Raw genomic sequence first — 57,671 nt, forward strand, 5'->3', positions numbered from 1 at the left:
TTTCATGATGCCCATGCAATCCCATTGGTTTTTACTTAAAAATCGTTCCCAGCTTGCAAGATGCTTCTTGTAAAAGAAACAATATCTATATATATTTCTGGTAGTCTTTTTACCTTCAGTCACTAGAGGACACCAGATAAAATTAATAAAATATTTATAGTTTGGTGAGCCTGCCACTTATAGAAATTGGAAATTCACGTTTAACAAGATATAAATCCATCAAAGAACTTGCTAAAGTTAGCCATGTAATGGTAACGTCGGGGAAGGAACAGCCCTTTGAGCGTGGGTAAACTTGCTCCGTTGGGAGAATTGACCACGAAGCTCCCACTTCTATAAGTGGAGGTAGTTCACGAGATTAAAATCAACCGATCCCAAAAATAATTTCAAAAAATTTTTTTATATGGAAGAAAATCCATGCTAAAATTTTCTAGTATAAGGATGACAGCTTTGGGGAGATAATAGAAACATCTTTTTGAGTATGGCATCGAGGAGGAGAGAATATGTTTTTTCAACAGCAAGAGGAAGAAAAAAAGCCGATTTATGCAAAAAAAGAAGTGGATATATGGCAGTGTCCCCAATGCGTCGGATGGATGCAAAAAGAGTTTACGGTATCGCTACATCCTATTTGTCCCTTTTGTTCCAGTCATATGATTGAAGGAGTTCGTGAAGTAAAAGTACTGATGTGAACTACTACCACTAAGAAGGAATTGGAGAGAATAGGTAGAAGTAGCATACAAAAAAGAATAGGGGGAAGCCATATGGATTGGAATATACTTTTCCGGGAAGGGGAGCAGTATATTCGATGGTGGTGTGCGTCAATCTGAAGGGTTCTATTCCATCCAATGCTGAACATGCCTTATGCAATGAAACAATATAATGAAACAATATTTTGCAGAATTCTATAAAGAAAAGTATAAATTATCGGACTCCTGCGAATCCTAGAAATAGGTCGGAAGGAGGAGGTAATGGATATGAAACAGATTGAAGCTGCCATCGCCAATGGGGCAGTTCATATCAGCAGTAAGGAAATCGAGGAGATCATCGAAAACAGCAATTATTTTGAAGAGGTACAGGATATCAGCGATCAAATACAGAACGACAAAGTGTTTGCATATCACATAAAGTTGGATCAATCGATTATAGAAAAAGAAATTGAACAGGATCTGGAAGCGGAAGGCTACCCTATGGATGATGAGGAGGAATATGCTTCCGTACTGCTGGAGCAGGCAGAATATTTTATTGATGCTGCCGTAGATGAGGTAAAAGAACGTATTGAAGAGAAATACCATCTTGAAAAGATAGGCAGTGCCTATGATATTTATCAAGGCAGCAAGGCCATGGAAGATATCCGTTTTGTACTTACTCTGTCCTTCGGAGAAACTCCCCATGGACAGCTCTATCAACTGACTAATTCTATTGTCGATGGAAGCTATACAAAGCATATGGGAGGATTGCAATAGGGAGACTAAAGGGTCGTCTCCCTTATTTCATCAATTCCTTTGTTGGCCAGGGCATCGGCCCTGATATTCATTTTGGCGGTATATAAGAAGTCCTCCATGGTAAAATGACTGCCGTTCCATTCTTTAAATTTTTCATACCACTTTTTTACTTCTGTTTCCCGTTGGATGTTCAGGTGACCCTTTATGCGGTAAAAATGAATTTCTTTTTGCCGGTTTATCTGGCAAAGCAGGGCTTCCCATAAACCTTTATTTTCAACGGGTGTCTTGTTGGCAGTAATCCAACCGTTCGTTTGCCATTTGATATACCATTTTTTTGTAAAACATTCTATCAGATAGGCGCTGTCGGAGAAAACGCGGATGGAAAGCTGATCTCTTTTCAGCGTTTTTAGGGCCTCCAATAGTGCTGTCATCTCCATACGGTTATTGGTGGTATTGATTTCTGCCCCATAAAGCTCCTTGACATGCTCACCATATTCCAAGATAGCACCCCAGCCTCCGATATTGGTATCATTCTGATTGCCGGAACAAGCACCGTCAGTATATATATTCACAAATCTCACACGATCAACTCCTTTTTCCATTCTTTTATATTATAACAAAAATGAAAAATTTCATTGCAACAAATTTCTCGCTGTTGAATATAGATAAAAATAAAAGATCATCCTTGGAAATCCGATGAGGGGGAGCGAAGATGGGCGTCAGAATCATTTCTTTATCCATTCGTCCCAAAGAGGTATTGGAACAACTTATGGGGGAGGTCGATGGGGATTTGCTTCATAGTGAATATCATCCCATAGATCAGGAGAAGGGCTTTGGCTATGTAGTGTATGAATATATTCATAGAAAAGAAAACTGCCCCAATGTGCTTATGGTGCATACGGAAAATATTGATGGAACTACCCATGCTACGATTTTGTCAAGCCCCAATAGGACAGATTGGGCGTACCCTTTTGTATGGGAAGACGATGATGAAAGAATGGATAAAATCATGGAAATTCTGGATGAATATATTCTAGACATACGAGATGAATAGGAGACAGACATAAAAAATGCCTGTCTTCTATTTTTTTCCTCATGCTTTTTTATGCTGCTTGTGATATTTCTCACAGCATATATTTTCTATAATTGATATATTTAAAACAAAATCTTCGGCAAACCTTTGCAGGAAGATTTTGTTGCAGTATACGAGGAAAATGCTAAACGAATTTATGCTGTTTTATCTCAAAGGAGTTTGTCGTTTTCCATGTATATGAGAAAAATCAATGGAAGGAAGGGATGGAGTAATGTTTCTTGAAACGGTGAACAAAATGGCAGACAGTGCGGAAAACAAGACAAAGTATGTCAACAAAAGCATCATGAAGTATGTCATCCTATCGATGATGGCAGGGATTTATGTAGGATTTGGCATCATGTTGATTTTTTCTATCGGGGCACCCTTTGCGGCAGCCAATTCTCCCGCCACAAAGGCAATGATGGGCGCAGCCTTCGGGATTGCATTGACTTTGGTGGTCTTTGCCGGCGCAGAACTTTTTACAGGAAACAACATGGTCATGACTATTGGGAATTTGACAAAGCGCGTAACCCCTGGGGATACCGCAAAGGTATGGGTGTTCAGCTATATTGGCAACTTGCTAGGTTCCCTTCTCTTTGCCTATCTGGTAGCAAAGTCAGGGCTGATCAGCAATGCACCCCAATCAGATTTTATTCTTAAGGTAGCTGCGGGAAAAATGAATGCACCATTTTTGCAGCTTTTCATCCGAGGAATTCTGTGTAATATGCTGGTGTGTTTGGCGATTTGGACCTCTGTTCGAGCCAAAGAGGATGTGGCAAAGTTGATTTTAATCTGGTGGTGCCTGTTTGGGTTCATTGGTGCTGGCTTTGAACATAGCATTGCCAACATGTCGTTGATGGGTATGGCCCTGTTTATACCCCATGATCCTGCCATGGTATCGGTAGCGGGTTATATCAAAAATCTGGTGGCAACCACTGCCGGGAATATGGTGGGAGGAGCCCTGTTGATTGGCGCCATGTATTGGTTTGTATCCAAAGAGTGAAGGATAAAAAATAGTACATGGAGCAAGGGATGTAGTTTACACAATAATTCTGTGTACCGTGCAACAGGAAAGAAGGAAGAGAAGGAGGAAAGACAATGGCATTGAGATTAAGCAGAGAAGCCTTTAATCATGCATTGAAAGATTTGAGCAAAGAGTATAAAATCTATGCACCTATCCGGTTAAAGGAAATTGGGAGATTTTCTGAGACAGATGTGGTACGTTATGGAGAAATTTCTATGGTGGAGGAAATTGTAACCGACGAAAAGTCCCATTTTTCTCCGAAGGAAATTCTATTTCCGATCACTCAAACCCTTTTCTATTTTACAGAAGAGGAATATAAGGAGCCCAAGGAAGATGGGAAAAAGATTATCATTTTTTTAAGACCCTGTGACATCAACGGTGTAAAAAGGCTGGATCAGATATTTCTACAGAATGGAAAGGATAAAGATATATATTATGAATGCCTGAGGGAGAAGGTAAAATTTTTCATGATGGAATGTGTCGAAGGATTTGAAAGTTGCTTCTGTGTTTCTATGGATGCCAACAAAACGGAAAACTATGCAGCAGCCATTCGATTTGGGGAAGAATTGCTCCTTGAAGTGAAAGACGATGGCTTGATGAATATCTTCCAAGGATTGGGAAAAGAAACCAATTTTACCCCTGAATTTATTGAAGAAAATAGGGTGAAAGTTTGCCTGCCCGATGTAAATAAAATTACACTGGAGCTATTCGAACATGAGATGTGGAAGGAATATTCCCAAAGATGTATTGCTTGCGGCCGATGCAACTTTGTATGCAGTACCTGCAGTTGTTGGACGATGCAAGATATCTTTTACGATGAAAATAAAAACAATGGCGAACGAAGAAGGGTTTGGGCCGGGTGTCATGTGGATGGTTTTACAGATATGGCAGGAGGACACGGTTTTCGAAAAAACTATGGGGATCGCATGCGTTTCAAAACCATGCATAAGATCAACGATTTTAAAAAGAGAAATGGCTATCATATGTGTGTAGGATGCGGCAGATGTGATGATATCTGTCCAGAGTATATATCTTTTTCAAATTGTATCAACAAGGTTACAAAGATTGTAGGGGAGGAGAGAAAATCATGAAAAACCCATATATGCCGAAGAAGTACACGATTATCGATATACAGCATCAAACAGATATTGATTATACTTTCCGTGTAGCCTGCGACATAAAACCCAAAAATGGACAATTTGTGGAAGTCTCTATCCCTAAAATTGGCGAAGCACCTATTTCTATCAGTGATTTTGGAGACGGATATATTGATATGACCATCCGTAGAGTAGGAAAGGTAACCAATTATCTTCATGGGTTAAAGCCGGGGGATGCCATGTACTTGAGAGGTCCTTACGGGAACGGTTTTTCCCTGGAGCAGTATAAAAACAAACACTTGGTTATTGCTGCCGGGGGTACAGGGCTGGCACCGGTAAAGAGCATCATTAACTATTTTCACAGAAATCCTGAAGAAATTCAAAAACTAGACTTGTTGATCGGTTTTAAATCCCCAAAGGACATATTGTTTAGGGAAGAAATTGAGGAGTGGATGAAAAACAAGAAATTTCATGTAACGGTGACAGTAGACAAAGGAGATGAAAGCTGGACAGGGAACGTAGGATTGATTACCCAATTTGTACCGAAAATAGATATCCCTGATGAGGACAATCTGGAGGTAATTATTGTAGGGCCGCCGTTAATGATGAAATTTACAGGACTAGAATTCTTACAAAGGAAGATCAAAGAAGAACAGATTTGGGTATCCTTCGAGAGAAAAATGAGCTGCGGCATTGGCAAGTGCGGCCATTGCAAGATTGACGAAACTTACGTATGTCTGGAAGGTCCGGTATTTCATTACACCAAGGCAAAACAGCTGATAGATTAGAGGGGGTAGAACCATGGATATCAATACAAAAAAAATCAAGAAAAATGCCTATCGGGTAACGAAGGTAAGAGGAAAAACAGCCTTGCGAATCAGGGTACCCGGGGGACACTTGGAAGTAAAATATTTTGATATTATCAAAGAGATTGCAGAGAAATATGGAGATGGGAGTGTTCATATTACCATCCGTCAGGGATTTGAAGTGCCAGGGATCGACTTTGATAAAATTCCGGAAATCAATAGAATGATTGCACCGATTCTCCAAGGGCTTGAGCTAGATTATGGCGTTTCTATAGGAGATATCGAGGGAGGATACCCGGCAGCAGGGACCAGAAATGTATCGGCATGTATTGGGAACAAAGTCTGTCCCTTTGCCAATTATAACACTACCGATCTTGCCATCAAGATTGAAAAAGCCATTTTCCCCAATGACCGCCATGTAAAAATTGCTTGTACGGGATGTCCTAATGATTGTATCAAAGCTCACATGCAGGATTTTGGCATCATCGGCCAAGTGGAGCCGATCTATGATGCTTCTCGATGCGTGGGATGTGAAGCCTGCGTGAAAAATTGCAAAAAGAGGGTTACGGGAGCACTAAGGATGGAAAATTATAAGGTAAAAAGAGATGAGGACCGATGCATTGGCTGCGGGGAATGCATTCTGAAATGTCCCACAGGTGCATGGAGCAGGAATCCGGAGAAGTTTTATCGGATGGTGATTATGGGCAGGACAGGAAAGAAAAACCCCAGATTGGCCCAGACGTTTCTGGAATGGGTAGATGAGGAAACGATTATTCAAGTGATTGTCAATACCTATGCCTTTATAGAAGATTATATTGACAAGGAAGCACCCTTGGGGAAAGAACATGTGGGTTACATTGTAGATAGAGCGGGGTATCATATATTTAAAGCCTATGCCTTCAAGGGGGTAAAACTTGGCCCTAAGGCGAAGGTGGCAAACTATATTGATTTTGGAGGGTATACCTATGAGAGAAATATTCACTTTGACAGATGTAATGAATAGCTTGATTGAACTGGAGAGCATCGGCTATGAATTTTATAGCGCCTTGGGAGAAAAGGTTGAAGATAGACCACAGAAAGAACTGTTGAGGCAATTGGCAGAAGATGAGAAGGGTCATGAAGCCCTTTATCGGGACATGAAGCGGCATTTGGAAACTTCCGATGAAGATTTGCCCTTAGAGGGAGAGTATGAGGCATATATAAGGGCTTTGATTGATCAGAACTTTTTTATCCGGAAGAACAAAATTGAAGTGAAAAATCTTGATGAAGCCTTCGATATTGCAGAGAGACTGGAAAAGGATACGATCTTTCTTTTGAATGAATTGAAAAGCGTTGTAATGGAGCACCAGAGAAAAAATATTGAAAAAATTATAGAAGAGGAACGCAGCCATCTGAAAAAAATCCTATGGATGAGATAAAAAGAGGAGTTTTCATAGCAAGTTCTTAAGCGTCTGAACGAATATGAAAGGGAGGCAAGGAATATACAATAAAATTCCCATAGGCCAATGCCATGGGAATTTCAGTCTGTAGAAAAAGTAACGGGATAAGTAAGAACCCTTGAGATTTAGGCTTCGTCGCGAATCAGCAAGCCGCTTTTTTCCTCATTTTTTTATTTAGAAAAGCGGCGCAGGTCTGAGCAGGAAGGCAAATCTCAAGGGTTTGTCTACAAGCTAAAATTCCTATAGGCCAATGCTATGGGAATTTTATTTGTTTTGCTTTAAATAGTGCTGAACAGACAAATTCGGTGCTTCATACTGAATGCCTTCAATGACCAAGTTGGTCTCTTTTAATAAATCTACTTGCACCATTTCAATGTTTACGGCATTCTGCCGTATAATTCTAATCTTTGGTCGCAGCGGAAAGTTGGGAGGCACTTCTTCTACCACGCCATAATCTCCATTGCTTAATCTTACCAGTGTTCCAACGGGATAAGGAATGATCTTTCTTACAAAGGTCTGGGCCATCTCAAAGTCGAAAAGGGTTCCTGCACTGCCCATGATATATTCAATAGCTTCAAGGGGTGTTACAGCTTTCTTATAGGGTTTGTCAGAAGTCATAGCGTCATAAGTATCGGTAATGGCTATGATTTTTGCCAGTTTGGTAATTTGATTGCCTGAAATTCCGTTAGGATAGCCGCTGCCATTCATCCGTTCATGATGTTGCAGTGCAATAATCCTGGCTTGCCCTGGAATACTGTAGTGTTCTTTTAAATAGTGATAGCCTCTGGAGGTATGTTCTTTGGCGATAGCATATTCTTCATCTGTAAGCTTTTCTTTTTTCATCAGGATTTCCTTTGGCAAAAATACTTTGCCGATATCATGGAGCATGGCACCGATGGCCAGATCGTACAGTTCATTTTTGCTCAGTTGGAGCTCCACACCCAATACCAGGGAAAGGACGGTCACATTCACAGAATGTTCATAGGTATAACTATCCAGGCTTTTGATATCTACCAGGTTTACCAGTATATTTTTGGCAGAGGATATTTCATCTACGATATTTTTAGAGATAGTACTTAAGTTTTGCAAATAATCTTCCCGTTGCTTAAATAGCTGCCGTTCCTTGAGGGAACCGGTTTTTTCCTTTAGCTGTTTGTTGTATTTTTCAAAGGAAGAAAAAGTTTCCCTAAGGGCATTTATAGCAGCAATTCGAATTTTTGGCTCGATAATATCTTCAATTTCATTACTGCTGTATTCATCATGAATATAAAGCATATAAGTGCCGTTATCCTTTACTTTTTTCAGCAAGCCTTCATTAAGTTCAACACCTTTTTGCAGCAATATTCTCCCGTCTTTGTCATAGAGGGTTTGGGCCAAAATGCTGCCTTCTTTTACGCAAGAAATAGGTATAAGACGCATTTTACATTACTCCTTATATGAGAATTGAAAAAAACTCTGCGATCGGGATGGATATAGGATAGAATTCCTTTTTGTTATATATTATAGCATATAAATTATAGGAAGTGCCGCAGGGAAATTATTCCCGAATATGGAATAAATTTATTTGTCATAGAATGCAAAAGGGATACCCATGGGTGTTCATTTTTGCGATATTTGTAATTATGCTATAATACAGATATGCAGGACATAGGCAGGATGCAGTAAAAATAAAGGAGGAAACAGGAGATGACGGGGAGGAAGCTTTTGGTCGTGGATGATGATATCCACATCTGTGAGCTGATCAAGTTATATCTCACCAAGGAAGGATATGATGTTTTTGCGGTACATGACGGATTCAAGGCTTTAGAAGCTATAAGGGAAGAGGCACCCCATCTGGTGATCTTGGATATTATGCTGCCCAAATTGGATGGATGGGATGTATGCAGGGAGTTGAAAAAAGTTAGTGATATTCCCATCATTATGCTGACGGCGAAAGATGATACCTTCGATAAAGTACTTGGATTAAAAATAGGGGCCGACGATTATATCGTAAAGCCATTTGAACCTCGAGAGCTGGCGGCTAGGGTAGATGCGGTCCTCAGAAGGTACCAAAAGCAGGGAATGACTTATCAACAGATTGTACTGCCTAATTTGCTGATTGATAAGGACGGATATAAAATCAAGATAAAAAATCAAGTACTGGAATTGCCGCCAAAAGAAATGGAGCTTTTGTATTTTCTTGTAAAAAATAAAAATCAAGTTTTTACCCGGGAACAATTGATTGAACAGATTTGGGGCTTTGATTTTGAAGGGGACAACAGAACCATTGATGTCCATATCAAACGGCTGCGAGAAAAGCTAGAGCCTGTGGCATCTCAATATCAGATTAAGACTGTATGGGGTGTAGGCTATAAGTTTGAGGTGAAATCCCATGTTTAATACAGTATTCAAAAAACTGATGGCTACTTATTTTGCCATCATTGCTGTAAGTTTTTTATTATTGGGCTTGCTTTTTTCCCAATTGTTAGGGAATTACTTTTTTGACCGTCATGAGAGACTGCTGCTGGAAGAGGGAAATAAGATCAATGATTTGGTCATTGATTATTTAAACGGGTATATTACCAAGGAACGGTTGGATTTGGAACTGCAATCCATAGAACGTTTTTTGGACACACGAATCTGGATCCTGGATAAACGGGGATTCATCTACGGGGTATCCAGCAATGAAAAAGAATGGATCGGAAAACAAATTACCACCGGGGAAATGTTGGAGATTTTAAAAGGCAGAATTATCGTAAAAAAAGGGACTTTTCAAGAGATATGGCAGATTCCCATGGTGACAGTAGGTATGCCCATTTTTATTCATGGCCGTGTAGAGAATGCCATTATCATGCATGCTCCCTTATATGAGATTACGAATACCATTCGAGAGGTCCACAAAATTATCTGGACTACCATGGCCATTTCCTTTGGTATCTCTTTGGGCATCATTTATATTTTATCCAAGCGACTATCTGCCCCCCTGCAATCGATGGATCAAGCGGCTAGAAAATTGGCCCAGGGAGATTTTTCCCAGAGGGTAGCGGTTTATACGGATGATGAAATCGGCAGGGTTACCAAGACCTTTAACTATATGGCAGAACAGCTGGAGAAAATGGAGGAAAATCGGAGAAGTTTTATTTCTGCCGTGGCTCACGAATTGAGATCACCCCTGACGCTAGTACAAGGCTTCATCCAAGGAATTGCAGACGGAACGGTGGAGGAACAGGATCGACCCAGATATCTGCAGATTATTTTGAGGGAAACCGCCCGGTTGAGCAAACTGATTTCCAATTTGCTGGATCTTCAAAGAATGGAGTCCAATGCCTATCCCATACAGCCGGAAATTTTTGATGTCAATGAGTTGATTCGCAGGACATTGATAAAGTATGAGGAGGAAATCAACAAAAAAGAAATCGCCATTCTATTGGCGTTCGAAAGGGAATCTCTTTCCGTAAAGGCTGATCGGGATGGTGTGGAGCAAGTGCTGTCCAACCTTATTGAAAACGCCATGAAATTTGTAGAAGAAGCGGGTAGAATTGAAATAGAAACCAAGGAGCAGGGAAACAAAGCATGGATTGCAGTGAAGGACAACGGTATCGGCATAGCAAAAGGAGAACAGCAAGCCATATGGGAAAAATTCTATAAGGTAGACAAGGCTAGGGATAGAAATAAGGAAGGGACCGGTTTGGGGCTATATATAGTAAAACAAATTATTGAAAGGCATGGGGAACGAATTGAGATGGAAAGTGAGCCGGGAAAAGGTACCCTCTTTCAATTTAGTCTGACCCTTTCCGGCAAAGCATAAAACATATCTCATCCATTGATTCACACTTTGTTCATAATTTGTTCAAAACCTCCTTTTATAATAAGATTATCAACAGAAAAAAAGGAGGTTTTTGAAAATGGACTTGCAAGACGAAAAAAAAATATGTGATGAAAAAGAAGAGGTGATGGCAGAGATTGCCACGGACAGATTTGACGGGGAGGAAAAGATTTCAACCATATCCACTGGTATCTCTGTGGGGTCCAAGGAAAAATTTCAAAAGAAGAAAAAAATAAATGGGAGTTTGGTCATAACAGCTTTGATTTCTGCCTTGATTGGAGGCGTGTTGTCCAGCTATATTTTCCCCGTTTATATTTTTGGAAATTTGATTCCCTACCCGGATAATTATTTTGGCAGAGATGTAAAGCAGGTAATTAACGTAGAGCCTCAAAAAACCGAATTTTTAGTGTCAGCCGTGGCCAAAAAAGCCATGCCTTCTGTAGTAGGAATTACTACGGAAAGCATGCAACAGGATTTCTTTTTTGGAGCAAGGAGATCCAGTAATGTGGGAACGGGTGTGGTAGTAGATGCAAAGGGATACATTCTCACCAATTCCCATGTGGTAAATAACGGGAACGTGGAAGTGGTCAATGTCCTCCTCCATGACGGAACTTCGAAAGAAGCCAAAATTCTATGGAATGATCCCAATATTGATCTGGCTGTACTGAAGGTGGATGGGGTCAAACTGGTGCCGGCAGATTTAGGGGATTCCGATAAGCTGGAGGTAGGAGAAATTGCCATTGCCATTGGCAATCCTTTAGGCATGCAGTTTGAACGGACGGTTACCTCTGGCATTATCAGCGGTTTGGGGAGAAGTATCGGTGTCGGCTATAACGAGACCATTGAGAATTTAATCCAAACGGATGCCTCCATCAACCCGGGAAACAGCGGAGGCCCTCTGCTGAATGCCAAGGGAGAAGTCATCGGGATCAATACGGCAAAGATCCAATCGGGGGAAGGACTAGGCTTTGCGATTCCTATCAATATGGCCAAACCCATTGTAGATCAGTTTATTGAAAAGGGAGAGTTTCGAAAGGTTTACCTAGGGATCAAGGGCGTGAATGTGGATGTTTTTGAAAAATCCATGGGTACAAAGCTGTCTGTAGAAAAAGGCGTGTATGTGGTGGAGGTTTCAAAGAACTCTCCTGCTTCGAGGGCTGATCTGCGCAGCGGAGATATTATCGTAGCAATAGAAGATAAGGAGATTGCTTCCATGAGCCAGTTGGTGAGAAACCTGTACCAATATCGTCCGGGTGATAAAATTGTGCTGAAAGTCATGAGAAATGGAGAAAAGATAAGTCTGAAGGTGGAATTGGCCCAAGTACCGAAGAATGATTAGACAATCAGCCGGTAGAATTTACCGGCTGATTGATATTCAAACGTGTGTATCGGATAACCATTGCGGATGTGGATGCCTAAACCTATCAGACCTCCCACAATGATGAGCATAAATATGATGATCATGATGGCCCTGTCCTATTCCCCGCTTCTATAACTTCTGATAAAAGCATAGATGCAGAACCCTCCGATGGGACCGATAAAACCAAGAAAATAGGGAACCATCCCAAGGTTTTCTTATATGGTTTTGGTTAATATTTCAAATTTTTATGAACAGATAAGAAAAGGAGTATGGGGATATGTTAAAACGAGTAACGGAAAAAGATTATATAGAGAGTATAAAAGAAGCCCAGGGGTGGGAAAGTGAAGATATAAAATTTATATTGGACATCCATGATGTGAACCATGTCATACTACATACAACCTGCTTAGAGGAGGATATCTATAGAAAAAATATACTGGAAAGTTTTGAATTACAAATGGAATTGGGGAGCGGGGTTTTGCAAAAAGAAACAATTCCTTACTATAGAATAAAGAAAATCTCTAATGCATATGGGAAAAACGGGAAAACATTGGATGAATTTCAAGAATCTGACGAAATAAAATTCCTTAGAAATTTCTTTGATATAAAAGTCTTTTATTCTAAGGACACCCACCGTGTTTTTCAAGCAAAATTTTGTAGGGTAAATAATTTGGCAGAAAAAATTTTTTTAGAGCTTTATCAACAAAATCAATTGGATAGGGCTATCTATTCTATGTTTTGTCCTAAAAATAAGTGTGATCGCTATATAGAAAATTTTCAGAATGTTAAAATTGAAATATATGAATTATGTAATGACGGCATAGGGCAAGAAGGCAGTTATGATTATGCTTCCTTGATCAACTATATCAACAAATATGCTGAAAACAAGCTGTTTACTTTTAATATTTGTCTCCATAAAGAGGATATACAAAGGGAATTCTGGTTAGGATTAAAAAAATATTTTAAAAAAATCATGTTTAGCGTAATCGTAAAAGATGGGCAATGGATAGCTGAATCAGTTATATTGATAAGGTTCTAGCTATTTTGCCTAAATGTGAAAGATTGTAGCGTTGGATGATTATCCAACGCTTCTTTCTAATTCCTCAAGAAGGGCTAAGTATTTATCCTGAATCTTTTTTTCTCTCCCGGAAATTTCAATGGTGCTACACTTTTCTTCCACCTCAGCCAAGGCTTCTCTGCTCAATCTTTTTTGGGCAAAGGTATAGATGGCCGTATCTTCCTTATCGATATGGCGATGCAATAGATCCGTGTAAGCGATGGCATTGGCGATCACATCCACCCGGGCATCTTGATCTCCCTCTTTTACCTTATCCAGGGCCTGCTCTAAATTACTGATGAAGAGTCTGCCTAAATCATGCTCTGCAAACATGCCCATAATAGGGCCTTTTGCTACGGCTTCCCCCAATTCATCGGACATCTTTTTGAATAGGATATCCTCTTCCTTGCTATGATGATGACGATCAGCATAATTTCTCACAAAATCAATAATCTTCCGAAAGGCTTCATCGTCTACGGGGGCACCGTTTAAAATTTGAATACAGAATATCCTTGTAATTTTTAATATTCTTTTAATATTCCTATGTTCTTCCATCATTTGCTCAATCGCCTTCATTTGAAATTCCTCCCCTAAGATATCTTTTATTATTATATTATGTGCTTTTGCAATGCAAATAAACAGCCTGTGATAAATATCAATTTTCTTTACCATATATGAAAGCTTTTTACAGGGATAAAAAGAAATAAAATATAGCATGATAATAATGTACTCCAAAAAAATTAGGAGGGATTATTCAATGGATGTTCGTGAAGGATTGATACCGACTGTCCTTGGTGCGGCTGTCACAGCAACAGGCGCCATCATGAAAAGAAGAGATATTGCACCCATGATTGCTGCCGGGATCGTAGGATTCGGTTTAGCCCATGTAGTGCTGGGAACAATCGACATGGTGCAGCATATGGATGACAGAAGGACACTTATGTAGGTGGGGGAAAGAATTCCCTCACCTTTCATTTGATTGCTGGCAATCCTTTGGGGTATAATAAATCTATCCATGAAAGGAGGAAGGAAAGGGATGAGAAAAAAGATATACATATGGATGATTTTAGGTTTGTTGTTCATATTGCTGTCCGGATGTGCAAAACAGCCGAAGGAGCCCCAAGATACAGAGGGACCTCCCCAAGAAGAAAAACCTCCTTCCCAAGAATTACTGGCCATTTTGCCCCAAGATACGGAAGGGGAATATTTCTATAATGGCTTTGCAGAATATGGACATTCCATCAAAATAGACCGTGTAGAGGAAAAACCGGAACAGACGATTTATCATGTCACGGGGGAAGTAGACGATCCTTCCGGCGGGGAAGCCAAAGGAAATTTTAACATTCGCATGGAATACATTGTGGATGCCGAAAAAATAACGGAAAAAATTCTTGAAGGAGAAAAGCTGCCTCACAAATTGAAAGAACTGGAGGTTCTAAGATTGCCCTTGGAAAAGGGAAATACATGGGAACAGAAGGTAATGATAGACGGAAAAGCGGAAAAAGTGAGGGCTGTCATTGAATCGATAGACGTTGATCCTCAAGATCGCATGGAGACCTATACAGTTTTCTATACGGTACCCATGGAGAACATGCCCAATGGCATCTATGAAGAGCGAAGGATATACAAAAAGGGTGTCGGGCTGTACATTTTTGAAAATACCATCGGCAAGGAATATGATTTTTATTTTAATTATATGCTAAGCTTTGTGGATAAGAAATAGGTTTTTCTATGGAGTCATATTTGAATCCAATGGGTGGATCAGGCAGATAGGCAAAGGAGAATGCTTATCTGTTTTTTTTATGAAATTTTTTGAAGCATGAAGCTTTCCCAAGGAGTGGATGAATACAGTATCAAAATGAATTTAACGGGAAAATAAAAAAATTATAATTAAAATAATTGAAAATTTTCGAAAAAGTAGTAAAATGATGTTAGGAAAACATTTTCAAGGAGGTGAAATATGGATAGTTTTGATTTGATGATTTTAAAAGAATTGCAGGAAAATGGGAAAATCAGTATGGCTGAATTAGGCAGAAAAATCGGTTTGTCTACTTCGGCCACCAATGAACGGGTAAAAAAGCTGGAGCAGGAAAGAATTATCAAGGGGTACACGGCCATTCTAGATGGGGAAAAAATAGGAATGGATATTACTGCCTTTATTTCGGTACCTGTGGGAAATATCTCTATCCAGGAGATGGCGGAGATGATTGCGGCCATGCCCCAAGTGCAAGAATGCCACAAGGTTACTGGCAATACCTGTTTTTTGGTGAAGGTCAAAGCCAGAAATACAAAGGAACTGGAGCATCTTATTGATCAAATCAACCACGCGGCACCCAATACCCATACATATCTTGTATTGTCTACCATCAAGGAAACGACCCGAATTCAAGTAGAAAAATAAAAAAAGGGGGATTTCAATGTTTGGGAATATCCATGAGTTAAAAACATTTTGTGAGGACAGAAAGATTCAATTGATTGATTTTAAAGTAGTGGATTTGGCAGGCAGGTGGCATCATCTGACGATTCCTGTGGAGCGGTTCAGTGAAAAGACCCTGGAGAACGGCATTGGTTTTGACGGTTCAAGCTATGGCTTTCTAACGGTGGAAAAATCGGACATGGTATTTATTCCTGACATCACCAGCGCTTTTGTAGATCCTTTTGCAGAGATACCTGCTTTGACGATGATTGGAGACATCTATACCTTGGGGGAACAAAGGGAACGGTTTGCGGGAGATCCGAGATATGTAGCAGAAAAGGCAGAAAAATATTTGTTGGAGCTGGGCATTGCTGATCGAAATCTGTTGGGACCGGAGTTTGAATTTTATATTCTGGATCATATCTCCTTTAAAAATACGCCCAATCATATGGAGGTATTCTTAGATTCCCATCAAGCAGAGTGGAATGGGGAGAAAAAGGATGAAAAAAATTTGGGCTACAAGGTAATGCACCATAAGGGGTATCATGCGGACATACCCTATGATGCAAGCTTTCATCTTAGAAATAAAATGGTCAGGGCCTTGGAGGACAACGGGATCCCTGTGAAATACCACCATTCTGAAAATGGAGGGCCGGGGCAGGTAGAGATTGAGGTAAGTTTTGGACCTTTAAAGGAAATGGCAGATCGTACCATGAAGTTGAAATATATTGTAAAGAATATGGCGTTGGCCCACGGGAAAACCGTTACATTTATGCCAAAACCTTTCTTTGGTGAAGCAGGAAGTGGCATGCATGTCCATATACAATTGTTCAAGGATGGAAAGCCTATTTTCTTTGATGACAAGGGATATTCGGGCCTAAGTGATACGGCTTTGTATGCCATCGGCGGTGTATTGAAGCATTCTCCTGCACTGATGGCCTTTACAAATCCAAGCACCAATTCCTACAAACGTCTTGTACCAGGCTATGAGGCACCCGTAAGCATCTGTTTTGCAACGGCAAACCGAAGCTCAGTAATCAGAATTCCGGGCTATGCTACCAGTCCGGAGGCCAAGCGGTTTGAATTTAGACCTTCCGATGCCACATCCAATCCCTATTTGGCCTATGCAGCACTGATGATGGCAGTGATTGACGGTATTCAGAAGAGGATTGATCCTAGGGAGGAAGGTTTCGGACCATACGACGTCAATATGTATGCCCTTTCGGAGGAAGAAAAGAAAAAGATAAGGGAACTGCCCCATTCTTTGGAGGAAGCTGCCAATGCCTTAGAGGAGGATCATGAATTCCTGTTGGCAGGGGGTGTTTTCTCCGAGGGACTCATTGGGGATCAATTGCGAAAAATCAGGAAAGAAGCAGAGCAAGTGAGAATTGTGCCACACCCGCTGGAGTATAAAATGTACTATGATCTATAAAAAAGCCATGGGAAAATATAATTCCCATGGCTCAGTCTGTAGAAAAAGTAACAGGCTAAGTAGGAACCCTTGAGATTTAGGCTTCGTCGCGAATCAGCAAGCCGCTTTTTTCCTTGTTTTTTTATTTAGAAAAGCGGCGCAGGTCTGAGCAGGGAGCCAAATCTCAAGGGTTTGTCTACAAGCTAAACCATGGGAAAATATAATTCCCATGGCTTTTTTCCGATTAATGCAGACCTAATTCTTTGCGTTTCTTTTCAATGTGGTCTACATAGATTTGTACGGTTTTTTCGGCATCCATTTCCACTACAACTTTGCCAAGACCCAAAGTTTCGGTTGTCTCTGTAAGGGTTTTAACGACTACATCGCTGCCTGTAATGGATGGTACAGGGGCAACGTGTACGAGCCAACCTAAGGCCACGGCAGTACAAGCGTCGGCTACGGCTTTTTGTTCCAGGTACTCTGGCGCACCAATGACCAAAGGCAGCTTGTTGGTGTCTACATGGAGAGCGTCGGCCAACTCTTTTGCCGTATGGGTCATCTTGCCGATGTCTACGCAGGCCCCATAGGTGAGGACTGGCGGGATACCCAATTGTTTGCATACAGCCTTCAAGCCTTCGCCGCATTCATCGGCAGCCTTTGGATGGGTAAGTCCTGTATACTCCATGACGCTGGAGGTGCATCCACCGGACAATACCAGAATGTTGTTTTCGATTAATCCCTTGGTAATCTTGAAGATGTTGCTGCCCCCTTGACCGTATCGGGCAGTGGTGCATCCTACGATCGTTGCAATCCCTCGGATATTGCCCTTGGCAATTTGCTCAATTAAAGGCTGGAAGCTGCCTCCAAGGGCTTTCTTCACAGATTCGGTGCTGAATCCGACCATACAGTCTGATACATGGGGGGGAATATATGTCGGTCTATTTTCGGATTTACGTTGTTTGAAGGCTTCGATAGCCATATCCAATGCCTTGGCAGCCTGTTCCTTCATCTTTTCAGGTAAAAAGTCAAGGGTATCGGTGCCTTGGAGTTTAATAACGGGGTGAGTGCTTAAAAGTTTGGTGCCGAAGCGCTTGGCAAAAATGGGCATGGTGGGTACAGTGCAGTTATAGTCAAACATGAACAGATCCACCACACCGGTAGCCAGCAAATATTCTTGGGATAACCACTCGCCCTCCTGTCCGCCATAACCTTTTTGAAGATGGGTTCCTTCATAGTTTATAAGTTGCTGACCTTCGCAGACATGCCCCAGGATCTGGATGCCGTCGGCCCCTGCTGCTTTTGCTTTTTGCTGCCATTCATCTGTAGAAGCCATATCGATAGCTACATGGGCCAGCAATGGCATGTGGCCATTGGTCACAATATTGATCATGTTTTCCTTGAGCAGTCCCATATTTTGCTGTTTCATAGTGATTTCTTGGGTACCCATGAGGATTTCCTGGATGATGTTCAATAGGAATAATCCTTGGTACTCGTTGGCAATGCCGAGGCGTACACTGTTTAACAAGAATTCAACAGGATCCGAAGTAAAGTTGGTCATACAGCGAGTTTGAGCATAGGCAACTTCGCTGTAGCCACCTCCGGGAAACAACCCAAGTTTTCTCCATAACTCCTTGCGCTGTGTAGGAGCAAAGGCTTCAACAGCCTTGGATTCCACATGGAAAGGGGCATGGATATCGTTCATGACCCAGTCGGCAAAGGCTACAGCCAGCTTTTCAACGGGTTGATTTGCATCAAGACCTGCCATGTCTGCATATTTTTTCAGCTTCTCGGGATCTCGGATTTTTAGGCCGCTTTCAGGATGTTGTCCTGCTGCCTTTAGTGTTCGTGCTGCCTGGTGGCAGTGGAAGATGTTAGCAGAAGTTCCAATGGTCACATGTCGGTACATGAAGTTCCTTGCCACCATGGTATGGGCATCGACGCCGCAAACTCCCCTAGGAGCTTTTTTACTGATACGGCAGGGTCCATTGGCGCACAATTGACAGGATAAGCCCTCAATGCAGAATTTGCATTGGGTAGGCTGCTGCTGGCTGAAGCGGTCAAATACATTGGTCATTCCGGCATGATGTACTACCTGGTACATTTCTCTCATGGCAGGGTCAATAATAACGTTTAGGGGGTAGCCTTCCTTGGTTTGGTCATCTTTTTTGATATGTTCTCGCTGCCATTGATGTACTTTTTCCATGGACGGAGATTTTTCAATGTTATCATAGTTTACAGATATTTTTTGGTGAATATCTTGATGGAGATTGGGGTCATTGTAATCCTCATTGGTTAAATCCGCTGCAAAGGTCTTATTGTCTCCACGCATCCTTTCGGCACTCTGTTCATAGGATTTTTGAATATCTTTGTCTGACATGAATAAACCTCCTTATAGGTATTTCTTTATTATTTTTGGAAAAGGACAAAGAATATATGCATATGTATCAAGTAAATTTTAAGAAATCAAAAAATAAAGGTTCCCGGAAAGAAAATTCCGGGAACTGGAAGATAGACCTCAACCTTTAGCAATCATGATCAATTGGCGCGATTGCCACAGGAGGAATAGCTACCTGGCGGTTTTGCAAGATCTTCAGTGTAAGGAAGATTACCATTTTTTCTTCAATGCTTCTAAAGAATTTTTCTTCGAAAGGCGCTTTGATGAATTTTGGATGGATAGGATTTAAGAATTCATCAAATTCAACAATCCTGCTACTGATTAATTCGCAGAAAGGAAGTTCATTGAAATATTCGGTGCTGATTTGATTAAATTCGGACAAGTCACCAGATAGCAGTTCGTCTTTTTCAGCGAACCCCGGTCCGGATAGATCCTGTCTCTTGAAATATTCAAATTCTGTCTTTGTTCTCGGTACAGGAGGTATTGGGGCTATACCGTTGAAGTTGACAGGTGTTGTACAGCTGAAAGGGACATCGACCGTACAATGTTTAATATCTCCGCAGAAGCCTTGGCTGTTGGAGCATTCCCGTGTGGTATAATCAATGTTTTTGCGGACAAAGCCCTTGATAAAGAGCATGTTGGTATCCTGCAGAAGCAAGCATTGTGTAATTTTCACATGCTTTTTGATGTTTTTGATTTCCCATGCAGGTTCAGGCAAATCGATGATGGAGTCCACGTTGATTTGAACGGTGAGTTCCGCAAGGACAACGGGTATTTTGACAATGGCACCGCTTCTTAGGGAAGTGATGGGAACAGGCTGATTGACACAGTCGGAGGTTGTTCCTCCGGTGACTTTTACGCAAGTGGCAGAGGCCTTATGGGCTGCAAGGGGACTCATTTGAAGATTTTGTGCGTCGTTATATTTTTTCCATGACATAATTTCTTTCCTCCCTAAACTCTTTGATTTTTTTGATGAAGGAGAGAAGATCTCGTCCCTTTCACCTAGTACATGCTATTCATCTTGTCCATTTTTGGTTCCATGGGGAATCAAAAAATTTTTATTTTTTCATAGCAAAGACGCTTGAATGGAGGCATCCAAGCGTCTGGAAAGTCGGGTGTCTAACATTGTTCACCATCTACAGGACCTATGGCTACAGCAGGGATAGCAACCTGACGATTTTGCAGTATTTTCAGCGTAAGGAAAATGACCATTTTTTCTTCAATACTCCTGAATTGTTTTTCTTCAAAGGGTGCAGAAATGCTTGATAAACGAATAGGGTTCAAATATTCGTCAAATTCAATAATTTTGCTACTGACCAATTCGCAGTAAGGAAGTTCATTGAAGTATTCGGTGCTGATTTGGTTAAATTCAGACAAGTCGCCGGACAGCAGTTCGTCTTTTTCAGCGAATCCGGGGCCGGAGATATTCTGTTTTCGAAAGTATTCAAATTCTGTGGCTGTTCTTGAAACAGAGGGCAAAGGGTCGATACCGTTGAAGGTGACGGGTGTCGTACAGTTAAAAGGAATATCTACTGTGCAATGGCGCAGATCTCCGCAGATTCCTTTGATATTGGAGCAGCTGCGGGTGGTATAATCAATGTTTTTGCGGACAAAACCCTTGATGAAGAGCATGTTGGTATCCTGCAGAAGCAAACATTGGACAACCTTCACATGTTTTTTCATATCCTTAATTTCTATGGCAGGCTCAGGCAAGTCAATGATTGCATCTAAATTGAGCTGTAGGGTAAGTTCAGCCAGAACAACGGGAATTTTTGCAATAGCGCCGGTCCTTAAAGAGGTAATGGTAACGGGTTTATTGACACAATCGGCCGTTGTTCCCCCTGTAACACGGACACAAGCAGTTTTTATTTGAGATTCCTGCTGCTTCTGACCCTGGTGATACTTGGAAAATTGAGATGGATCGTATTTCGCCCAAGGCATAATTCATCGTCCCCCTTCGCATGATTTATATTTGAGTGTTCTACAGGTATGTATTTTGCGGCTGCACAGGTTTATCCTAGTACATGTTATTCCGGCGTTCCTAGAAAGGTGACAAAGAAAAAATTTTGGTTTTAGAAATCAATAAAGTGGATATGTATGTATCAAAGAGAATGATTGACCAGGGAAGGGAGAGATAGACATGAAATTTTCTAAGCTGGCAGAGGAAATGAGAACAGTGAGAGATTATAAGAAAGAACCTGTAGAACATCGTGTCATTGAAGAAGTCTTAGAGGCCGGGAAGACGGCCATAGGGGTTGCTGGGGGAAGAAATGTATCGATTTTATGGATAGACAATGGGCAGGAAGTTTTTCATCAATTATCGGGCAAAGCCGGATATTATGGAAAAATGATAGAGGCACCCCACTATTTGGTGATTGCTTCTAAGGAGTTTCCGGCATTTATGGAAAACAGCGGTTATATTATGGAGCTTATGCGCTTAAAGGCCAGAGAGTTAGGGTTGGGAACATGCTGGCTTAGTATTGAAAATGAAGAGGCCTTAAGAGAAGTATTAGGTGTGGAAGGAGAAGAAAAAATCACTGCCTTTGTGGCCATTGGCCATGAATATAAGGGAATATTCAAAAAAGATATTTCAAAACAAAGCAGCAGATTAGGGATTGAGGAAATCGTATACTTGGGACGATGGGGGCAGCCGTGCACGTTGGAGGCATTGGAGGAAAGGGGCTTGGCTCGCGTATTGTATCACGTGCGATTGGCCCCTTCTTGGGGGAACAAACAACCTTGGCGGTTCATCATGGATAGAGACAAAATATTGTTGACGGTTCAGAGGGAAGAAAGGGATGCCATGAGGCTGGATGCGGGAATTGTGATGCTGTATTTTGAAAAATCAGCCTGGGAAGAAGGGATTCCGGGTCGTTGGCAACTGGATGTTGGCGAAGGGATTGAGGGGAAATATGGAATTCCCGGAGAACAAAAACTGGTGGGATATTATAGTCTATAATTTTCTTTCCAATAAAAATACTGCCGGAACAGGCAGTATTTTTATTGGGCAGATCAGATGCCGAAGAAGCCGCCGCCGAAGAGGATGATCAGCAGCAGGAAGAAGAATAGCAGAGACGTATCATCACCGTATGTGCCGCCAAAGAAGTTTCCGCCAAAAAGGATGACAAGCAATAGGAAAAAGAATAATAGTGATGAATCGTCCCCCAATCCACCAAAAAATCCTTTTTTTGCTTCACTCATACATGTACCCTCCATTTTCTTTATTGATATTGGCTGAATCAATAGCTTATTATCATATTACGAAAAACAAAAAAAAGTGTGACAAATTTTATGGAAATATTTTATGGTGCAAAAAGAAAAAAATAAACAAGGAGAATACAAATTCTAGGGATATGAAAAAAGGCTTCCCATTTTCTGGAGAAGCCTGCTGGACGTCATCTGTCGCAGCAATCCTTATGCATGCATCTCATGGCTTTATACCTGTGAGCTTCTGCCTTGTGCATATAGGCCTGGTACATATGCATATGGGCATGATAGCATAGGTCTTTTGTATCTGTGGGCATTCCCTCGGCCATCGCCATGGGCATGGGATAATCCATGGCGGGCATCATATAATCGTGTTCCATGGGATGCATCATATGAGGGCAATCCATAGGCTGTGCCATTGGATACATCATGGGATAATCCATGGCGGGCATCATACCCATAGGCATTGAACCTGCCATAGGACAGGGCATCATATGATCCATAGCAGGCATCATACCCATCATCGGACATGGCATGGGCTGCGTCATAGGATAATCCATGGCGGGCATCATACCCATAGGCATTCCCGGGTGCATGGGATATTCTGCCTCCATTTTGACATCTTTCATAGGATCTTTATATTCTTTACTCTTATCCACTTTCGTTCCCCCTTCAATATATTTTATTAAGAAATTTTTCCCTCAGTATAAGGTATGCATGAATTTTTCAAACTGGCACTGAAAAATATCAAAGAGGGAATAAAAATTATGGATTTTCAGAAAAATTACAGAAGAACATTTCTGTGGTACCGAAGAAAAAAGAAAGTTGCGTAAACTATATTGAAAATGAAAAAAGGAGGAAGGCAAAGTGAAAAAAATCATAAGTTTGATCTTGACAATGGGCCTTTTATTTACCATGGGTATTCCAAGCTATGCTGCCGAGTACAAAGGATTTACGCCTCCGGGATTGGCAAAAAAAGGGGGGCTTCCACCGGGGATTGCGAAAAAGTTTATGGATCTTGATGGATTTGACTGGGCAAGGGAGGCCATTGAAAAATTGGCCCACAAGGGTATTATCAGCGGTGTAGCAGAAGGACAATTTGCTCCCTCCAGACATGTTACAAAAATAGAAGCCCTTGCAATGATTATCCGTGCCATGGGCTGGGATGATGCGGCAGATTTGTCTTTGGACCTTATCAAAAAAGGAAAAAAAGAGGATAAAATCAAAGATAAATTACAGGACTGGACAAAAGGATATATGGAAGTAGCCCGGGAGAAAGGCTTGATCGATGAAATAGATCTGGCACAGCAAAACTTCGCTACACCTGCCACAAGACAGGAAGTAGCAAAATATATCATACGAGCCCTAGGATTGGAAGAGGAAGCCCAACAGCGCATGAATGAAAAGTTAAGGTTTAAAGATACCTCCGCTGTACAAATTGGTGCTGTAGGATATGTATACCTTATTGATGCAAAAGACATAATGAAGGGATACCCCGACGGGACTTTTCGACCGAACCAACCGGTAAGAAGGGCAGAAATGGCCAGCCTGGTGGCTATCCTGGATGAGCAGTTGGATGATGGGGAAGATGAAGCGCAAGGGGTACAGACCATCAAAGGAAAATTGATATGGGTTCATGATGAAAAGATATTTATAGAGAGAAACAAAGATATAGAGGGTTATAAGCTAGGGAATGACATAAAAGTATATATTCATGGGAAGATGAAAACTATAAAAGATTTGAAAATAGGAGAAATTATTGAAATAAAAATCGAAGACAAAATTGTCCAGGAAATCTGGTGGAAAACTGACGTGGTTGTGATTGAGGAAAGCTTCCAAGGGATCATTACGGATATAAATATAGACGACCAAAAAATTGTTGTGAAAAATGAAAATAAAGAGAAATTGTTTACCATTGAAAAAGGTACGGAAATAAAGATGGACGGAAAAACAAAGAGTTTTCATGATTTGGCTGTGGGTATGAAAATAGAATTAAAATTGGAAAATGGAAAGGTGACAAAGGTAACTGCTGCAACAACAGCAGAAACCTTCAAAGGTATAATCATTGAAAAAATCACAGGAAAGGAAAACAAACTGACCCTTCAGGCAGGCAACCAGATGAAAACCTTTGCTGTGGCAAAGAATGCAGAAATCAAAGAAAAAGATGGAGATATCCTTTCTTTTGATGAGCTAAAGGTTGGAAAAGAAGTTCAAGTGAAAGTAGAAAATTACATGATTGTAAAAATTTATACGCAAGACTAGGAAAGGGCTGTGATTCAAAGGGTCACAGCCTCTTTCCATATGCATGTTTATACATTTTTACAGATGAAAAAAAAGTTATGGTAGGGTATAATAAAATTACAAAAGCTTTAGAAAGGGGGGGTTTTTATCTTTAAGGGTATTTTTAAAAAAACTGCCTTTATCGATGAAGGAGGAAAGATCTCAAATCAAACACGATATTTGGTGTTGGCCCTGTATGGTGTGCTGTTTATCCTCTTTGGTTTTCTCATGGATTCTCCGCAAAGAATTTTTCAAGGATTGCGCCAGATCATTGTTGAACCGGATTTCCTAATTACTGATTACATTGGTGTAGGCGGTTTAGGGGCTACCTTTGTCAATGCCGGTTTATTGACCCTGATGGCAGTTTTGCTATTGTATAAACTGGACATCAAGGTTACCGGTGCCACCATATCGACGGTGTGGATTATGGCTGGCTTTGGCCTCTTTGGGAAAAATATTTTCAATATATGGTTTATTATGGTGGGAGTTTGGTTGTATGCTAAATTTCAAAAAGACAAATTTATCAAATACGTATATATAGGACTTTTTGGAACAAGTTTAGCTCCCATGGTTACGCAAATCATGTTTATTACAAACCTGTCAAAATGGCTGAGTATTCCTTTAGGTGTAGTCACAGGGATATTGATTGGTTTCATCCTGCCTCCTCTGTCTGCTTATCTGATGAGAGTGCACCAGGGATTCAATCTATATAACATCGGTTTTACTGCAGGAATTATCGGAACAATCTTTGTGTCCGTATTGAAGTCCTATGGATTGGTTTTGGATACACGAATGATTTGGACAACGGGAAACAATTGGATTTTAGGCAGCTTTCTATGTGTGCTGTTCTTTCTGATGATAGGCATCGGACTCTATTTCAATAAAGCGTCTTTCAAGAACTACCAAAAATTTTTCAAATATTCGGGAAGACTGATTACGGATTTTGTAATTTTAGAAGGATTTGCACCGAGTCTGTTGAATATGGGAATTAACGGTTTGATGTCGACTTTCTATGTTCTGCTGATCAGGGGGGATTTAAACGGACCCACCATAGGAGGCATTTTTACCATTGTGGGTTTCAGCGCTTTTGGCAAACATTTGGGGAATATGTTGCCCATTTTCATCGGAGTATTCTTAGGAGGGCTGACGAAAATATGGAACGTTAATGATCCTGCGATTGTATTGGCGGCATTGTTCGGAACTACGTTGGCACCCATTGCTGGGGAATTTGGATGGAAATTTGGAGTGCTTGCAGGATTTTTACATTCCTCTGTAGTATTAAATGTAGGGTTTCTGCACGGAGGAGTGAATTTATACAATAATGGCTTTTCTGGTGGCATCGTAGCTGCTACACTCATACCTATTATCGAAGCCTTCAAAAAGGAGGTATAAGGGTGAAACACCATAAGCTGAAAATTTCCAAAATTGTGGACGAATTGATGAATTATTGCTTTTATATGGGTTCTACCCATATTCATGTGGATGTTCAAGAAACAGAGAAATATTTTAAAATCTACTGCAAATGTAATTACAAGGAAAATTCACTGAAGAAGGTAGAAAAATTGGTGAAGTTGTTAAATTGTACAAAACATGAGGAGATAGAAGAGTACTATTGGACCTTGACGGGGGATTGCGATGTGGCCAATGAGTTGTCCTTGGTGGGCATGATGACCGATGAAGCCATCGTAAAATATAGTGAGGGACAGGATTTGGAGATTACCCTTTACCGGTATAAATAGGATTATTCTCCATGGCATGATAGGTGAAATATACCTGTCATGTGATTTTTTGTAGCGGGAAAAATAAATATTGACAATGGGGATAAAAAGAAATATGATAAACTCATGATATACCACAGGGGGGTACCCTATATAGGAGAAAAATGAAAGCAGATGATTTGAAGATATATGGCATGGCTTGTGCTGCCTGTGCAAAGGCTGTAGAGAATGCTGCCGAAAGGTTTCTAACAAATGGGAGGTATGCCATGGAAAAGTTCATAGAGAATCAATGGGAGGATTGCTGTGAGGGAACCGATGGGGAAAGAAAAAGTCATAGGCCGGAACATGTAACCCAAGCCCTTGTGAAAAGATTGAATAAAATCGAAGGACAAATCAGGGGAATACGGGGAATGATTGAGAGGGGTACCTATTGCGATGATGTGCTGATCCAGATTGCCGCTGTGCAATCAGCCATGGACAGTGTCAGCAAACTTTTGCTAGAAAGCCATATGAGAACCTGTATTGTGGATCGAATTCAAAAAGGTGACCCAACGGTAGTGGAAGAGTTTTTGAAAACCATCCATAAGATGATGCGATAGTAGGAAAACTTACAGACCCTGTGGCAAAAGACACACAAAGCTATTTTATTCTCGATGATATAGATTTACAATCTCCAAATTGAATTTACTTTAACAAAGTTATATTTTTTAAAATAGCAATCGCCGCCGGTTATCAGTTTCCGGCTGCCAGTACTGGCGACTGATGACTGGTAACTGGCAACAAAACATTTGCCGCATAAAAAGATTATCTTCATAAAGCCATCAATGAAACTTTATAGCGGTGCATGTCTATAGAATATAATATGGAGACAAGAGTAAAAACCATGGATTATAGAACTTACTATTGTTGGCATGATTTTTGCTCTTTTTTCGTATGATCGTGTATTCAAAAAAGCATATGGGGTGGGGAAGGAAGTATGAAGAGGAAAATCATATTATTGCTCGATGGGATGACCTGTGGAAATTGTGAGAGGCGAATTGAGTCGGCGCTCAAGGGGATAAAGGGAGTGGAGGAAGTCAAAGCTTCCTTTAGTCAGTCAAAGGTGGAAATTGTTTATGATGGCAATATCCTAGACAAGGAAGTCTTTATATCTGCCATTGAAAGATTAGGCTATGGTGTTTTGGAGAAGCAGAAAAGCCCATTCAAAAGTGTGATACCGTTGTTGATTCTTTTGTTTGCAGGCTTTTACATCATACAAAATACTATTGGTTTTCAATTTATACCTGAGGTTTCAGAAGGGATGGGCTATGGGTTGATTTTTCTCGTAGGGGTCCTTACATCGATCCACTGCATTGCCATGTGTGGAGGAATTGCATTTTCACAAAGTATTAGTGTCAACGCAAAAGGGTCCCGATGGATGTCTTCTTTGTTGTACAATACGGGGAGAGTGCTTTCTTATACGGCCATTGGGGGCATTGTGGGAGGCCTTGGCGCTGTGATTACACCATCAGGGCAATTCAAGGGTATTGTAGCTGTAGGCGCCGGCATATTTATGTTTTTATTAGGATTAAAAATGTTGAATATCCTTCGTTTTCCCAACTGGGTGGGCGTGAAGATGCCTGGAATTTCCCATGACAAGATAGGGGCTTCTCTTCCCCTGAGGCCTTTTTTTATAGGGCTTTTCAATGGATTTATGCCGTGTGGCCCACTGCAAACCATGCAGTTGTATGCCTTAGGAACAGGCAGTGTGACCAAAGGGGCCCTTTCAATGTTTTTCTTTAGCATAGGCACAGTACCCATACTTTTCCTATTTGGAGCCATTACTTCGGCTATTGGCGGCAAATTTGGCAAGGGGATGATGAAAGCGAGCGCAGTCCTCGTGATGGTCCTAGGGATCATGATGTTCAATCGGGGATTGGCTTTATCTGGCATGGCATTGGATTTTGGCATTCTGAAAAATACGGCCAACAAGGTACCAGAGATCAGGATGGAAGATGGGAAACAGGTTGTCAATATGACCGTGGGTGCCAACGACTACGTACTGGATAACCCGATTGTGCAGGTAGGGGTGCCCGTAAAAATCAAGCTGGATGTACAGAACGTTAACGGATGCAATAATCCTCTGATTATTCCTGCATATGGTATTGAGATAGATCTCCGTATGGAAGATCCTGTGATAGAATTTACACCTGCACAAGAAGGGCCTATTCGCATCAGTTGTTGGATGGGTATGATTACTGCAAAACTGACAGCTGTGGAAGATCCATCGAAGGTAGATGGGAAGGCTTTCGAAAAAGGCGGTGTAGGTAGATTATTTGAAGGAAGGAGCTTTTTCGGCAGAGAATGCTGCAGCACCGTTCAGGGGGAAAATAAGGCGGTTTTAGCGAATGTAAACGGCAGCATACAAACGATAGAGATGAATGTAGGGAATAATGGATATAGTCCAAACATACTGGTTGTGCAAAAAGGCTTGGCAACCCGTTGGGTTATCAACGGAGAAGAAATCAATGGATGTACTTATATGCTCACCATACCCGATGCAGGATTTGTAAAGGAGCTCAAGGAAGGCAGGAATGAAATTCGTTTTACACCAGAAAAGGAAGGGGAAATTGTATTTACTTGTAGTATGAATATGCTTAGAGGAAAAATTGTGATTGTGGAAGATTTGAGGAAGGTAGATGTAAAAGCCTTAGAAGCAAGCTCCATATCTATACCCGGAGGAGGAGGAAGTTGCCACTAAAGATACTGCAAAAAACCATAGGAATCTATGGTTTTTTAGTATTTTCTGCATTTTCCTTTTTCTGATCTGTTCTTTGGCTTTTACCCACAAGGATATGGCGCCGCTGTCTGTGGTGGGGGGCTGGATCAAGGGAAAATTTGTTTGGATATTCATAGGGTTCATAGGCCATAGGTACGCCGCAGCCTTTGGCAATGAGTTCGCTTAGAGAAAATAAATCACTTTTGTCTACGTCTGCCAGCTTTTCCTTTCCCAAGACACGGAGGGCTTTTGCCAATTCTTCCTTGCATGCCTTTAAATAGTTGGCTAAGGAAGTTGCACCAGCGTCGATGTCAAATTCGTCTTCAAATTGCCCTCCGTGCCAGACCAGTTGGGTGACCGGTTCAAAGGGCAGGGTTTTTAAAGCTTGGGTGTGGGATACGGTGAAAAGAGCGGCATTGCCGATATAACAGGCATCGGCCCCCAAGGCACAGGCCTTCAGCATATCCCCCGGTGCTCGTATTTTTCCGGAAGCCAATAGGGTGATGCTGTCTTTTAAGTTGTTTTTATAAAGCCACTCGGCAGAGCGGGATATGGCAAAGGGAGCAGGAACGCCAAAATCGTCCTGCAAGATAGGCACAGCTCCTTTGGTGCCGGCTTCGCAACTATCCACCGTTATAAAATCCACACCGGAGTTGCATAGAATATCCAGATCGGCCTCCAGGTGTTTTCCGGCACCGATTTTGGCACCAATGGGCTTACCTCCTGTAACATCCTTTAGTTTTTTTACCAGCTTTGCCAGATCTTTGGGATGCTGTACTTCTGGTTGTCTGGAGTGACTGACAAGATCATAGCCGGCAGGGTACTGAAAATATTCCCTCATCTCGTCATCGATGTTTTCTGCTTTGGTTCTGCTGCCGATGCCCCCCAGGGCTCCTTGGCCAAACTGTATTTCGATGGCATCGGCCTGAGTCAGGATTTCTTCCGATTTTGCCCAATCCCCCCGGTTGTATTGCAGGATGTAATATTTTGCTTCTTTCCTTTCTTCTGCCAGCATAGGACCTTCTCCGGAGGTTGTGGCTGTACCTGCCTTGGCAGCGGCTTTGGCAAAGGCAATTTTTACACCCTTGGAAAGGGCAGTGCCATAGGCCATAGGAGCAATGATAATGGGGATTTCGATAGTAAAGGGCTTTTTTGCTTTTTTTCCGATGGTTACCCCCATGTCTACGGGTTGTTCGAATTCCAAGGGCATTTTATAGAGTTGGGCAATATTGAACATCAGATCATCCAAGGATGGGAACCTCCGATAGGAGCCTAGGGGTCGATCGATAGCTGTTCCTTCTGCTGCCCGCAGTTCATTTTCCAAGGTAGTTTGCACACCGGTTTTGAGGATGCCGGCGAAGATTTCAAAGACATTTTCGTCATATTTATCGGTCATTAAAATCTCTGTTTGTAGATTGAGGGCGTTGGCAATCATTTTGCGTATCAAATAGCGAATGGGATGGAAAAAGGGAGAAAACGCTCTTTGTTTTGCGCCTTTAGACAAGGTCGTGACCTCCTTTATTGGTTGAAATGCCATGGCAGACAAGTCTTTATACATATTATTATTTTTGTTGAAAAGATAAGAAATATACAAAAAAGAAGCGGATGAACTGCTTCTTTCAGACTCAAGACAAAATAATAGAATGCTGGGGAACTCTTGAGATTTAGGCTTCGTCGCGAATCAGCAAGCCGCTTTTTTCTCATTTTTTATTCAGAAAAGCGGCGCAGGTCTGAGCAGGAAGCCAAATCTCAAGGGTTTGCCTACAAATTTAAAGAAGCAGGTGAACTGCTTCTTTGGGCTTCATGGGGAAGGGAAATACTAAAATTCTTTCAATAAATTGGCCATTTCGATAGCTGTTACGGCTGCTTCATAACCCTTATTGCCGGCCTTTGTGCCTGCCCTCTCAATGGCCTGTTCGATGGTGTCTGTCGTCAATACACCGAAGATTACAGGTACTTCCGTCTCTAAGGAGATATGGGCAATTCCTTTAGAGACTTCACTGGACACATAATCGAAATGGGGAGTAGCACCCCGGATAACGGCCCCGAGACAAATCACAGCATGATATTTTTGAGATTTTGCCATTTTCTTTGCTGCCAAGGGAATTTCAAAGGCGCCAGGCACCCAGGCAACTTCAATGTCTGCCTCCTCCACACCGTGACGTTTTAAGGCATCTAAGGCCCCCGTCAGCAGTTTGCCCCCGATGAACTCGTTAAATCTTCCTACAATAATGCCAAATTTTAAACCTTGGGCAATTAATTTTCCTTCATATACTCTCATTTTGACTCCTCCTTAAACTTCAACATATGGCCTAGCTTTTCTTTTTTGGTTTTCAAATAATAAGCATTTCTTTCATTATGGTTCATTTGAATCGGCACCCTTTCTACAATTTCCAGACCATAGCCGGAAAGGCCCGACAACTTTTTAGGGTTATTGGTCATCAGACGGATTTTACGGATGCCCAGATCAAAAAGAATTTGGGCCCCTATACCGTAGTCCCGCATGTCTTCGGGGAAACCTAAGGCCAAATTGGCTTCCACCGTGTCCATGCCCCGGTCCTGAAGAGCATAAGCCTTCAGCTTATTGATAAGACCAATGCCCCGGCCTTCCTGGCGCATATACAAAAGAACACCTCTGCCTTCCTCATTGATCTTCTTCATGGCAGCAGCATACTGTTCACCGCAGTCGCAGCGCATGGAGCCGAAGGCATCTCCCGTCAGGCATTCTGAGTGTACCCGTACAAGGACGGGTGCACCGTCAGCCACATTTCCTTTTACCAAGGCAAGGTGATGTTCGCCGTTTAATTTGTTCTGATATCCGATGATGCGAAACTCTCCGTACTTTGTAGGCATATTGGCTTCAGCAACCCGCTCTATCAGCACCTCATTTTTGCGTCGATAGGCAATGAGATCGGCAATGGTAATGATTTTTAACTGGTGTACTTTTACATATTCCATCAATTCAGGCACCCTGGCCATAGAGCCATCTTCGTTCATAATTTCGCAGATTACTCCCGCAGGATAAAGACCGGCCAGTTTGGCCAGATCCACGGCGGCTTCTGTATGGCCTGATCGCTTCAACACACCTCCTTCTTTGGCTTCTAAGGGGAAGATGTGACCGGGTCTTTTAAAATCTTCCGGTTTTGCATTGGGATCTAAAACCTTTCGAATGGTAGCAGCCCGCTCGTAGGCGGAGATGCCTGTGGTGGTTTCGATGGCATCAATGGACACAGTAAAAGCCGTTTGATGGAGATCCGTATTATGGGAGACCATCTGGGGAATATTCAATTGCTTTAATCTCTCTCCCAAGATGGGCATGCAGATAAGGCCCCGACCGTATTTTGCCATAAAATTAATGGCTTCGGGAGTAACTTTTTCGGCAGCCATCAAAAGGTCTCCCTCATTTTCCCTGTCCTCATCATCTACGACTACAATCATTTTTCCTGCCTTAATGTCCTCAATGGCTTCTTCAATAGTATTGAATTTGTGCATTGGCTTCACCTCATTGTGTTCATATTGAAAGCTGTCATTTATTCCAAAAACCCATGTTGAGCTAAAAAATCCAAATTGATTCTGTTCGTGGAACCAGCAGGCCCTTGAAAAGTTAAAAATTTTTCTATATATTTCCCGATCATATCACATTCAAGATTTACTTCATCCCCGATGCTTTTGGACAGGAGAGTTGTAACCTCCTTCGTATGGGGAATAACAGATACTTTCAGGACATGGTCATCTACGTAGGCTACCGTCAGGCTGATTCCATCAATGGCAATAGAACCTTTATAAATCACATACTTTAGAATTTCCGGAGGGGCTCCGACGGATACCCATACGGCATTATCCTCTTGCTTAAAATCTTTGATGATGCCGACACCGTCAATATGACCGCTGACAAGATGTCCTCCCAGGCGATCACCTAATTTTAAGGCACGCTCTAGGTTGACCTTGCTTCCCGGCACTAGGTTTTTCAGATTTGATCTGGCCATGGTTTCTGCCATAATATCTACGGCAAAGCTGTGGGAAGTGAAGTCTGTTACTGTCAGGCAGACGCCATTGGTACTGATACTATCGCCTAATTTCACATCCTCCAGCACTTTTTGCGCTCGGATTACCATCTTTGCCGATTTGGCCCCTTTCAACACCGACTGGACAGTTCCTATTTCTTCAACAATACCTGTAAACATAAAGGGTATAACCTCCTTCTGAAGATCGTCATGCATCGAAATAGGCTTCGATCATGATGTCGTCTTGAAAACGACAGATAGCAATATCACGGAGCAATAGGGAGTCAGCTACGGAAGCCTTTCCCTTTCCCCCTACGGGTGTTTTGGCCCTATCCCCCCCAAGGATTTTCGGTGCGATAAAAGCTACTATCTTATCGACAATGCCAGCTTCCAAGGCAGCATAATTTAACGTACTGCCCCCCTCCAGCAGCACACTGTCAATTTTCCTTTCCCCTAAAGCCTTCATGAGATAGGGAAGATCTACCTGGTTATCTTGACAAGGGGTCATGATGACCTCCACACCCATCTTTTCAAGGGTGGAAAGCTTATTCCCATCGGCCAGAGATGTGGTGGCAAGGATAGTCCTGGCTTTTGAAGAAACATGCAGAACTTTGGCATCCAAGGGAATACGGGCTCGGCTATCCACGATAATTCGAACAGGATCCTTGCCCTGCCGGTCTCCTCGTCTTGTGGTCAAGCTAGGGTCATCAGCTAAAACAGTTCCGATGCCCACCATAATACCGGAAACACGATGTCTCAGTTCATGTACATATTCTCTGGAATATTCATTGGTAATCCATTTGGAATCTCCTGTATAGGCTGCAATTTTTCCATCTAAAGTCATGGCTGTTTTCAAGATGCAAAAAGGCAATCCTGTAGTAATATATTTGATAAAAATTTCATTCAGCTTCTTTGCCTTATCTTCCAATAGGCCTGTGACAACTTCGATGCCGTTGGATTTCAGGATTTCGATACCTTTGCCTGCCACCAGAGGATTTGGGTCTATCATGGCAACGACAACTTTGCTGATTCCCTTGTCCACGATGGCACGGGCACAGGGAGGTGTCTTGCCGTAATGGGAGCAAGGCTCTAGGGTTACATACATGGTAGCTCCTTTTACATCCTCCGTAGCATGGAGGAAAGCATTGATTTCTGCATGAGGTCCCCCATACATTTCATGATAGCCTTCTCCAATGATGCGGCCGTTTTTTACGATAACAGCTCCTACCAAAGGATTGGGGGAGGTGTATCCAGCTCCTTGCAGGGCCAGTTCCAAAGCTCTTTCCATATATTGTTTTTCCATCGCATCACCCCAATTCACCTGTAGATAAAAACAAAACCCTGAAAATACTATTTTCAGGGCAGATGGATTCTATGTTTTTCCAGGATATCAAGGACATCCCTTAGATCAGATTCTTCACCTTCTTCCATCCAGACTATACTGTCGGTACTGGAATTGCACCAGTTCTGCAGCTTTAGCCGCTTGCGGACTTTACCGCCGGTCGGGAATTGCACCCTGCCCTGAAGGTACTATGTGGTTTGGCATCATCTTATCATGCTCTTTTGAATATGTCAAGGACATCTTTATGAAAATAAGTGATAGGCACTAAGGGAAGATGATTGCGTCAATAATTTATAAGAGAAAAGGGAAATGCACAACAAAGCTGAATGATGAAAATAGGAATTAGTTGCAATTAAAGCTTAGATGTGTTATATTCCTAGTAGATGCTAAGGATTGGCATTTAGATTCCACCCATGCCGGGGGCAGGGAAAAGTCCTGCCCTTGGAATTTCAAAGCATGAAAAGGAGAGGAGTTTGGAGAATGAGAAATAAAAAATTTCAAGGCCTGAGTTTACTTGTGGTGTTTTTCATCGTTTTTATGGCCGGTTGCAGCAAACCCACCCAGAGGCCGGAGGAAGAAGCCCTAAAGGATAGAATTGTAGTATATGCCAGTTTCTATCCTATGTATGATTTTGCCAAGAATATTGGAAAGGACAAGATTGATCTGAAGTTGATGATTCCCCCGGGGGTAGAAGTCCATGATTGGGAACCCACAGCCAAGCTGATGGGAAATATGGAAAAGGCCGATGTGTTTATTTACAACGGATTGGGGATGGAACCCTGGGCAGAAAAACTTATTGCATCGGTCCAAAATGATCAATGGATTGTCATAGAAGCTTCCCAAGGAGTTGCACTGTTGGAGGCGGAAGAACATGAAGAAGAGGAACATGGAGACGAAGAAGAAGGCAGTCATGGAGACTATGATCCCCATGTTTGGTTAAATCCTATGAATGCTTTGAAACAAGCAGAAAATATTAAAAATGCCTTTGTAAAAGCCGATGAAGCCAACCGGGATTTCTATGAAAGAAATTTCAAAGAATTTGCCGATAAGTTAAAGGCATTAGATCAAAAATTTCAAGAAGAATTAAGGGATGTAAAGAAAAAAGAAATGGTAGTGGCCCATGGAGCTTTTGGCTACTTAGCCCATAGGTATGGTTTAGAACAGGTGGCCATTACGGGACTGTCGCCCCAAGAGGAACCGAGTGCTGCCAAGCTGGCTGAAATCACAAAGTTTGCAAAGGAGCGCAATTTAAAATATATTTTCTTTGAAACCCTCACCAGCCCTAGACTGGCCGAAGTATTGGCTCAAGAAGTAGGAGCCAAAACAGCTGTTTTAAATCCCATCGAGGGTTTGACACAGGAAGAGATGAAAGCAGGAAAAGATTATATTTCCGTTATGGAAGAAAATCTTAAAACCCTAAAGCAGGCATTGATGCAGTAAAAGGGCGATCGGTGCTGTGGAGAAAGAAGCTCATGAAAACACGGGAACATGAGGGGAGTGGATTATGGAAAAAGTAATTTCATTAAAGGACGTGTCCTTTGGATATGATCAAAACCTTGTTTTAGAAAATATACATCTGGATGTGTTTCAAGGAGATTATTTAGGCATTGTAGGGCCCAACGGTTCTGCCAAGAGTACACTTTTGAAATTAATGCTTGGCATCTTAAAACCTCAACGGGGAACAATTCAAATTTTTGGTCAAGATATTGAAAAATTTAGAGATTGGGGGAAAATAGGATATGTGGCTCAAAAAGCAACGTCTTTTAATGTAGGTTTTCCTGCCACGGTGGAAGAGGTGGTAGGCGGAAACTTATATACTTCCATTGGCTTGTGCAGAGGGATAAAGAGGATCCATCGTGATAAAATCCACAAAGCCCTTGAATTTGTAGGCATGGAGGACTATTGCAACAGACTGATCGGGAATTTGTCGGGGGGGCAACAGCAAAAAGTATTTATTGCCAGGGCGCTGGTGAGTTCTCCCCAAATTATTTTCCTTGATGAGCCTACTGTGGGCATTGACTTAAAATCTCAAGAAGAATTCTACAGATTATTGGAGAAGTTGCATAAAGAGATGCAGATTACCATTCTTATGGTATCCCATGACATTGGGGTAATTACTGAAAAAGTCACTCGGGTAGCTTGCATGGGGGACAAGCGACTGATTACCCACCAAAGCTGCTGCAATATACCCTTTAGTGAAGTTATGGCGCAGTTTTATGGAGAGAAAATGAAACTCATGCTACATCATCACCAGCACTGAATGTAGGATATAAAAAAATAGACATTGTAGCAGTGGGCAGGGAATTTCCCATTGAATACTTATATGCCAAGGGAGTAATGAGATATGTTGGAGATTTTGCAATATGGATTTATGCAGAGGGCTTTACTGGCCGGAATGATTGTAGGGATTTTGTGCCCTCTCATTGGAATATTTCTTGTACTTAGAAGAATGTCTCTCATTGGAGACAGCCTATCCCATGTGGCGCTGGCAGGGGTAGCAGCAGGAATTTTTGGGGGGATATATCCTTTAGGAACGGCGTTGATTTTTTCTGTGGGAGCTGCGCTGGCCATAGAACAATTAAGGAAGAGTTATCAACAATATGCAGAATTGGCTATTGCTATTATTTTATCCGCCGGTATTGGCACGGCAGTGGTGCTTATTAGTCTTGCAAAGGGATTCAATGTGGACTTATTTGGCTATCTCTTTGGAAGCATTACCACTGTACGAAAAGAAGACCTGTGGTTGATTACAGGCCTGGGGATTCTTATCGTTTTATCGATCAAACTTCTTTATAAAGAATTGTTCTATATTGCTTTTGATGAAGAAGGAGCTCGCCTGGCAGGAATTCCTGTAAAAGGAATCAATCATTTCTTTATTCTGATGATTGCTACCACCATTACCTTATCGATGCGCATTGTAGGGATTCTGTTGGTATCCTCCCTCATGGTAATACCTGTGGCAACCAGTCTGCAGGTGGCAAAAAGCTTTAAACATGCTACTATCCTATCCGTTATTTTTGCCCAAGGGGCTGTGATCCTAGGAATTTTTATTTCCTATTATTTTGAGCTGGCATCGGGAGGAACGATCGTACTATTGGCTGTAGCCATTTTGTTGGTGGTGCTTATAGGGAAAAAGGCAGCACGATGGGTGAAAGGAGATAGGCTTAAAAATATTCATTGATGTAGTTATTTTTTTGTACAAAAATCCTTGATAAATTCTCCATAACTGACGGTTGTTGTATGGCTGCTTCCCCCATAAAGACAGCTTGTTCTAAGCTTATGGTTCCAAAGAACAACCGGGAGAAGGCATTGATGCTCAAGGAAAGGTCCACATGTCCTGTCTTCACTTCTTCCACCATGGGAATTCCCTTTTCAATGACGACAGAAAATATTTTATTGTTCCATGGAGCATGGGAGTCAGAAATCTGCACCCGATAGGAGCAGTGGATATTCTCCTTATAACGACAGCCTAACAAAGCATTTTTTACATTAATCACCCGTCCGCACATGAAGGGTAGAATCCTGACAACATTGGTATGTGCCGGTTTGATGGTATCCCGCAGAAAAAGAAAACTTTGGTCTCCCATGGGGGCACACCATTCCACAGAAGAAGCCTGGGACTGATGGTTGTAAAGAAAAGCAAAGAGAGCTTTTTTTGCTTGATAATGAATATAGGCCATTTCTTTGATCAATAACTTCCTGCCCTTTAAAAAATATAGAATGTATCCTGCAGGCTGTTCTTTTTCATCAAGCAGGAGATAAGCATAGCCCCCGTCATGGACTAGATCTTTTAGGAGTACTCTCCAATTCTTTTTGTTTCGTTCCACATATCCATGATATTGTTGGGAAAACTTTTGATAGATGAAGGCCAAAGCTTCCGTATCCAGTTCTCCGTCAATGGGCTGAAAACTTCCTACTTTATCGCTAAAATTCCGGAGCATTTCCATGGGAACCCTATATCGTATTTGTGTATAGCACAGTTCCCAGCCATAGGCACTGTAAAAGATGGTATCAAAGGGCATGAGGATGGAAACGGCATGCTTGCGATAATTCATCTCTTCTATGGCGTGCAGCATTAATTTTTTGGTAAAACCCTTGCCCCGATGGGCAGGATCTGTAATGACGCCTACAACATAAGATGCCCCAAAGGAATTTCCGTTTAAAAACAGCCGGTAGGGATTGAGCTGCAGGCAAGCAGCCAACTGATTTCCTGCAAAAAGACCCAAAACATTATGGGGTTCAAGAACTTCATGGAAATACCAGCTGTAAAATGGTTCCTGATTTTCAAAGGCATACCCCCATAAGTTTTTGACAGCAGGCATATGTTCTTTTTCCAATAATTTTATCAACATGGCTTCCCCCCTAACGTAAGAATATATCGTACTTTTCTATCATTTTTATCGGATTGTAGGATTCTTTGGCTTTTCTTAAGTAATCAAAACCCATATCTTCTTCCCGATTCACATATAGTACATCTTGGCACTGGTGATAGCAAAATTGCTGGTTGATAGCCTGGTATAACCCCCGAATGTTGGCATTGGCCTTTTCAATATGAATCACCATGGTGTCTTCCGTTAATTTTTCACCGAAGGTAAAGGCTTCTACCCTGCCTTCGATCAGAATTACACCCCCGCTATAATCCAATTGATCCATATGATACAGTGCTTCCTGGATGGCCTTTTCCTCGTTCTGAAGTAAATCCATTTCCAATGGGGTGTAATTTCCTTCTTTAAGCTTCCCGGTCAGAATCAGGCAATCTTCGATAAGATCATAGGTCAAGGACTTATATTGATAGGGTATATTTTTTTGGAAATAATTAAAATGATTCTTTTTTCCATGAAATTTTCTGCCTTTGAGCTCAATTAAATCCCTTGCCAGATAGATATAGTCATCATTGTTTCGGTCCCGTACAAATATCAATTGGTTTGGTGCTGCCTTTTCAAAGAATTCCTTCATGGAAGAAGGAACAAATTTGATCATCAGACGGTGTCCCAAGGCATCAAATTTTTTCTTGAACAAATCTAAGCAACGAGGCAGGGCTGTTAGGGCATGGGATTCTTTAAAAAGAGGTGGAAATAAAAATGGTTTATCGTAATACATTCCTGAAATCCAAAGCAGGCCATGGAGGATTTCATATTTTAATTGATAGAGATGCCTCCACATAAATAAGTTTGTAAAGTTTAAGTCAGAAATCCCGTAAAGGTTGCATTTTAGATAAGCATCAAAAAATTCTTTATCTTTTATGGACAAATCATGAGATAACATAGAACGCTCCTTATTTGATGTAATAAAAAACTTATAAATTTTGATTTGAAAAAATTTAGAATATCTAAGAAATAGATTTCCTCCATTAGTCTATCATGAAAATAGAAATTAGAAAACCTCATAAAAAAATCTTTTACATTGCAACCAATGAAAAGCCCCCATGGCTGAAATAAACATTCATCCATGGGGGCAACCTGTCATACCGATCTGGCTGCTTTTAAAGTTATAACATTCATCCAATTTTCTGCAGTAATTCCTATCATCCTGACGAAATCTTTTTATACATCTTAAATCCTTGTTACCTTTGATCCCGGTGACATTGGTGACAATAGCCGTATAATTCAAACTTGTGGTCTGTCAAGGTAAAATTTTTGGGCTGAAATGTTTTCTTTAAAGCTTCTATGGGACAAAAATCAATAGCCTCTGTCTTGCCGCAGCCTTTACAAATGAGGTGGTGGTGATGTTCGTCAGAACAAACCAATTCATAGCTGTAGACACCTTCTTTAATCTGAGTTTTATGAATAATGTTGGTATTCACAAAAATCTCTAAATTGCGATAAATAGTAGAGAAGTTGGTTTGAGAACATTTTTCTTTTGATTTCAGATAGATTTCCTCTGCAGATAAAAAATGTCCCTTATGTTCCACCAAAACATCAATAATGGCTTTGCGCTGATGGGTCAATTTGTATCCATGGTTTTTCAGTTTTTGCTCTATCTGATTTCTGTCAATCACGATCTTCACTCCCGGGCAATCAATTAATATTATTGTATAATAGTATGGCCATAGATTCAACGAAAAAGAAATGGAAAGGAGACAGGTTTTATCAAAAGCCTGTCTCCCGGATATCATTCTTTCGATGATGCAGTTTCTTTTTGCCATAGGCTCAACAAATGCAGATCCTCACTTCTTGCCCGGTAAGTCGTATGCAAAAGCTTATGGGACAAATGACCAAGGGGAGTACCCAGATATTCTTCATAAAGTTTTAGCACAGCAGGGTTTTTATGGGCTTTTCTAATGGGCATATCTTGATCGATGGCATAAATTCCTTGGATTCTCTGTTCCTTTACGGCCAAAGTGGAGCCAATGGGTTGACCGCCTCCACCGATACATCCGCCCGGACAACACATGATTTCGATAAAAGTGTAATCGCATTGGCCGTTGTCAATATAATCCAATATTTTTCTGGCATTGCTAAGTCCATGGGCAACGGCTACCTTGATAGGTTGGTCGTTGATGACGACGGTGGCTTCCTTGATACCTTCCAAGCCCCTCACATCTGTAAATTCAATATTATTCAAAGCCGTACCAGTGGCAAGCTCATAGACGCTTCGTAAGGCTGCTTCCATTACCCCCCCTGTTGCACCAAAGATAACGCCGGCACCTGTGGAAATGCCAAAGGGGAGATCAAACTCTTCTTCTTCAATGCCTATAAAGTCGATGCTGGAAGTTTTAATCATCCGAGCCAGTTCCCGGGTAGTAAGGACGGCATCTACTTCTCGATAGCCATTGGAGATCATTTCTTCCCTGGATGCCTCATATTTCTTTGCGGTGCAAGGCATAATGGATACGGTAAAGATATTGGCAGGATCCAAGCCTATTTTTTCAGCGTAATATGTCTTGGACAGGGCGCCAAACATCTGTTGTGGCGATTTACAGCTGGAAAGATGGCGCAAAAGATGAGGATAATGGCCTTCGATATAGTTGATCCAGCCGGGACTGCAGGAAGTAATCATGGGCAATATGCCATGATCTTTCATGCGGTGAAGCAACTCGCTGCCTTCTTCCATAATTGTCAAATCTGCGGTGAAATCTGTATCAAACACCTTGTCGAAACCAATTCGCCGTAAGGCAGCCACAACCTTGCCTGTTACCTTCGTGCCCGGAGCCATGCCGAAGGCATCGCCGATACTTACGCGAACTGCAGGGGCAATTTGAACAATGACATGTTTTTTTGGATCGTCAATGGCTTCCCATACCTTATCCGTATCATCCTTTTCATAGATGGCACCCACGGGACAGACAGAAGAACATTGTCCGCAGAAAACACAGAGGGTATCCATCAGATTTCGTTCAAAGGCAGGAGTAATGTTGTATTTGATGGAGCGATGGGCGTGACTCAGGATACTTACACCTTGTACATCCTGGCACATTTCAATACAACGGTTACATTTGATGCACTTGCGGTGATCTCTGGCAAGGGACGGACTAGAGTCGTCCACGGGCAGTGCATCTACCTCATCTTCCAGATTGCTTTTGGCTATATGAAAGATTTCACAGAGATTCTGAAGCTCACAATTTCCGTTCCGGATACAGCGTAGACAGTCTTGGGGATGGTTGGCTAAGATAAGCTCTAAGACCCCTTTCTGCATATCCCGAACCAATCGGGAATTAGTAAGGATATTGGCGCCTTCCCATACGGGAGTGGAACAGGCAGCCACCAGATCATCCTTTCCGCTGATTTCAACGAGGCAAATTCTGCAGTTGGCCTTTATGCTCTGGTCAGGATGGTAGCATAAAGTAGGAATCTTGATATTTACAAGCTTTGCAGCTTCTAAAATAGTCGTTCCTTCAGGTACGGTAATCTGCTTGTGATCGATGGTGATTTGATAATACTTCATCATAAACCTCCTCTCGGAATCCGTGTTTCTCTTTATTGATGAAATTTAATGTTGGAATTACATAATTTTTCGCACCTTATGGATTTGCTGGTAAAATTCATCGGGGAAATGCTGAATTGCCGACAATAGGGCAGAGGGGGCTGTCTGGCCTAGGCCGCAGAAGGAACAATACTTCATCACCCTGGCAAACCGCTCCACCGTTTGAAAATCTTCAATGCTGGCAGTGCCGCTGACAAATCGATTAATAATTTTGGACAATTGACGGTTTCCTTCCCGGCATGGAGTACATTTTCCACAGCTTTCGTGGAGGAAGAAATCCTGTACCGATTTCATGTAATCTACGACCTTATTCGTTTCATCGGCTATCAGAATGGCACCGGAGCCTATGGTCAAGCCATTTCCTTCAAAGTCTTCATAGGTGTATGGAATATCGATTTTGCTGGCCGGAAGGATAGCACCGGAAGCACCTCCCAACTGCAAGAACTTTAATTTTTTCCCATCTCGAATTCCACCGCCGATATCGTAGATAATTTCCCGTAGTGTAAGGCCAAAGGGAATTTCATAGGTTCCCGGATACTGAATGTTTCCGCACAAACTGATCAATTTTGTACCCTTGCTAAATTCCGTACCATATTTGCTGTATTCCTCAGCCCCTATTTCAAAAATTACAGGTATCACACTAAAAGTTTCCACATTGTTTACCAGGGTAGGAAGGCCGAACAACCCTTTTTCTTTGATATACGGGGGTTTGATTCTTGGTCTGCCGCTTTTTCCTTCGATGGACTCGATGAGAGTGGAGTTTTCACCGCAAACATAGGCCCCGGCCCCGGAGACAACCTTTATATGGAAGCAGAGGCCTGTGCCTAGAATGTTGTCGCCTAAAAAGCCTCCTTCTAAGGCAGAAGCAATAACAATTTTCATCTGATCCTGCAGCTTTTTGTATTCTTCTCTAATATAGATATAGCCTTCGGTGGCCCCTACGGCATAGGCTGCAATGGTCATACCTTCTATGATTTTGAAAGGATCGTATTGCAGCAAATACCTGTCCTTGAAAGTGCCGGGCTCTCCTTCATCGGCATTGCAGATCACGATCTTCCGAGGACCTTCCACGGCGGCAGCCTGTTCCCACTTTCTGCCGGTAGGATAAGCGGCACCACCTCTACCTTGTAAACCGGATTTTTTTACTTCCTGAATCACCTGGGCAGGAGTAGAGGCAAGGGCTTTTTCAAGTCCCAGATATCCTCCTGCATGGAGATATTCCTGCAAAGATTTGGGATCAAGGTTTTTGAAATTCTTTGATATGAGGCTGACCGTTTTATTCATTGCATTCACCCCTATACCTATCAAGGATTTGACGTATTTTTTCTTCATTCAGATTTCCAAATACTTCTGTATCAATGCGAAAAGCCGGTGAGATGTCGCAGGCACCGAAGCAGGCGCTGTACTCTAAGGCAAACTTTCCATCCGAAGTAATTTCGCCCATTTTAATGTCCAGTTCACGCTCCAACACATCCCGTACCGTTTGATATTTATTCACTCTACATGTGGTACTTTTGCATAATTGGATGACATGTTGGGCTTTTGGACGATCCGACAGGGCAGAATAGAAAGAAATCACATCATAGACCTTACTGAGGGGAACGCCTAACTGCTCACCAATATAGGTGGCCACTTCCATGGGAATATAATGCCTAGGGATGAGGTCTTGTGCCTGAAGAAGGATTTGAACAAGGTTATGCCGATCATGTTCATAGGCATGGATAATCCCGTCGATTTTGTCAAACAGATCCTTATCCAATGTAGTCTCCATCATGGCGGTATCTCCTTTCTATAAAATAATATTATGGTGATTATATCTATTTATATCATATAAGGTTTCATTATGCATGTCAAAATAATCTGAAAGTTAACAATATTCCAAAATGAAATTTCATTTATGAACTTGCACGTATTTTTTGGCCTATCAATGAAAAAAGGCAGAAGAATCAGAATTGATATCATGGGATTCGGCAGAAAATTACAAAAAATATTTCAAAAATCACATATTTTAGAAAATAAGAACATAAAAAAACAAGCAGCCAAAGGCCGCTAGGGAGCATTTTTTGTTATTATCTTGACAAAAAGAGCTTTTTATATGTTCTTTTCCTTTTTGATCAATAAGCTGGAAACTATCGCTGTAAGGGGAATTGCTACTACCAAGCCAATGCTGCCGGCCAAGGAGCGAATGACTTCCGTAGCGATGATGTCTAAATTGAGAATCTTTATAAATGAGGTTTCATAAGCCATGAACAAAAGCAGTAAGGGGATAGAACTTCCTGTATAGGCTAGGATCAAGGTATTGGTCATGGTACCCATCACATCCTGTCCCACATTCATCCCTGATGTAAATAATTGCTTCCTGGTTAAGTTGGGATTTACCCGATGAATTTCTTCGATGGAAGAAGCAATAGACATGCCGATATCCATTACAGCACCTAGGGCGCCAAGAATAATGCCTGAAAACAGAAGTCCTTTGAAATCGAAAGAAATAGCTTGGGGAATATACATGAGCATAACGGCTTCTTCGCTGCTCATACCTGTCAGCCTTACCTTGCTGCCGATCAGATAAGCCAGAAGCCCGGCAGTAAGCACACCACCTGTTGTGCCTAAAATGGCAGATATACTTTTGCTGTTGATGCCGGCGACAATAAACAGGGTAATGACTGTAATGAAAACAGATGCGGTAATGGTAATGGGTACGGGGTGGTACCCCTTGAGCAATAAGGGCAAGAGAATTTTCAATATGATAAGGAGGGTAATGGTCAAGGTAACTACTGCCTTGAGCCCCCTTTTCTTTCCTATCATAAGAATAAGCAAAACAAAAAGGGCAGCCAAGTAGAGCGCATAATTTTGACGCATGTAGTCGGAAATATAGACTTCTATAGAGCCGTCTTCCTGTTCCTCAATAACCACCACAACTTTATCGCCTTTTTTGACGGGTAGGTCGTATACATAGTTGCCGGACAGATGGTTGAATGTTTCTACAATTTGTCCTTTGAATTTTCCACTGGTAATTTTTACTTGTACATGTTGAGATTCTCTGTTGTCATTCTCAGCTTCCAATACAAGGGCCGTTTCCGTATAGCTTTGGATAACCTCCGCATATGAATAGGTTGAAAAGAGAAAAATCAGAAGCATAAGGAATAAGATAGTTCTTTTCATCTGTTACCTCCATAAGATTCATGGTTTTGTTTTTATTATAACATGAGTACAGAAAAAAGGCGAAGTGATCACCTGTCAGTTACCAGTGGACGGTTGTTGGCCACTGCCAAGGACCCACTCTTGAGGGCTATCGGCTATCAGCCAGTAGCTATGAGCGACGAAGCCTAAATTTCCCGGGTATCCTGCCTTCTGAGAGATAACATGAAAAAAAGCCTTTTCGCCAATACCAAAAAGAATAAAATTCTTTTTTCATGTTGAGATTTAGCACTGTAAAGCTTTGGACAAAGTTCAGCCGTACCAAGGAAGTGGTGCTTACTTTCTATCCATAGGAGATATGAAAACAAAGGGAAATGTAAAGAAATTTGTATCAGATTCCTTGGGAAATAATATGTATATAGTAGATATAGAGAAGCCCGAGGAAGTGGAAAAGCAGTTTTAAAGACAATGATGGAAAGGAAAGGTACTATTGAAACTTCTACATGCAGAAGGGATAAATCTATGTTAAACAATCATGAATTTTGTTATAATGTTGCTAACGTGGGTTTTAGAGAGGAGGTTGACCATGAGTGCTGGCATCATAAGCTCCTTTGTTACAAAGCTTATTGACTTTGCCCAACAGGCGAGCATATACAGCTATATTGCTTTATCCGTCAGTATGTTTATAGAGGGAACATCTTTGCCTTTTCCGGGAACGTTTATGCTCATTTTTGTCGGTTTTCTTATCAGGAACTTTCACTTAAATCCTGCAGCCCTGGCGATCTTAGGCGGCAGTTCTTATACTTTGGCTGCTTTTATTCCTTACTATATTGGGAAACAAGTGAATGATATGGCACAAAAAAGGTTTAAGAAATTTATGGATACCCATCAGAAACAATTCAGTACGGTGCAGCGTTTATTCCATAAATATGGAGAAGTTGCAGTATGTTTGTCCCGCCCTACTTTCTTAGGAAACTATTTTTCCTATATTGCAGGAATGCACAACATGAAACCCTTGAAATTTGCATTGTATACCTTTCTAGGTATCTTGCCCTGGATTATGTTGATGAATTACTTGGGCTATCAGTTGGGAGACAACCTGGATGATATACAACGAATGGTCGATGGCATGGGACCCCTGCTTATTGTTATAATAGGAATACCTTTTTTTGTTATCTTTGGATTTAAGTATATTTTCAAAATAAGGAAAAAACAATGAAAGGCATAAAGTGACGAATAAATTGGACGGGAAAACAACCTAGGGAGGGTGCAGGCAATTGTATTTGGCCCCCTAATGTCAAGGCATGCAATTGACGGTTTTAAGTTATATGCCTTTCGTTTTATTTAGCTTAAATTTTAGATTTTGTGTCCTCTTACCCTATGGGTTTGTTATAATAATTTCAATCCCCATTGACATCAGTCTATAGACAGATCATAATAAATATAAATATAATGATCTATCTACGGATAAGGTGATAAGGGTGAAAGAACAAATAGAGATATTCAAAGCACTGTCTGATGAGAACAGGATAAAGATTCTCAAGATGCTTTCCTGTAGGGAGCTGTGTGCTTGCGACATACAGCAGAATCTTGATTTAACGCAGCCTACCATTTCACATCATATGAAGGTGCTGCAGCAGACAGGACTGATTCAATGGGAAAAGCGGGGAAAATGGATATTTTACCGAATCAACCAAAAAAAAGTGGAAGGACTTTATGGGTTTATCAAGGAAATTACCAATCCATCGGAGGACTGTCCTTGTCCCATATCTTCCTGCGACTGTGACGGTTTCAGAAGATAGAGCCATGAAAGGCACCGGGATGTTTTGAAATTTTCAGGGGTGTCTTTATTTATTATTTTGCAATAGAAAATACATGAAACAGCAGAAATGAAAATATCCTATTGGCACATTCTTTTGCCCAATAGGATATTTTCATTTTTATGGTTCAGCTATTTTTCAAACCAATGTTTTGTATTATTGGCAATCTTCACAAGGGTAAGCATCAAAGGCACTTCCACCAATACACCTACCACGGTGGCCAACGCAGCGCCCGATTGCAATCCGAATAAGGCGATGGCCACGGCTACGGCCAGTTCAAAGAAATTGCTGGCACCGATCATTGCTGCTGGTGAAGCAATATTGTGGGGAAGTTTCCATGCCTTTGACCAACTATAGGCTAAAATAAATATAAAAAATGTTTGTATGGTTAAAGGAATTGCTATCAATAGGATGTGAACGGGATTATTGATAATAACTTCACCTTGAAAAGAGAAGATGATGATTAAGGTTAAAAGCAGCCCGATAATTGTAATGTTATGAAATTTTTCTAAAAAGACATTTTCAAAATAATCCAAGCCTTTGTGCTGGATGATGTATTTTCTTGACAAATAACCGCCGGCTAAAGGAATGACCACGAATAGTATGACAGACAGCAACAATGTATCGTAAGGTACTGTTACATTGCTTACCCCCAATAAAAATGCAACAATCGGTGTGAAGGCAATCAACAGGATTAAGTCATTTACTGCAACTTGTACCAAGGTATAAGCAGGATCTCCATTGGTTAGGTAACTCCACACAAAAACCATGGCTGTACATGGGGCTGCACCGAGGAGTACTGCCCCTGCTAGATAATCTGTAGCCAGAGCGTCGGGAATAAATTTTTGAAACACAACTTTTAGGAAAAACCAGGCAAACAGGTACATGGTAAAAGGTTTAATCAGCCAGTTCGTGACACATGTGACCGTCAGTCCCTTTGGTTTTTTTGTAGCTTCTACAATGCTGGAAAAATCAATTTTTAACATCATCGGATAAATCATAAGCCAAATCAGAATTGCCACAGGAATCGATACCTGGGCATATTCAAATTTGCTCAGGGTCTTGGGAAAGGCAGGAAACCACTGACCAATGGCAACACCTACAATAATGCAGATGGCAACCCATAGGGTCAAATATCTGCCAAAAAAGTCTAACCCACCTGATTTGTTTTGTACATTTTCGCTCATGCCATGTCACCTCACATTTTCATATATCATAAATATATTGATATATATCTATATATAGAATAAAAAACATCATATATTCTTGTCAACAAGAAATGTCAACAAGAAATTGAAAAGGCATACAGAAACTGCGTGCTATTTGGAAAAGCTGCCGCAGTTTCCTTTACATTTGGTGATATCGGGATTACCTTCCAAATTGCAGATACGGTCATATTCTTTTTGAAAACCGGATATTTCTGCAAGGGGTTGCTCCAAAAAATTTACGAAGCTGGATAAGAATTTTTGAAGAAAATTTTTATTAAGGCTGTAGATGCTTTTTTGTCCAGCCTTTTCATCGTTTACAAGGCCAGCATGTTTCAATATTTTTAAGTGTTGGGAAATTCGAGGTTGGCTCATTTCCAAAACAAATTCCAATTCACATACATACATAGGCCTATAGGCTAGCAGACGAATAATTTTTATCCGAGTGGATTCGCCCAATGCTTTCAAAACAGACGCATAGTCCATAAGCAATCCTCACTTCATCTTTGTAAAATTTCTTTTATTTCTTCCTTGGAAGGAACCCTTCCGAAAACTTTCACTACGCCATCTACAACCAGCCCGGGTGTCTTCATAACTCCATAGGCTGCAATTTCTTTAAAATCCGTTACTTTTTCAATCTTTGCCTGGAGTCCTAATTCTTTTAAGACTTCCTCCACATAGCTGAAAAGGGTAGTGCAGTTTTTGCATCCTGGACCTAAAACTTTGATGTTCATGGGAAAACCTCCTTTATAAAATAATATTAAACAAACATCCTACAAAAATAATGGCTGCACCTGCAATGGGGGCAAAAATCCCTATGAATTTAGGAAACATCTGTTTTTTTGAATCAGTATATTATAATATAATTATATATGCATATTATACTTTATGCAACTGTTTTTAAAATGCAAGGGAAGAAAAGGATCTAGATCATTTCTGCCATGCACGAAAATAAAATTTTTCTTTAAGGGAAGGTCTATGGAAAACAAACTTCAATTTTAAAACCTTGATTTTAGGCTTACGATAGTATATAATTTATCCTAGGTGATGGAGCTCACCTTTAACTATTGCAAGGAAGGCAATTGATGGCTCCTGCTATAACTTATTCTGTTATAGTAGGAGTCTTTTTATTTTGCAAAACGGATGTGGAAGCATGTGTAAGAAGGGGGGATGAATCACATTGGGATAAAAGGATGTCCTATGGAGGAAATATAAATAAAGGTATAATGACATATGGGCTGCAGAAAGGATGGTAGCGATGGCTTTTAGTTTAGGCTTGATTATTATTTTAGGTCTATTGTTTCATAAAATTTTTGAGAAAATAAAGCTCCCTGGGCTTTTAGGAATGTTGATTTTAGGCATTCTTATGGGTCCTTATGGCATGAATTATATTAGCAGTGATATTTTAAGGATATCTTCTGATCTTAGGAAAATTGCCCTGATTGTCATTTTGCTTAGGGCAGGATTAGGAATAAAAAGAGAAACCCTAAACAAAATTGGTATACCAGCTCTAAAAATGAGTTGCATACCAGGGTTATTTGAAGGACTCACCATTATGTTTGTGGCCAGTGCTTTTTTAGGAATATCAAAAATCGAAGCAGGAATGCTGGGTTTTATCATTGCGGCAGTTTCACCGGCAGTTATTGTTCCTCAGATGCTTGATTTAATTCATCGAAAAGTAGGTCAGCGAAAGGGTATTCCTACGTTAATTTTGGCAGGAGCTTCCATTGATGATGTATTTGCCATTACACTGTTTTCAACATTTTTAGGATTATATGGAGGGGAAAATCTGAATCTGGCGGTGAAAATTTTTGAAATTCCCGTATCTATTTTATTAGGAATCCTATTGGGAAGCATTCTTGGCGTCATGATGGTCATGCTATTTAAAAAATTTCATATACGGGATACCAAAAAAGCACTGATTTTGATTGGGACAGCTATCATTCTTACAACTTTGGAGGATGCGGCAAAAGATATTGTACCTTTCGCCAGTTTGTTGGGTGTAATGACGGTCGGGTTTGTGCTTCTTGAAAAATACCCCAATGTTGCCAACAGACTATCTGAAAAATTCAACAAAATCTGGGTATTTGCCGAGCTGTTACTGTTTGTATTGGTGGGGGCCCAGGTAAACGTCCATGTTGCTTTACAGTCAGGACTGATGGGTTTGTTAATTATTTTGATCGGGTTAGTTGGAAGAAGCCTCGGGGTCTTCGTTTCTGTTGGGAGAACAAATTTAACATGGAAAGAAAAATTATTTTGTGTGATTGCCTACGTGCCAAAAGCGACGGTTCAGGCGGCGATTGGCGCCGTTCCTTTAGCAGCCGGTGTAAAATCAGGGGAAATGATATTGGCAATCGCCGTGCTGTCCATCATCGTTACAGCGCCTTTGGGTGCCATAGGAGTAAAAATAGCGGGAGAAAAATGGCTTAGCACTGATTGAAAACAAATGGAAATGCAAAAACAAAAAAATAGATGCCTTACCATGGCTCCGCTGAATGCATCATATGAACAAGCGGCAAGAACATTGTCAAGAATAGAAACGCATAAAAACAAAATACAAAGAATGATTATTCATGAAACTCCTTTTGAATCATTGATTTTTTTAAGAAAAAATGTTAATATCATAAATAAGTATGTTATTCTTTCAAGAATATAAGAAAAAGTGTTAGGAGTATTGCAAATGACAAAAGGGCAAATTGAAGCCAAAATCAGCGAAGCTGTAAGTAAATTTGAAATAGAATTTATGGGTAGAGGGCCAAAGCAGATCAAAACTTTTATTATACAGGATCTCATCATTATAAGGCTAAAGGGATTTCTTAGCCAGTCGGAACAAAAACTTGCTATCAATAGGGAGGGTGTAGAATTACTGAAAAAAGTAAGGACTATGTTATTTGAAAATGCAAGGGAATATTTTGAAAAAATAATCCAGGAAGTGGTAGATGTAAGCATTATCAGCATCCATTCCGATGTGAGCACCCGAACAGGGGAAAAGGTAATCATAGTAACTGTTGCGGAGAATTTGGAAGAAAAATTGAATAGATAATTTTGGAAGATTGAGCGAAGGGTTGACAAAAACCAGTCGCAAGATAAGCCAATATTCTTTACTTGATAGTTTAAGAATATTGGCTTTTTTGATTGGATGAATAAATTTTCAAAAACTGCAAATAAGAATTAGGATGAATAAGAAAATAAGAAAAAAAGCTGCAAGGTTCAAAAAGATGATGTAATGATTGTAGTGAGGGAGGTAGAATATGAGAGAATCCAAAATTTTTGGGATGCCGCCAGAAAAGGGAAGATGGCTGTTCATTCCCTTAGGAATTATTATTTTTATTTGTTTGGGAACTGTATATTCGTGGAGTGTTTTCAGGACACCATTGGAAAGGTTATTTCATATAGGAGCAACCCAAAGCGGACTGCCCTACATGGTGTTTTTAGCATCCTACGCAACTTTGATGCCAATTGCGGGAGGATTTATAGAAAAGTATGGGCCTAGGATGATGATCATTGCAGGAGGTTTGGCCGTTAGTATCGGATGGATCCTGTCAGGATATGCCTGGAATATTTATATCATGACAATTACCTATGGTGTCATTGCCGGGGGCGGTGTGGGCATTGCCTATGGCGTCCCCATTGCAGTAATTTCGAAATGGTTTCCTGATAGAAAGGGACTGGCGGTGGGCCTCATTTTACTGGGTTTTGGCATGTCTCCTTTTGTAACGGCGCCACTGGCCAAGTCGTTGATCGACAGTCACGGGTTGCTGCAAACCTTTCAAATTTTAGGGATAGCATTTTTGATGATTATTTTCTTGCTGGCATTGCCTTTTCGATTTCCTACGGAAGCGTTGGGGATTGCAGATAGGAATCAAAGCAAAAACCGTATATCTTCGTTGGATTTGAATACAAAAAACATGCTCAAAACTTCAAATTTCTATGGCCTGTGGGCCTGCTATACCATAGGTACATTCATTGGGCTGATGGTTGTAGGAATCACGGGTGCTGTGGGAACGGAAATTATAAAATTGGATGGGAAAACTACAGCCTTGATGGTATCCGTATTTGCTGTATTCAATGGATTGGGACGGCCCTTGTTCGGTTGGATTACTGATAGGTTCTATCCCTTGAAAGCTGCTGTGATATCCTATACCATTATTATTTTTGCATCAGGTTTCATGCTGTGGGCAAGGGAAGGAACATTCCTGCTGTATGCAGTTTCTTTTTCTTTGCTTTGGCTAACCCTAGGGGGGTGGCTGGCTATCGCACCTACTGCCACTGCCATATTTTTTGGTTCCAAATACTACAGCAAAAATTATGGTTTTGTCTTTACTGCCTATGGGGCGGGAGCAATATTGGGGGTTTTGACCTCGGGAATATTGCGGGATCTGCTGGGGAGCTATATTTTTGTATTTTACCTCATGATTTTTCTTGCCCTATTGGGAATAACTACCGCAATGATTATGTTAAGAACCTATGGGAACGCATAAAGAAATGTATTGGATTTTCCTTTGCCGCTGGATATGGTTCATGGCATCCCCGTAGAAAATATTTTTTAAACAACATATTTCAAAGACATGGGTATTATAGTATAATACTTATATAGCCAAGAACTTTTCAAGTAAGATTGCTTTCAAAAGCAAAGATTTTGTTAGGTGAGGCTCCTGCAAAGATATATGCTGCTGCCCAGAAAAATCGAGAGATTCCAATGGGTCAACAGGAATAATCGCGAAGGTTATTTCTAATGTAGCTGACCAAAGGTCAAAGCTTTGCAGTGCTAAAGCTCAACAAGGAAGAAATATTATTTTCTCTACTGTTGAGTAGAGATTTTTTATTCTTATTCTTTATGGGAAAGGTGGTGGTGATGATGGATTCGAGTCCTTTACCGGATAGTAGAAGCAAATATGGTAAACAATATTGCAAGAGCCATACTCACCACTGGAAGTACTGGCTCTTCTGAAGAGGAGGGGTCAAAATGAAAGAAAGAATCATTGCATTTATGAATGAAAAAAGATTTAAAGAAGTAAGAAGTGAAATACTACAATTAAATTCGGTCAATGTAGCAGATATTCTGGAAGAATTGGATACCAATGAAGCTGTGATTTTATTCAGAATGCTGCCGAAAGATATGGCTGTGGAAGTATTTTCTTATTTATCCAATGAGCAGCAAAGAAATATTATTGATTCTATTACGGATAAAGAAATTAAACACATCATGGATGAATTGTTCTTTGACGATATGATTGACTTCATCGAAGAAATGCCTGCCAATATCGTAAAGAAAATTCTCAAAAATACAAAGGAAGAAGAGAGGGTCTTGATCAACCAGTTTTTAAACTATCCGGAGAATTCCGCCGGAAGTCTCATGACCATTGAGTATGTGGATTTACGGAAGGATATGACCGTAAGGCAAGCCATCGATCATATCAAAGAAACGGGCATTGAAAAGGAAACCATTTATACCTGTTATGTGACCGATGCCAACAGGAAACTGGAAGGAATTGTATCTCTACGTAAGCTGGTCATAACCCCTGATGAAAAGAATATTGAGGAAATTATGAATAAGAACGTGGTCTATGTCCATACCCATGATGACCAGGAAGTGGTTGCCCATCTATTTAAAAAATATGACCTTATTGCCATACCTGTATTAGATAAAGAAGAAAGACTTACAGGGATCATTACCATTGATGATATTGTGGATGTCATTGAACAAGAAAATACAGAAGACTTTCAAAAAATGGCCGGGATGGAACCTTCCGAGATTGAATATCTGGATGCCAATTTTCTTACCCTAGCAAAAAATAGGATTACCTGGCTGCTGATTCTAATGATTTCAGCCACTTTTACAGGAAGAATCATACAAAAATTCGAAGATGTTCTGCAATCGGTAGTGGTTTTGGCGGCTTTTATACCCATGCTGATGGATACCGGCGGAAATGCCGGCGCCCAGTCCTCTACTTTGATCATCAGAGGTTTGGCCTTGGGAGAAATCAAAACGAAAGATTTTTTTAGGGTAATAGTAAAAGAATTGATAGTGAGTACTGTGGTAGGCATTGCTTTGGCAGGCATTAATTTTGTCAGAATCTATTATATAGAGAAAATCGATTTGAAAATATCTATTACTGTAACAGGAACACTGTTCCTGACGGTTGTGCTGGCAAAGGTAGTGGGGGGAGTTCTGCCCATCGTTGCAAGAAAATGCAAACTAGACCCTGCCATTATGGCAAGTCCTTTGATTACGACCATTGTGGATGCAGTGGCTCTTGTTGTCTATTTTTCATTTGCTTCTTGGATTTTAGGAATATAGACTTTCTGCTGTCTTGGAGTCCTTATGCTTGAGTAAAAGGAAAAGAAGACTCCTGTCTGCTTTCATGGAAACAGACAGGAGTTTTTTCATGACTTACTTCAATGCTTTGATATATGCACCGGCAAAGGCGCCGTCAAGCAATTCCAGATCCGTAGGGCTGCAAATATCCTCCAAGCTTCGATTTTTTTGCCTTGCAATATCTTCTATGACCTTTGTTGTATAAACATGGACCGGTTCGATGGTAATATTTTTAAATCCAACTTTCTGTAAAATATTTCGATAAGTTTCAACTTCTAAGGTGCCGGCAATACAACCAACCCACAATTCTGCGTTCTTCCTGATTTCAGCAGGAACTTCTTTGAGGGTTACAATATCTGCTATGGCGAGCCTGCCTCCCGCCTTTAAAACTCTGTAGGCTTCCGATAAGGCCTTTTCCTTGTTTTCGGACAAGTTAATCACACAATTTGACAAGATGACGTCTAAACTGCCATCAGCTAAGGGAATGTCTTCGATATAACCTTTGATGAATTCCACATTGGTGACACCCATCTGTTCTTTATTCTTATTTGCTAGTTCCAGCATTTCATCGGTCATATCCAGGCCATACACTTTCCCTGTGGGGCCTACATATTTGGAAGCTACGAGGACATCAATGCCGCCACCGCTTCCAAGATCTAAAACAATCTCACCCTCTTTCAAATCAGCAAATAAAACAGGATCGGCACAGCCTAGGGATGCGGCTATGGCTTCTTTGGGCAAATCTTTTAGGTTTTTTGCATCATAAATGGAGAGAGTGCTGATTTCATCACCACAACAGGAGGAACTGCAGCAGCAAGAACCTTTCTCTTCTTCTTTTACCTGTTTGGCAATGGTCCCATAGTAACTTCTTACTTTTTCCTTAACATCTGATGACATAAAAAATCTCCTTTCTTTTAACAACATTTATTTTTTTTGATGGCATCAATCAGCAATCGAAGGCTTTCCATGACCTGATCTCTTTTGCTTTCATCTATGGCTTGAAGAACCCCATGAAAATATGCCTCCATGCTTTCTTCAATGGTCTGAAAAATTTTTTTCCCCTCTTCCGTCAGTTGAATCTGAATATACCGACGATCAGATTCATCCATCTTTCGTTCCAACAGGTTTGCATTGACAAGGTTGTTGACAGTTCTGCTCATGGTACTGCTGTCCAAATTCAATAATTCTGCCAGCTCATTCAAGGATATGGTTTTTGCTTTTCCTACCTCCACTAGGGCGTGACATTGCCCTAGGGTTATACCACAGCAGGAGGCTTCATCCTTTTCCAGAATGCCAAGACTCCTTATCAATACTTTTACAAGCTCTCTCAGTTGCTGTGCATGATTGTTATAATTCATGACTGATCACCTCAATATAATTGTAACATGAATTAGTTGTATATTGCAATCATCTTTAAATTGTATATCAACAAGGACACACGATTTCTTTTGACGAATAGGAAGAATGGATTTATAATAAAAATGACAAAAAAAGTACAATGGGAACAGGATGGAAGGGCAAAAAAACATAAGATCAAGAGATTTGGGGATAATGAATAGCGTAAGAATGTAAAGGATGGGAGATGGTTACAATCGACGGAAAATTAAATCCGGCACAGATATTGGTTCTGGGTTTTGCAGCGGTCATTTTGATAGGGGCGATGTTGCTGACCTTGCCGATTGCTTCAAAAAGCGGAGAAAGCATAGGGTTTATCGATGCCCTTTTTACAGCCACTTCTGCCGTGTGTGTAACAGGTTTGGTTGTCGTTGATACGGGTACCTATTGGAGTGGTTTCGGACAGGTTGTGATTACGCTGCTGATTCAGATCGGGGGTCTGGGGTTCATGACCATGGCCACCCTTGTTGCCTTAATTTTTGGGAAGAAAATTACCTTGAGAGAAAGACTGGTGATGCAGGAAGCGCTGAACCAATTTAATATACAGGGCATTGTCAGACTAACCCAGTACATATTGATTACAACCTTCATCATAGAGGGAATCGGTGCAATCCTTCTATCAATCAAATTTATCCCCATATATGGTTTATGGAAAGGGATTGCCTACAGTATCTTCCATTCTATTTCTGCTTTTTGTAATGCGGGTTTTGATTTAATCGGTGATTTTAAAAGCTTAACTCCTTTTGTAAAGGACCCGCTGGTGAATATTGTAGTTTGTGTTTTAATTGTATCGGGAGGACTGGGATACTCGGTAGTGTTAGAGATTCTTCAGAAAAGGAGCTTCAGGCGGTTTTCGCTCCATACCAAATTGGTATTGCTCATTACAGGTATCCTAGCGGTTATGGGATTTATCGTAATTTTAGCCCTGGAATACAATAATGCTGACACAATGGGCGGTCTTCCTTTCAAAGGAAAACTGCTGTCTGCCATGTTTCATTCCATTACACCCAGAACAGCAGGCTTCAATACCCTGCCTACGGATAAGCTGACCATGGCATCCATATTCTTTACGATTGTATTGATGTTTATCGGGGGTTCACCAGCGGGAACAGCCGGCGGCGTAAAAACCACGACGGCCGGGGTGTTGCTGTGGACGATTATTTCTGAGATCAGAGGAAAAACGGATACAGAAATTTTTCATAGAAGAATTCCAAGGGAAATCGTCAGCCGGTGTTTGGCCA

General features: G+C 41.1%; 58 protein-coding genes, 1 pseudogene and 3 riboswitches (1 of these 62 running past the window's edge). Of the genes and pseudogenes, 32 read left to right on the forward strand and 27 right to left on the reverse strand.

The genetic code is table 11. The features are described 5' to 3' along the window. A pseudogene (locus tag AN619_RS16775) lies at window positions 1-165 on the reverse strand (IS701 family transposase); the annotation flags it as partial. Between the two features lie 335 nt (window positions 166-500). On the opposite strand from AN619_RS16775, the gene AN619_RS05245 reads away from it, so the two are divergent. Next, window positions 501-686, forward strand: coding sequence for a cold-inducible protein YdjO-related protein (locus AN619_RS05245; RefSeq protein WP_068555479.1), 186 nt, complete (start codon window positions 501-503; stop codon window positions 684-686). Window positions 687-971: 285 nt separating this feature from the next. Further along, window positions 972-1,460 (forward strand): hypothetical protein, encoded by a 489-nt coding sequence (locus tag AN619_RS05250; RefSeq protein WP_157064919.1) that lies wholly within the window; start codon window positions 972-974, stop codon window positions 1,458-1,460. A 5-nt stretch (window positions 1,461-1,465) separates the two neighbouring features. Here the strand turns inward: AN619_RS05250 and AN619_RS05255 are convergent, their stop codons facing one another. Further along, on the reverse strand, window positions 1,466-2,020 hold the full coding sequence (locus AN619_RS05255; RefSeq protein ID WP_198153246.1) for a ribonuclease H family protein: 555 nt from the start codon (window positions 2,018-2,020) through the stop codon (window positions 1,466-1,468). A gap of 131 nt (window positions 2,021-2,151) precedes the next feature. Here AN619_RS05255 and AN619_RS05260 point away from each other — a divergent pair, with 131 nt between their 5' ends. The 6 genes from AN619_RS05260 (at window position 2,152) to AN619_RS05285 (ending at window position 6,856) form a co-directional block, all read left to right on the forward strand. Continuing rightward, on the forward strand, window positions 2,152-2,493 hold the full coding sequence (locus AN619_RS05260; protein WP_068555482.1) for a hypothetical protein: 342 nt from the start codon (window positions 2,152-2,154) through the stop codon (window positions 2,491-2,493). A 229-nt stretch (window positions 2,494-2,722) separates the two neighbouring features. Continuing rightward, window positions 2,723-3,514, forward strand: a complete 792-nt coding sequence (locus tag AN619_RS05265; RefSeq protein ID WP_330382029.1) for a formate/nitrite transporter family protein — start codon at window positions 2,723-2,725, stop codon at window positions 3,512-3,514. Window positions 3,515-3,609: 95 nt separating this feature from the next. Next, window positions 3,610-4,626 carry an anaerobic sulfite reductase subunit AsrA gene (gene asrA / locus AN619_RS05270; protein WP_068555484.1) on the forward strand — a complete coding sequence of 339 codons (1,017 nt, stop codon included), beginning with the start codon at window positions 3,610-3,612 and terminating at the stop codon, window positions 4,624-4,626. Next, on the forward strand, window positions 4,623-5,420 hold the full coding sequence (gene asrB, locus AN619_RS05275; RefSeq protein ID WP_068555487.1) for an anaerobic sulfite reductase subunit AsrB: 798 nt from the start codon (window positions 4,623-4,625) through the stop codon (window positions 5,418-5,420). The genes asrA and asrB overlap by 4 nt, the downstream gene beginning before the upstream one ends. Before the next feature lie 13 nt (window positions 5,421-5,433). Then, window positions 5,434-6,441: a sulfite reductase subunit C gene (gene asrC / locus AN619_RS05280; RefSeq protein WP_068555489.1), complete on the forward strand. Its 1,008-nt coding sequence runs from the start codon at window positions 5,434-5,436 to the stop codon at window positions 6,439-6,441. Next, window positions 6,404-6,856 (forward strand): ferritin family protein, encoded by a 453-nt coding sequence (locus AN619_RS05285; protein WP_068555491.1) that lies wholly within the window; start codon window positions 6,404-6,406, stop codon window positions 6,854-6,856. Before asrC ends, AN619_RS05285 begins: the two co-directional genes overlap by 38 nt. A 285-nt stretch (window positions 6,857-7,141) precedes the next feature. Here the strand turns inward: AN619_RS05285 and AN619_RS05290 are convergent, their stop codons facing one another. Continuing rightward, on the reverse strand, window positions 7,142-8,296 hold the full coding sequence (locus tag AN619_RS05290) for an HD-GYP domain-containing protein (protein ID WP_068555494.1): 1,155 nt from the start codon (window positions 8,294-8,296) through the stop codon (window positions 7,142-7,144). A 267-nt stretch (window positions 8,297-8,563) separates the two neighbouring features. Here AN619_RS05290 and AN619_RS05295 point away from each other — a divergent pair, with 267 nt between their 5' ends. The 3 genes from AN619_RS05295 to htrA all read left to right on the forward strand — a co-directional run bounded on the left by AN619_RS05295 (window position 8,564) and on the right by htrA (window position 12,021). Then, window positions 8,564-9,256, forward strand: a complete 693-nt coding sequence (locus AN619_RS05295; protein ID WP_068555496.1) for a response regulator transcription factor — start codon at window positions 8,564-8,566, stop codon at window positions 9,254-9,256. Further along, window positions 9,249-10,664, forward strand: coding sequence for a sensor histidine kinase (locus AN619_RS05300; protein ID WP_068555497.1), 1,416 nt, complete (start codon window positions 9,249-9,251; stop codon window positions 10,662-10,664). The genes AN619_RS05295 and AN619_RS05300 overlap by 8 nt, the downstream gene beginning before the upstream one ends. A 97-nt stretch (window positions 10,665-10,761) precedes the next feature. Then, complete coding sequence (htrA, locus tag AN619_RS05305) at window positions 10,762-12,021, forward strand: serine protease HtrA (RefSeq protein WP_157064920.1); 1,260 nt, start codon at window positions 10,762-10,764, stop codon at window positions 12,019-12,021. On the opposite strand, the gene AN619_RS16465 is transcribed toward htrA, so the two are convergent. Continuing rightward, window positions 12,018-12,146 carry a hypothetical protein gene (locus AN619_RS16465; RefSeq protein WP_278279849.1) on the reverse strand — a complete coding sequence of 43 codons (129 nt, stop codon included), beginning with the start codon at window positions 12,144-12,146 and terminating at the stop codon, window positions 12,018-12,020. The genes htrA and AN619_RS16465 overlap by 4 nt on opposite strands. 173 nt (window positions 12,147-12,319) lie before the next feature. Here AN619_RS16465 and AN619_RS05310 point away from each other — a divergent pair, with 173 nt between their 5' ends. Then, entirely contained in the window at window positions 12,320-13,081 is a 762-nt protein-coding gene (locus tag AN619_RS05310) for a hypothetical protein (RefSeq protein ID WP_068555499.1), read from the forward strand. A 39-nt stretch (window positions 13,082-13,120) separates the two neighbouring features. Here AN619_RS05310 and AN619_RS05315 read toward each other — a convergent pair whose 3' ends face one another. Further along, on the reverse strand, window positions 13,121-13,675 hold the full coding sequence (locus AN619_RS05315; RefSeq protein ID WP_068555909.1) for a hemerythrin domain-containing protein: 555 nt from the start codon (window positions 13,673-13,675) through the stop codon (window positions 13,121-13,123). 181 nt (window positions 13,676-13,856) lie between these two features. On the opposite strand from AN619_RS05315, the gene AN619_RS05320 reads away from it, so the two are divergent. The 4 genes from AN619_RS05320 (at window position 13,857) to glnA (ending at window position 16,947) form a co-directional block, all read left to right on the forward strand. After that, a complete protein-coding gene (locus AN619_RS05320; protein ID WP_068555501.1) occupies window positions 13,857-14,045 on the forward strand; it encodes an asparagine synthase in 189 nt (62 codons plus the stop codon). Window positions 14,046-14,135: 90 nt separating this feature from the next. Continuing rightward, window positions 14,136-14,822 carry a hypothetical protein gene (locus AN619_RS05325; RefSeq protein ID WP_068555503.1) on the forward strand — a complete coding sequence of 229 codons (687 nt, stop codon included), beginning with the start codon at window positions 14,136-14,138 and terminating at the stop codon, window positions 14,820-14,822. A gap of 237 nt (window positions 14,823-15,059) precedes the next feature. Further along, the gene (locus tag AN619_RS05330) at window positions 15,060-15,500 is read left to right on the forward strand and encodes an Lrp/AsnC family transcriptional regulator (RefSeq protein WP_068555505.1); all 441 of its coding nucleotides are present in this window, start codon (window positions 15,060-15,062) and stop codon (window positions 15,498-15,500) included. A gap of 16 nt (window positions 15,501-15,516) precedes the next feature. Then, window positions 15,517-16,947, forward strand: coding sequence for a type I glutamate--ammonia ligase (glnA, locus tag AN619_RS05335; RefSeq protein ID WP_068555507.1), 1,431 nt, complete (start codon window positions 15,517-15,519; stop codon window positions 16,945-16,947). 223 nt (window positions 16,948-17,170) lie between these two features. Here the strand turns inward: glnA and cooS are convergent, their stop codons facing one another. From cooS to AN619_RS05350, 3 genes are all read right to left on the reverse strand, one after another. After that, window positions 17,171-19,303: an anaerobic carbon-monoxide dehydrogenase catalytic subunit gene (gene cooS / locus AN619_RS05340; RefSeq protein WP_068555509.1), complete on the reverse strand. Its 2,133-nt coding sequence runs from the start codon at window positions 19,301-19,303 to the stop codon at window positions 17,171-17,173. 145 nt (window positions 19,304-19,448) lie between these two features. Next, entirely contained in the window at window positions 19,449-20,258 is an 810-nt protein-coding gene (locus AN619_RS05345; protein ID WP_242867333.1) for a CsxC family protein, read from the reverse strand. 182 nt (window positions 20,259-20,440) lie between these two features. Then, complete coding sequence (locus AN619_RS05350; protein WP_068555510.1) at window positions 20,441-21,262, reverse strand: CsxC family protein; 822 nt, start codon at window positions 21,260-21,262, stop codon at window positions 20,441-20,443. Window positions 21,263-21,461: 199 nt separating this feature from the next. Between AN619_RS05350 and AN619_RS05355 the strand changes: the two genes are divergently transcribed. After that, window positions 21,462-22,280: a nitroreductase family protein gene (locus AN619_RS05355; protein ID WP_068555511.1), complete on the forward strand. Its 819-nt coding sequence runs from the start codon at window positions 21,462-21,464 to the stop codon at window positions 22,278-22,280. A gap of 53 nt (window positions 22,281-22,333) precedes the next feature. Here the strand turns inward: AN619_RS05355 and AN619_RS05360 are convergent, their stop codons facing one another. Both AN619_RS05360 and AN619_RS05365 read right to left on the reverse strand, forming a co-directional pair. Beyond that, a complete protein-coding gene (locus AN619_RS05360; RefSeq protein ID WP_068555512.1) occupies window positions 22,334-22,522 on the reverse strand; it encodes a hypothetical protein in 189 nt (62 codons plus the stop codon). A 194-nt stretch (window positions 22,523-22,716) separates the two neighbouring features. Further along, a complete protein-coding gene (locus AN619_RS05365; protein WP_068555514.1) occupies window positions 22,717-23,187 on the reverse strand; it encodes a hypothetical protein in 471 nt (156 codons plus the stop codon). Window positions 23,188-23,395: 208 nt separating this feature from the next. Here AN619_RS05365 and AN619_RS05370 point away from each other — a divergent pair, with 208 nt between their 5' ends. From AN619_RS05370 to AN619_RS05390, 5 genes are all read left to right on the forward strand, one after another. Beyond that, window positions 23,396-24,790, forward strand: coding sequence for an S-layer homology domain-containing protein (locus AN619_RS05370; protein ID WP_068555516.1), 1,395 nt, complete (start codon window positions 23,396-23,398; stop codon window positions 24,788-24,790). Between the two features lie 204 nt (window positions 24,791-24,994). Continuing rightward, window positions 24,995-26,200, forward strand: a complete 1,206-nt coding sequence (locus tag AN619_RS05375; protein WP_242867334.1) for a DUF1576 domain-containing protein — start codon at window positions 24,995-24,997, stop codon at window positions 26,198-26,200. 2 nt (window positions 26,201-26,202) lie between these two features. After that, on the forward strand, window positions 26,203-26,547 hold the full coding sequence (locus AN619_RS05380; protein WP_068555520.1) for a hypothetical protein: 345 nt from the start codon (window positions 26,203-26,205) through the stop codon (window positions 26,545-26,547). Between the two features lie 143 nt (window positions 26,548-26,690). Beyond that, on the forward strand, window positions 26,691-27,125 hold the full coding sequence (locus tag AN619_RS05385; protein WP_242867335.1) for a metal-sensitive transcriptional regulator: 435 nt from the start codon (window positions 26,691-26,693) through the stop codon (window positions 27,123-27,125). A gap of 377 nt (window positions 27,126-27,502) precedes the next feature. Beyond that, the gene (locus AN619_RS05390) at window positions 27,503-29,266 is read left to right on the forward strand and encodes an urease accessory protein UreH domain-containing protein (protein WP_068555522.1); all 1,764 of its coding nucleotides are present in this window, start codon (window positions 27,503-27,505) and stop codon (window positions 29,264-29,266) included. Window positions 29,267-29,291: 25 nt separating this feature from the next. Here AN619_RS05390 and AN619_RS05395 read toward each other — a convergent pair whose 3' ends face one another. The 5 genes from AN619_RS05395 to ribD all read right to left on the reverse strand — a co-directional run bounded on the left by AN619_RS05395 (window position 29,292) and on the right by ribD (window position 34,591). After that, window positions 29,292-30,788 carry an FMN-binding glutamate synthase family protein gene (locus AN619_RS05395; protein ID WP_068555525.1) on the reverse strand — a complete coding sequence of 499 codons (1,497 nt, stop codon included), beginning with the start codon at window positions 30,786-30,788 and terminating at the stop codon, window positions 29,292-29,294. Between the two features lie 315 nt (window positions 30,789-31,103). Beyond that, window positions 31,104-31,565, reverse strand: coding sequence for a 6,7-dimethyl-8-ribityllumazine synthase (gene ribH / locus AN619_RS05405; RefSeq protein ID WP_068555529.1), 462 nt, complete (start codon window positions 31,563-31,565; stop codon window positions 31,104-31,106). Further along, window positions 31,562-32,776 carry a bifunctional 3,4-dihydroxy-2-butanone-4-phosphate synthase/GTP cyclohydrolase II gene (locus tag AN619_RS05410; protein ID WP_068555531.1) on the reverse strand — a complete coding sequence of 405 codons (1,215 nt, stop codon included), beginning with the start codon at window positions 32,774-32,776 and terminating at the stop codon, window positions 31,562-31,564. Before AN619_RS05410 ends, ribH begins: the two co-directional genes overlap by 4 nt. Before the next feature lie 38 nt (window positions 32,777-32,814). Further along, window positions 32,815-33,468: a riboflavin synthase gene (locus tag AN619_RS05415; RefSeq protein WP_068555533.1), complete on the reverse strand. Its 654-nt coding sequence runs from the start codon at window positions 33,466-33,468 to the stop codon at window positions 32,815-32,817. A gap of 28 nt (window positions 33,469-33,496) precedes the next feature. After that, window positions 33,497-34,591, reverse strand: a complete 1,095-nt coding sequence (ribD, locus tag AN619_RS05420; RefSeq protein WP_068555535.1) for a bifunctional diaminohydroxyphosphoribosylaminopyrimidine deaminase/5-amino-6-(5-phosphoribosylamino)uracil reductase RibD — start codon at window positions 34,589-34,591, stop codon at window positions 33,497-33,499. Window positions 34,592-34,703: 112 nt separating this feature from the next. Then, window positions 34,704-34,821: riboswitch (FMN riboswitch) on the reverse strand. Window positions 34,822-35,110: 289 nt separating this feature from the next. Between ribD and AN619_RS05425 the strand changes: the two genes are divergently transcribed. From AN619_RS05425 to AN619_RS05435, 3 genes are all read left to right on the forward strand, one after another. After that, the gene (locus AN619_RS05425; protein ID WP_083524990.1) at window positions 35,111-36,070 is read left to right on the forward strand and encodes a metal ABC transporter substrate-binding protein; all 960 of its coding nucleotides are present in this window, start codon (window positions 35,111-35,113) and stop codon (window positions 36,068-36,070) included. A gap of 64 nt (window positions 36,071-36,134) precedes the next feature. Next, window positions 36,135-36,890 (forward strand): metal ABC transporter ATP-binding protein, encoded by a 756-nt coding sequence (locus AN619_RS05430; RefSeq protein ID WP_068555537.1) that lies wholly within the window; start codon window positions 36,135-36,137, stop codon window positions 36,888-36,890. An 84-nt stretch (window positions 36,891-36,974) separates the two neighbouring features. Then, window positions 36,975-37,811 (forward strand): metal ABC transporter permease, encoded by an 837-nt coding sequence (locus AN619_RS05435; RefSeq protein WP_068555539.1) that lies wholly within the window; start codon window positions 36,975-36,977, stop codon window positions 37,809-37,811. Here AN619_RS05435 and AN619_RS05440 read toward each other — a convergent pair. From AN619_RS05440 to AN619_RS05470, 7 genes are all read right to left on the reverse strand, one after another. After that, complete coding sequence (locus AN619_RS05440; RefSeq protein ID WP_068555540.1) at window positions 37,795-38,982, reverse strand: GNAT family N-acetyltransferase; 1,188 nt, start codon at window positions 38,980-38,982, stop codon at window positions 37,795-37,797. The two genes, AN619_RS05435 and AN619_RS05440, sit on opposite strands and share 17 nt — an antisense overlap. Before the next feature lie 10 nt (window positions 38,983-38,992). Further along, window positions 38,993-39,895: a DUF2156 domain-containing protein gene (locus tag AN619_RS05445; RefSeq protein WP_068555542.1), complete on the reverse strand. Its 903-nt coding sequence runs from the start codon at window positions 39,893-39,895 to the stop codon at window positions 38,993-38,995. A gap of 298 nt (window positions 39,896-40,193) precedes the next feature. Next, on the reverse strand, window positions 40,194-40,628 hold the full coding sequence (locus AN619_RS05450; RefSeq protein WP_068555545.1) for a Fur family transcriptional regulator: 435 nt from the start codon (window positions 40,626-40,628) through the stop codon (window positions 40,194-40,196). Window positions 40,629-40,741: 113 nt separating this feature from the next. Next, window positions 40,742-42,514 carry an NADH-dependent [FeFe] hydrogenase, group A6 gene (locus tag AN619_RS05455; RefSeq protein ID WP_068555546.1) on the reverse strand — a complete coding sequence of 591 codons (1,773 nt, stop codon included), beginning with the start codon at window positions 42,512-42,514 and terminating at the stop codon, window positions 40,742-40,744. 57 nt (window positions 42,515-42,571) lie between these two features. After that, window positions 42,572-43,837 (reverse strand): complex I 51 kDa subunit family protein, encoded by a 1,266-nt coding sequence (locus AN619_RS05460; RefSeq protein ID WP_068555548.1) that lies wholly within the window; start codon window positions 43,835-43,837, stop codon window positions 42,572-42,574. Further along, window positions 43,830-44,327, reverse strand: coding sequence for an NADH-quinone oxidoreductase subunit NuoE family protein (locus tag AN619_RS05465; RefSeq protein WP_068555550.1), 498 nt, complete (start codon window positions 44,325-44,327; stop codon window positions 43,830-43,832). Before AN619_RS05465 ends, AN619_RS05460 begins: the two co-directional genes overlap by 8 nt. A gap of 317 nt (window positions 44,328-44,644) precedes the next feature. Then, complete coding sequence (locus AN619_RS05470) at window positions 44,645-45,715, reverse strand: YibE/F family protein (RefSeq protein WP_068555552.1); 1,071 nt, start codon at window positions 45,713-45,715, stop codon at window positions 44,645-44,647. Window positions 45,716-46,277: 562 nt separating this feature from the next. Here AN619_RS05470 and AN619_RS05475 point away from each other — a divergent pair. Beyond that, on the forward strand, window positions 46,278-46,910 hold the full coding sequence (locus AN619_RS05475) for a DedA family protein (RefSeq protein ID WP_068555554.1): 633 nt from the start codon (window positions 46,278-46,280) through the stop codon (window positions 46,908-46,910). Between the two features lie 262 nt (window positions 46,911-47,172). Beyond that, a complete protein-coding gene (locus AN619_RS05480; RefSeq protein WP_068555556.1) occupies window positions 47,173-47,493 on the forward strand; it encodes an ArsR/SmtB family transcription factor in 321 nt (106 codons plus the stop codon). Window positions 47,494-47,642: 149 nt separating this feature from the next. On the opposite strand, the gene arsB is transcribed toward AN619_RS05480, so the two are convergent. The 3 genes from arsB to AN619_RS05495 form a co-directional block, all read right to left on the reverse strand. Continuing rightward, complete coding sequence (gene arsB / locus AN619_RS05485; protein WP_068555558.1) at window positions 47,643-48,698, reverse strand: ACR3 family arsenite efflux transporter; 1,056 nt, start codon at window positions 48,696-48,698, stop codon at window positions 47,643-47,645. A 132-nt stretch (window positions 48,699-48,830) separates the two neighbouring features. Continuing rightward, complete coding sequence (locus AN619_RS05490) at window positions 48,831-49,202, reverse strand: ArsR/SmtB family transcription factor (protein ID WP_068555560.1); 372 nt, start codon at window positions 49,200-49,202, stop codon at window positions 48,831-48,833. A gap of 14 nt (window positions 49,203-49,216) precedes the next feature. After that, window positions 49,217-49,450 carry a thioredoxin family protein gene (locus AN619_RS05495; protein ID WP_068555562.1) on the reverse strand — a complete coding sequence of 78 codons (234 nt, stop codon included), beginning with the start codon at window positions 49,448-49,450 and terminating at the stop codon, window positions 49,217-49,219. Between the two features lie 300 nt (window positions 49,451-49,750). Next, window positions 49,751-49,818: riboswitch (Fluoride riboswitch) on the forward strand. A 156-nt stretch (window positions 49,819-49,974) separates the two neighbouring features. On the opposite strand from AN619_RS05495, the gene AN619_RS05500 reads away from it, so the two are divergent. The 4 genes from AN619_RS05500 to mgtE all read left to right on the forward strand — a co-directional run bounded on the left by AN619_RS05500 (window position 49,975) and on the right by mgtE (window position 55,017). Further along, window positions 49,975-51,156 (forward strand): cation:proton antiporter domain-containing protein, encoded by a 1,182-nt coding sequence (locus tag AN619_RS05500; protein WP_068555565.1) that lies wholly within the window; start codon window positions 49,975-49,977, stop codon window positions 51,154-51,156. Window positions 51,157-51,396: 240 nt separating this feature from the next. Continuing rightward, window positions 51,397-51,759, forward strand: a complete 363-nt coding sequence (locus AN619_RS05510) for a DUF2294 domain-containing protein (RefSeq protein WP_068555568.1) — start codon at window positions 51,397-51,399, stop codon at window positions 51,757-51,759. 208 nt (window positions 51,760-51,967) lie between these two features. After that, on the forward strand, window positions 51,968-53,197 hold the full coding sequence (locus tag AN619_RS05515; RefSeq protein WP_068555570.1) for an L-lactate MFS transporter: 1,230 nt from the start codon (window positions 51,968-51,970) through the stop codon (window positions 53,195-53,197). 150 nt (window positions 53,198-53,347) lie between these two features. Next, a riboswitch (M-box (ykoK) riboswitch) is annotated at window positions 53,348-53,510 on the forward strand. 172 nt (window positions 53,511-53,682) lie between these two features. Next, window positions 53,683-55,017, forward strand: coding sequence for a magnesium transporter (gene mgtE / locus AN619_RS05520; protein ID WP_068555572.1), 1,335 nt, complete (start codon window positions 53,683-53,685; stop codon window positions 55,015-55,017). A gap of 93 nt (window positions 55,018-55,110) precedes the next feature. Here the strand turns inward: mgtE and arsM are convergent, their stop codons facing one another. Together arsM and AN619_RS05530 are read right to left on the reverse strand one after the other, a co-directional pair. Next, on the reverse strand, window positions 55,111-55,932 hold the full coding sequence (gene arsM / locus AN619_RS05525; protein WP_068555574.1) for an arsenite methyltransferase: 822 nt from the start codon (window positions 55,930-55,932) through the stop codon (window positions 55,111-55,113). 17 nt (window positions 55,933-55,949) lie between these two features. Next, window positions 55,950-56,393, reverse strand: a complete 444-nt coding sequence (locus AN619_RS05530) for a MarR family winged helix-turn-helix transcriptional regulator (RefSeq protein WP_068555576.1) — start codon at window positions 56,391-56,393, stop codon at window positions 55,950-55,952. A 224-nt stretch (window positions 56,394-56,617) separates the two neighbouring features. Here AN619_RS05530 and AN619_RS05535 point away from each other — a divergent pair, with 224 nt between their 5' ends. Next, window positions 56,618-57,671, forward strand: partial view of a TrkH family potassium uptake protein gene (locus tag AN619_RS05535; protein ID WP_068555578.1) — the 5' portion only. The gene runs 290 nt beyond the window's last position; 1,054 of the gene's 1,344 nt are visible here — the first part of the coding sequence; it begins with the start codon at window positions 56,618-56,620; the stop codon falls past the right edge of the window.

Origin of the sequence: Thermotalea metallivorans (assembly GCF_001562415.1) — a bacterium.
Classification (GTDB): domain Bacteria; phylum Bacillota; class Clostridia; order Peptostreptococcales; family Thermotaleaceae; genus Thermotalea; species Thermotalea metallivorans.

Excerpts from the sequence above, each read along its gene's own strand:
- AN619_RS05385 (WP_242867335.1), top strand. The coding sequence starts at position 26,691 with ATGAAAGCAGATGATTTGAAGATATATGGCATGGCTTGTGCTGCCTGT.
- AN619_RS05345 (WP_242867333.1), bottom strand. The coding sequence starts at position 20,258 with ATGTCATGGAAAAAATATAACGACGCACAAAATCTTCAAATGAGTCCC.
- arsM (WP_068555574.1), bottom strand. The coding sequence starts at position 55,932 with ATGTCATCAGATGTTAAGGAAAAAGTAAGAAGTTACTATGGGACCATT.
- AN619_RS05295 (WP_068555496.1), top strand. The coding sequence starts at position 8,564 with ATGACGGGGAGGAAGCTTTTGGTCGTGGATGATGATATCCACATCTGT.
- AN619_RS05445 (WP_068555542.1), bottom strand. The coding sequence starts at position 39,895 with ATGTTATCTCATGATTTGTCCATAAAAGATAAAGAATTTTTTGATGCT.
- AN619_RS05285 (WP_068555491.1), top strand. The coding sequence starts at position 6,404 with ATGAGAGAAATATTCACTTTGACAGATGTAATGAATAGCTTGATTGAA.
- asrA (WP_068555484.1), top strand. The coding sequence starts at position 3,610 with ATGGCATTGAGATTAAGCAGAGAAGCCTTTAATCATGCATTGAAAGAT.
- asrC (WP_068555489.1), top strand. The coding sequence starts at position 5,434 with ATGGATATCAATACAAAAAAAATCAAGAAAAATGCCTATCGGGTAACG.
- AN619_RS05460 (WP_068555548.1), bottom strand. The coding sequence starts at position 43,837 with ATGAATAAAACGGTCAGCCTCATATCAAAGAATTTCAAAAACCTTGAT.
- AN619_RS05330 (WP_068555505.1), top strand. The coding sequence starts at position 15,060 with ATGGATAGTTTTGATTTGATGATTTTAAAAGAATTGCAGGAAAATGGG.
- ribH (WP_068555529.1), bottom strand. The coding sequence starts at position 31,565 with ATGAGAGTATATGAAGGAAAATTAATTGCCCAAGGTTTAAAATTTGGC.
- glnA (WP_068555507.1), top strand. The coding sequence starts at position 15,517 with ATGTTTGGGAATATCCATGAGTTAAAAACATTTTGTGAGGACAGAAAG.
- AN619_RS05430 (WP_068555537.1), top strand. The coding sequence starts at position 36,135 with ATGGAAAAAGTAATTTCATTAAAGGACGTGTCCTTTGGATATGATCAA.
- AN619_RS05290 (WP_068555494.1), bottom strand. The coding sequence starts at position 8,296 with ATGCGTCTTATACCTATTTCTTGCGTAAAAGAAGGCAGCATTTTGGCC.
- AN619_RS05325 (WP_068555503.1), top strand. The coding sequence starts at position 14,136 with ATGAGAAAAAAGATATACATATGGATGATTTTAGGTTTGTTGTTCATA.
- AN619_RS05245 (WP_068555479.1), top strand. The coding sequence starts at position 501 with ATGTTTTTTCAACAGCAAGAGGAAGAAAAAAAGCCGATTTATGCAAAA.
- AN619_RS05300 (WP_068555497.1), top strand. The coding sequence starts at position 9,249 with ATGTTTAATACAGTATTCAAAAAACTGATGGCTACTTATTTTGCCATC.
- cooS (WP_068555509.1), bottom strand. The coding sequence starts at position 19,303 with ATGTCAGACAAAGATATTCAAAAATCCTATGAACAGAGTGCCGAAAGG.
- AN619_RS05470 (WP_068555552.1), bottom strand. The coding sequence starts at position 45,715 with ATGAAAAGAACTATCTTATTCCTTATGCTTCTGATTTTTCTCTTTTCA.
- arsB (WP_068555558.1), bottom strand. The coding sequence starts at position 48,698 with ATGAGCGAAAATGTACAAAACAAATCAGGTGGGTTAGACTTTTTTGGC.
- AN619_RS16465 (WP_278279849.1), bottom strand. The coding sequence starts at position 12,146 with ATGATCATCATATTTATGCTCATCATTGTGGGAGGTCTGATAGGTTTA.
- AN619_RS05260 (WP_068555482.1), top strand. The coding sequence starts at position 2,152 with ATGGGCGTCAGAATCATTTCTTTATCCATTCGTCCCAAAGAGGTATTG.
- AN619_RS05500 (WP_068555565.1), top strand. The coding sequence starts at position 49,975 with ATGGCTTTTAGTTTAGGCTTGATTATTATTTTAGGTCTATTGTTTCAT.
- mgtE (WP_068555572.1), top strand. The coding sequence starts at position 53,683 with ATGAAAGAAAGAATCATTGCATTTATGAATGAAAAAAGATTTAAAGAA.
- AN619_RS05440 (WP_068555540.1), bottom strand. The coding sequence starts at position 38,982 with ATGTTGATAAAATTATTGGAAAAAGAACATATGCCTGCTGTCAAAAAC.
- AN619_RS05315 (WP_068555909.1), bottom strand. The coding sequence starts at position 13,675 with ATGAAGGCGATTGAGCAAATGATGGAAGAACATAGGAATATTAAAAGA.
- AN619_RS05350 (WP_068555510.1), bottom strand. The coding sequence starts at position 21,262 with ATGCCTTGGGCGAAATACGATCCATCTCAATTTTCCAAGTATCACCAG.
- AN619_RS05465 (WP_068555550.1), bottom strand. The coding sequence starts at position 44,327 with ATGATGGAGACTACATTGGATAAGGATCTGTTTGACAAAATCGACGGG.
- AN619_RS05250 (WP_157064919.1), top strand. The coding sequence starts at position 972 with ATGAAACAGATTGAAGCTGCCATCGCCAATGGGGCAGTTCATATCAGC.
- AN619_RS05360 (WP_068555512.1), bottom strand. The coding sequence starts at position 22,522 with ATGAGTGAAGCAAAAAAAGGATTTTTTGGTGGATTGGGGGACGATTCA.
- AN619_RS05390 (WP_068555522.1), top strand. The coding sequence starts at position 27,503 with ATGAAGAGGAAAATCATATTATTGCTCGATGGGATGACCTGTGGAAAT.
- AN619_RS05530 (WP_068555576.1), bottom strand. The coding sequence starts at position 56,393 with ATGAATTATAACAATCATGCACAGCAACTGAGAGAGCTTGTAAAAGTA.
- AN619_RS05320 (WP_068555501.1), top strand. The coding sequence starts at position 13,857 with ATGGATGTTCGTGAAGGATTGATACCGACTGTCCTTGGTGCGGCTGTC.
- AN619_RS05265 (WP_330382029.1), top strand. The coding sequence starts at position 2,723 with ATGGAAGGAAGGGATGGAGTAATGTTTCTTGAAACGGTGAACAAAATG.
- AN619_RS05475 (WP_068555554.1), top strand. The coding sequence starts at position 46,278 with ATGAGTGCTGGCATCATAAGCTCCTTTGTTACAAAGCTTATTGACTTT.
- AN619_RS05435 (WP_068555539.1), top strand. The coding sequence starts at position 36,975 with ATGTTGGAGATTTTGCAATATGGATTTATGCAGAGGGCTTTACTGGCC.
- ribD (WP_068555535.1), bottom strand. The coding sequence starts at position 34,591 with ATGGAAAAACAATATATGGAAAGAGCTTTGGAACTGGCCCTGCAAGGA.
- AN619_RS05515 (WP_068555570.1), top strand. The coding sequence starts at position 51,968 with ATGAGAGAATCCAAAATTTTTGGGATGCCGCCAGAAAAGGGAAGATGG.
- htrA (WP_157064920.1), top strand. The coding sequence starts at position 10,762 with ATGGACTTGCAAGACGAAAAAAAAATATGTGATGAAAAAGAAGAGGTG.
- AN619_RS05355 (WP_068555511.1), top strand. The coding sequence starts at position 21,462 with ATGAAATTTTCTAAGCTGGCAGAGGAAATGAGAACAGTGAGAGATTAT.
- AN619_RS05510 (WP_068555568.1), top strand. The coding sequence starts at position 51,397 with ATGACAAAAGGGCAAATTGAAGCCAAAATCAGCGAAGCTGTAAGTAAA.
- AN619_RS05415 (WP_068555533.1), bottom strand. The coding sequence starts at position 33,468 with ATGTTTACAGGTATTGTTGAAGAAATAGGAACTGTCCAGTCGGTGTTG.
- AN619_RS05495 (WP_068555562.1), bottom strand. The coding sequence starts at position 49,450 with ATGAACATCAAAGTTTTAGGTCCAGGATGCAAAAACTGCACTACCCTT.
- AN619_RS05310 (WP_068555499.1), top strand. The coding sequence starts at position 12,320 with ATGTTAAAACGAGTAACGGAAAAAGATTATATAGAGAGTATAAAAGAA.
- asrB (WP_068555487.1), top strand. The coding sequence starts at position 4,623 with ATGAAAAACCCATATATGCCGAAGAAGTACACGATTATCGATATACAG.
- AN619_RS05425 (WP_083524990.1), top strand. The coding sequence starts at position 35,111 with ATGAGAAATAAAAAATTTCAAGGCCTGAGTTTACTTGTGGTGTTTTTC.
- AN619_RS05490 (WP_068555560.1), bottom strand. The coding sequence starts at position 49,202 with ATGGACTATGCGTCTGTTTTGAAAGCATTGGGCGAATCCACTCGGATA.
- AN619_RS05410 (WP_068555531.1), bottom strand. The coding sequence starts at position 32,776 with ATGCACAAATTCAATACTATTGAAGAAGCCATTGAGGACATTAAGGCA.
- AN619_RS05455 (WP_068555546.1), bottom strand. The coding sequence starts at position 42,514 with ATGAAGTATTATCAAATCACCATCGATCACAAGCAGATTACCGTACCT.